General features: G+C 72.8%; 53 protein-coding genes (1 of these 53 cut by a window edge). 32 read left to right on the plus strand and 21 right to left on the minus strand.

The genetic code is table 11. The annotated features are described in order from the left end of the window. Window positions 1–67 precede the first annotated feature (67 nt). Complete coding sequence (locus QNO09_RS19845; RefSeq protein WP_283971547.1) at window positions 68–397, minus strand: DUF5955 family protein; 330 nt, start codon at window positions 395–397, stop codon at window positions 68–70. Between the two features lie 239 nt (window positions 398–636). On the opposite strand from QNO09_RS19845, the gene QNO09_RS19850 reads away from it, so the two are divergent. Further along, window positions 637–1,251 (plus strand): nucleotidyltransferase family protein, encoded by a 615-nt coding sequence (locus tag QNO09_RS19850; RefSeq protein WP_283971548.1) that lies wholly within the window; start codon window positions 637–639, stop codon window positions 1,249–1,251. A gap of 208 nt (window positions 1,252–1,459) precedes the next feature. Continuing rightward, entirely contained in the window at window positions 1,460–3,085 is a 1,626-nt protein-coding gene (aceB, locus tag QNO09_RS19855; RefSeq protein WP_283971549.1) for a malate synthase A, read from the plus strand. A gap of 16 nt (window positions 3,086–3,101) precedes the next feature. On the opposite strand, the gene QNO09_RS19860 is transcribed toward aceB, so the two are convergent. Together QNO09_RS19860 and QNO09_RS19865 are read right to left on the minus strand one after the other, a co-directional pair. Continuing rightward, window positions 3,102–3,371 (minus strand): Rdx family protein, encoded by a 270-nt coding sequence (locus QNO09_RS19860; RefSeq protein ID WP_190197490.1) that lies wholly within the window; start codon window positions 3,369–3,371, stop codon window positions 3,102–3,104. Further along, window positions 3,368–4,282 carry a HipA family kinase gene (locus QNO09_RS19865; protein ID WP_283971693.1) on the minus strand — a complete coding sequence of 305 codons (915 nt, stop codon included), beginning with the start codon at window positions 4,280–4,282 and terminating at the stop codon, window positions 3,368–3,370. Before QNO09_RS19865 ends, QNO09_RS19860 begins: the two co-directional genes overlap by 4 nt. 197 nt (window positions 4,283–4,479) lie before the next feature. On the opposite strand from QNO09_RS19865, the gene QNO09_RS19870 reads away from it, so the two are divergent. From QNO09_RS19870 to QNO09_RS19900, 7 genes are all read left to right on the plus strand, one after another. Then, window positions 4,480–5,460, plus strand: coding sequence for a Rieske (2Fe-2S) protein (locus QNO09_RS19870; RefSeq protein WP_502962322.1), 981 nt, complete (start codon window positions 4,480–4,482; stop codon window positions 5,458–5,460). Beyond that, the gene (locus QNO09_RS19875) at window positions 5,453–5,986 is read left to right on the plus strand and encodes a DUF1360 domain-containing protein (protein ID WP_283971550.1); all 534 of its coding nucleotides are present in this window, start codon (window positions 5,453–5,455) and stop codon (window positions 5,984–5,986) included. Before QNO09_RS19870 ends, QNO09_RS19875 begins: the two co-directional genes overlap by 8 nt. A 90-nt stretch (window positions 5,987–6,076) precedes the next feature. After that, on the plus strand, window positions 6,077–6,946 hold the full coding sequence (locus QNO09_RS19880) for an ABC transporter ATP-binding protein (RefSeq protein ID WP_283971551.1): 870 nt from the start codon (window positions 6,077–6,079) through the stop codon (window positions 6,944–6,946). Continuing rightward, window positions 6,943–7,926 carry an iron-siderophore ABC transporter substrate-binding protein gene (locus QNO09_RS19885; RefSeq protein WP_283971552.1) on the plus strand — a complete coding sequence of 328 codons (984 nt, stop codon included), beginning with the start codon at window positions 6,943–6,945 and terminating at the stop codon, window positions 7,924–7,926. The genes QNO09_RS19880 and QNO09_RS19885 overlap by 4 nt, the downstream gene beginning before the upstream one ends. Window positions 7,927–7,934: 8 nt before the next feature. Beyond that, window positions 7,935–10,007 carry an iron ABC transporter permease gene (locus QNO09_RS19890; RefSeq protein ID WP_283971553.1) on the plus strand — a complete coding sequence of 691 codons (2,073 nt, stop codon included), beginning with the start codon at window positions 7,935–7,937 and terminating at the stop codon, window positions 10,005–10,007. 81 nt (window positions 10,008–10,088) lie between these two features. After that, a complete protein-coding gene (locus QNO09_RS19895; protein ID WP_283971554.1) occupies window positions 10,089–11,591 on the plus strand; it encodes an APC family permease in 1,503 nt (500 codons plus the stop codon). 2 nt (window positions 11,592–11,593) lie between these two features. Continuing rightward, on the plus strand, window positions 11,594–12,013 hold the full coding sequence (locus QNO09_RS19900; RefSeq protein ID WP_283971555.1) for a universal stress protein: 420 nt from the start codon (window positions 11,594–11,596) through the stop codon (window positions 12,011–12,013). On the opposite strand, the gene QNO09_RS19905 is transcribed toward QNO09_RS19900, so the two are convergent. After that, the gene (locus QNO09_RS19905; RefSeq protein WP_283971556.1) at window positions 12,008–12,379 is read right to left on the minus strand and encodes a (2Fe-2S) ferredoxin domain-containing protein; all 372 of its coding nucleotides are present in this window, start codon (window positions 12,377–12,379) and stop codon (window positions 12,008–12,010) included. The genes QNO09_RS19900 and QNO09_RS19905 overlap by 6 nt on opposite strands. 63 nt (window positions 12,380–12,442) lie before the next feature. Beyond that, window positions 12,443–13,993, minus strand: a complete 1,551-nt coding sequence (locus tag QNO09_RS19910; RefSeq protein ID WP_283971557.1) for an IucA/IucC family protein — start codon at window positions 13,991–13,993, stop codon at window positions 12,443–12,445. 101 nt (window positions 13,994–14,094) lie between these two features. On the opposite strand from QNO09_RS19910, the gene QNO09_RS19915 reads away from it, so the two are divergent. Genes QNO09_RS19915 through QNO09_RS19925 form a run of 3 tightly spaced genes read left to right on the plus strand, consistent with a single transcriptional unit; the run spans window position 14,095 to window position 17,686 of the window. Further along, entirely contained in the window at window positions 14,095–15,585 is a 1,491-nt protein-coding gene (locus QNO09_RS19915; protein ID WP_283971558.1) for an IucA/IucC family protein, read from the plus strand. A gap of 44 nt (window positions 15,586–15,629) precedes the next feature. Next, window positions 15,630–16,895, plus strand: a complete 1,266-nt coding sequence (locus QNO09_RS19920; RefSeq protein WP_283971559.1) for a VWA domain-containing protein — start codon at window positions 15,630–15,632, stop codon at window positions 16,893–16,895. Beyond that, entirely contained in the window at window positions 16,895–17,686 is a 792-nt protein-coding gene (locus tag QNO09_RS19925) for a hypothetical protein (protein WP_283971560.1), read from the plus strand. Before QNO09_RS19920 ends, QNO09_RS19925 begins: the two co-directional genes overlap by 1 nt. A gap of 451 nt (window positions 17,687–18,137) precedes the next feature. On the opposite strand, the gene QNO09_RS19930 is transcribed toward QNO09_RS19925, so the two are convergent. After that, window positions 18,138–18,764: a winged helix-turn-helix transcriptional regulator gene (locus QNO09_RS19930; RefSeq protein ID WP_283971561.1), complete on the minus strand. Its 627-nt coding sequence runs from the start codon at window positions 18,762–18,764 to the stop codon at window positions 18,138–18,140. A gap of 87 nt (window positions 18,765–18,851) precedes the next feature. Here QNO09_RS19930 and QNO09_RS19935 point away from each other — a divergent pair, with 87 nt between their 5' ends. The 3 genes from QNO09_RS19935 (at window position 18,852) to QNO09_RS19945 (ending at window position 21,275) form a co-directional block, all read left to right on the plus strand. Next, the gene (locus QNO09_RS19935; protein ID WP_283971562.1) at window positions 18,852–20,075 is read left to right on the plus strand and encodes a pyridoxal phosphate-dependent aminotransferase; all 1,224 of its coding nucleotides are present in this window, start codon (window positions 18,852–18,854) and stop codon (window positions 20,073–20,075) included. An 89-nt stretch (window positions 20,076–20,164) separates the two neighbouring features. Beyond that, entirely contained in the window at window positions 20,165–20,794 is a 630-nt protein-coding gene (locus QNO09_RS19940) for a hypothetical protein (protein ID WP_283971563.1), read from the plus strand. 58 nt (window positions 20,795–20,852) lie between these two features. Further along, on the plus strand, window positions 20,853–21,275 hold the full coding sequence (locus tag QNO09_RS19945) for an acyl-CoA thioesterase (RefSeq protein ID WP_283971564.1): 423 nt from the start codon (window positions 20,853–20,855) through the stop codon (window positions 21,273–21,275). Window positions 21,276–21,436: 161 nt separating this feature from the next. Here QNO09_RS19945 and QNO09_RS19950 read toward each other — a convergent pair whose 3' ends face one another. From QNO09_RS19950 to QNO09_RS19980, 7 genes are all read right to left on the minus strand, one after another. Continuing rightward, on the minus strand, window positions 21,437–22,825 hold the full coding sequence (locus QNO09_RS19950) for a nucleobase:cation symporter-2 family protein (RefSeq protein WP_283971565.1): 1,389 nt from the start codon (window positions 22,823–22,825) through the stop codon (window positions 21,437–21,439). A 261-nt stretch (window positions 22,826–23,086) separates the two neighbouring features. Beyond that, entirely contained in the window at window positions 23,087–24,466 is a 1,380-nt protein-coding gene (locus tag QNO09_RS19955) for an 8-oxoguanine deaminase (protein ID WP_283971566.1), read from the minus strand. Window positions 24,467–24,573: 107 nt separating this feature from the next. Next, window positions 24,574–25,497 (minus strand): factor-independent urate hydroxylase, encoded by a 924-nt coding sequence (gene pucL / locus QNO09_RS19960; protein WP_283971567.1) that lies wholly within the window; start codon window positions 25,495–25,497, stop codon window positions 24,574–24,576. Between the two features lie 6 nt (window positions 25,498–25,503). Beyond that, window positions 25,504–25,893 (minus strand): hydroxyisourate hydrolase, encoded by a 390-nt coding sequence (uraH, locus tag QNO09_RS19965; protein WP_283971568.1) that lies wholly within the window; start codon window positions 25,891–25,893, stop codon window positions 25,504–25,506. Window positions 25,894–25,900: 7 nt separating this feature from the next. Beyond that, entirely contained in the window at window positions 25,901–26,410 is a 510-nt protein-coding gene (gene uraD, locus QNO09_RS19970) for a 2-oxo-4-hydroxy-4-carboxy-5-ureidoimidazoline decarboxylase (protein ID WP_283971569.1), read from the minus strand. Window positions 26,411–26,543: 133 nt separating this feature from the next. Next, on the minus strand, window positions 26,544–26,855 hold the full coding sequence (locus QNO09_RS19975; RefSeq protein WP_051715218.1) for a helix-turn-helix domain-containing protein: 312 nt from the start codon (window positions 26,853–26,855) through the stop codon (window positions 26,544–26,546). A 50-nt stretch (window positions 26,856–26,905) separates the two neighbouring features. Next, entirely contained in the window at window positions 26,906–27,157 is a 252-nt protein-coding gene (locus tag QNO09_RS19980; protein WP_283971571.1) for a YkoF family thiamine-binding protein, read from the minus strand. A gap of 161 nt (window positions 27,158–27,318) precedes the next feature. On the opposite strand from QNO09_RS19980, the gene QNO09_RS19985 reads away from it, so the two are divergent. The 4 genes from QNO09_RS19985 to QNO09_RS20000 all read left to right on the plus strand — a co-directional run bounded on the left by QNO09_RS19985 (window position 27,319) and on the right by QNO09_RS20000 (window position 31,291). Continuing rightward, window positions 27,319–28,140, plus strand: coding sequence for a TIM barrel protein (locus QNO09_RS19985; RefSeq protein ID WP_283971695.1), 822 nt, complete (start codon window positions 27,319–27,321; stop codon window positions 28,138–28,140). Window positions 28,141–28,165: 25 nt separating this feature from the next. Further along, window positions 28,166–29,056 (plus strand): 2-hydroxy-3-oxopropionate reductase, encoded by an 891-nt coding sequence (locus QNO09_RS19990; protein WP_283971572.1) that lies wholly within the window; start codon window positions 28,166–28,168, stop codon window positions 29,054–29,056. A 207-nt stretch (window positions 29,057–29,263) separates the two neighbouring features. After that, a complete protein-coding gene (locus QNO09_RS19995; protein WP_283971573.1) occupies window positions 29,264–30,754 on the plus strand; it encodes a catalase in 1,491 nt (496 codons plus the stop codon). Window positions 30,755–31,054: 300 nt separating this feature from the next. Further along, window positions 31,055–31,291, plus strand: coding sequence for a hypothetical protein (locus tag QNO09_RS20000; RefSeq protein ID WP_031134159.1), 237 nt, complete (start codon window positions 31,055–31,057; stop codon window positions 31,289–31,291). A 283-nt stretch (window positions 31,292–31,574) separates the two neighbouring features. Here the strand turns inward: QNO09_RS20000 and gcl are convergent, their stop codons facing one another. Continuing rightward, window positions 31,575–33,359, minus strand: a complete 1,785-nt coding sequence (gene gcl / locus QNO09_RS20005) for a glyoxylate carboligase (RefSeq protein ID WP_283971574.1) — start codon at window positions 33,357–33,359, stop codon at window positions 31,575–31,577. Window positions 33,360–33,568: 209 nt separating this feature from the next. Here gcl and QNO09_RS20010 point away from each other — a divergent pair, with 209 nt between their 5' ends. Together QNO09_RS20010 and QNO09_RS20015 are read left to right on the plus strand one after the other, a co-directional pair. Then, window positions 33,569–34,522, plus strand: coding sequence for a collagen-like domain-containing protein (locus QNO09_RS20010; RefSeq protein ID WP_283971575.1), 954 nt, complete (start codon window positions 33,569–33,571; stop codon window positions 34,520–34,522). Between the two features lie 32 nt (window positions 34,523–34,554). Further along, window positions 34,555–35,061 (plus strand): GNAT family N-acetyltransferase, encoded by a 507-nt coding sequence (locus QNO09_RS20015; protein ID WP_283971576.1) that lies wholly within the window; start codon window positions 34,555–34,557, stop codon window positions 35,059–35,061. A 19-nt stretch (window positions 35,062–35,080) separates the two neighbouring features. Here the strand turns inward: QNO09_RS20015 and QNO09_RS20020 are convergent, their stop codons facing one another. Further along, window positions 35,081–36,667 (minus strand): AMP-binding protein, encoded by a 1,587-nt coding sequence (locus QNO09_RS20020; RefSeq protein WP_283971577.1) that lies wholly within the window; start codon window positions 36,665–36,667, stop codon window positions 35,081–35,083. Continuing rightward, window positions 36,664–38,343, minus strand: a complete 1,680-nt coding sequence (locus QNO09_RS20025; protein WP_283971578.1) for an AMP-binding protein — start codon at window positions 38,341–38,343, stop codon at window positions 36,664–36,666. The genes QNO09_RS20020 and QNO09_RS20025 overlap by 4 nt, the downstream gene beginning before the upstream one ends. A 124-nt stretch (window positions 38,344–38,467) precedes the next feature. Between QNO09_RS20025 and QNO09_RS20030 the strand changes: the two genes are divergently transcribed. The 3 genes from QNO09_RS20030 to QNO09_RS20040 all read left to right on the plus strand — a co-directional run bounded on the left by QNO09_RS20030 (window position 38,468) and on the right by QNO09_RS20040 (window position 43,327). After that, complete coding sequence (locus QNO09_RS20030; protein ID WP_283971579.1) at window positions 38,468–39,277, plus strand: helix-turn-helix transcriptional regulator; 810 nt, start codon at window positions 38,468–38,470, stop codon at window positions 39,275–39,277. A 203-nt stretch (window positions 39,278–39,480) separates the two neighbouring features. Continuing rightward, the gene (locus tag QNO09_RS20035) at window positions 39,481–42,333 is read left to right on the plus strand and encodes an ATP-binding protein (protein WP_283971580.1); all 2,853 of its coding nucleotides are present in this window, start codon (window positions 39,481–39,483) and stop codon (window positions 42,331–42,333) included. Between the two features lie 202 nt (window positions 42,334–42,535). Then, window positions 42,536–43,327 (plus strand): S1 family peptidase, encoded by a 792-nt coding sequence (locus QNO09_RS20040; protein WP_283971581.1) that lies wholly within the window; start codon window positions 42,536–42,538, stop codon window positions 43,325–43,327. Between the two features lie 111 nt (window positions 43,328–43,438). Here the strand turns inward: QNO09_RS20040 and QNO09_RS20045 are convergent, their stop codons facing one another. Beyond that, window positions 43,439–44,554 carry a winged helix DNA-binding domain-containing protein gene (locus QNO09_RS20045; RefSeq protein ID WP_283971582.1) on the minus strand — a complete coding sequence of 372 codons (1,116 nt, stop codon included), beginning with the start codon at window positions 44,552–44,554 and terminating at the stop codon, window positions 43,439–43,441. Window positions 44,555–44,763: 209 nt separating this feature from the next. Between QNO09_RS20045 and QNO09_RS39985 the strand changes: the two genes are divergently transcribed. From QNO09_RS39985 to QNO09_RS20065, 3 genes are all read left to right on the plus strand, one after another. Beyond that, entirely contained in the window at window positions 44,764–45,126 is a 363-nt protein-coding gene (locus tag QNO09_RS39985; RefSeq protein ID WP_502962327.1) for an NAD(P)H-binding protein, read from the plus strand. Window positions 45,127–45,258: 132 nt separating this feature from the next. Further along, complete coding sequence (locus QNO09_RS20060) at window positions 45,259–45,861, plus strand: cysteine hydrolase family protein (protein WP_283971584.1); 603 nt, start codon at window positions 45,259–45,261, stop codon at window positions 45,859–45,861. Between the two features lie 140 nt (window positions 45,862–46,001). After that, complete coding sequence (locus QNO09_RS20065) at window positions 46,002–47,018, plus strand: NAD-dependent epimerase/dehydratase family protein (RefSeq protein ID WP_283971585.1); 1,017 nt, start codon at window positions 46,002–46,004, stop codon at window positions 47,016–47,018. Between the two features lie 92 nt (window positions 47,019–47,110). On the opposite strand, the gene QNO09_RS20070 is transcribed toward QNO09_RS20065, so the two are convergent. Further along, window positions 47,111–48,223 carry a sensor histidine kinase gene (locus QNO09_RS20070; RefSeq protein WP_283971586.1) on the minus strand — a complete coding sequence of 371 codons (1,113 nt, stop codon included), beginning with the start codon at window positions 48,221–48,223 and terminating at the stop codon, window positions 47,111–47,113. Between the two features lie 2 nt (window positions 48,224–48,225). Continuing rightward, a complete protein-coding gene (locus tag QNO09_RS20075; RefSeq protein WP_283971587.1) occupies window positions 48,226–48,951 on the minus strand; it encodes a response regulator transcription factor in 726 nt (241 codons plus the stop codon). Window positions 48,952–49,073: 122 nt separating this feature from the next. On the opposite strand from QNO09_RS20075, the gene QNO09_RS20080 reads away from it, so the two are divergent. From QNO09_RS20080 to QNO09_RS20090, 3 genes are read left to right on the plus strand one after another with little or no spacing between them, the layout of a single operon-like run. Further along, the gene (locus QNO09_RS20080; protein WP_283971588.1) at window positions 49,074–49,766 is read left to right on the plus strand and encodes a glycosyltransferase family 2 protein; all 693 of its coding nucleotides are present in this window, start codon (window positions 49,074–49,076) and stop codon (window positions 49,764–49,766) included. Beyond that, window positions 49,763–50,413 (plus strand): TIGR04282 family arsenosugar biosynthesis glycosyltransferase, encoded by a 651-nt coding sequence (locus QNO09_RS20085; protein WP_283971589.1) that lies wholly within the window; start codon window positions 49,763–49,765, stop codon window positions 50,411–50,413. Before QNO09_RS20080 ends, QNO09_RS20085 begins: the two co-directional genes overlap by 4 nt. Continuing rightward, window positions 50,410–51,168 (plus strand): class I SAM-dependent methyltransferase, encoded by a 759-nt coding sequence (locus QNO09_RS20090; RefSeq protein WP_283971590.1) that lies wholly within the window; start codon window positions 50,410–50,412, stop codon window positions 51,166–51,168. Before QNO09_RS20085 ends, QNO09_RS20090 begins: the two co-directional genes overlap by 4 nt. Before the next feature lie 313 nt (window positions 51,169–51,481). Here the strand turns inward: QNO09_RS20090 and QNO09_RS20095 are convergent, their stop codons facing one another. Beyond that, window positions 51,482–52,723 (minus strand): molybdopterin-dependent oxidoreductase, encoded by a 1,242-nt coding sequence (locus tag QNO09_RS20095; protein WP_283971591.1) that lies wholly within the window; start codon window positions 52,721–52,723, stop codon window positions 51,482–51,484. 113 nt (window positions 52,724–52,836) lie between these two features. Between QNO09_RS20095 and QNO09_RS20100 the strand changes: the two genes are divergently transcribed. Next, window positions 52,837–54,195, plus strand: coding sequence for a hypothetical protein (locus QNO09_RS20100; protein ID WP_502962323.1), 1,359 nt, complete (start codon window positions 52,837–52,839; stop codon window positions 54,193–54,195). 31 nt (window positions 54,196–54,226) lie between these two features. Here the strand turns inward: QNO09_RS20100 and QNO09_RS20105 are convergent, their stop codons facing one another. After that, window positions 54,227–54,733, minus strand: a complete 507-nt coding sequence (locus tag QNO09_RS20105) for an ATP-binding protein (protein WP_283971592.1) — start codon at window positions 54,731–54,733, stop codon at window positions 54,227–54,229. Between the two features lie 490 nt (window positions 54,734–55,223). On the opposite strand from QNO09_RS20105, the gene QNO09_RS20110 reads away from it, so the two are divergent. Further along, on the plus strand, window positions 55,224–56,344 hold the 5' portion of the coding sequence (locus tag QNO09_RS20110; protein ID WP_283971593.1) for a methylmalonyl-CoA mutase family protein. Its footprint extends 688 nt past the window's final position; 1,121 of the gene's 1,809 nt are visible here — the first part of the coding sequence; its start codon is at window positions 55,224–55,226; its stop codon lies off the right edge, out of view.

A 56,344-nucleotide genomic window follows, 5' to 3' on the forward strand; every position in this document is an offset into this window, starting at 1 on the left:
CGAGCGAAGCCGAGAACGGGGGAGCGTGCCGGGCGTCGCGACGCCGCGGAGATCCATCAGAAGGGGCCTAGCCCTGGCCCCGCATCGGCCCTCCGAAGAGGTCCACCGCCCGCCGGACCTCCGTCAACTCCGCGGAGAGCGCGCTCACGGAGCCGATCGCCCCCACGATCAGCAGCAGGGAGCGGCGCAGCCGGCGGATCTCGGGGAGGCCGTCCGCGGCCAGGGCGGCCAGGGCGGCCAGTTCCTCCTCGGCGATGCTCCGGTCGGCGAAGTCGCCGGGATGGGCGGCCAGTCGGCGGCGCAACCGGGACACGGCGCAGGAGAGCTCCGTCACGCGCGGGTCCTCGTCGCCGCCCGTCACAGACCCCTGCCGCTTCTGCTCCACGCTCCGCAACACAGTCCTCCCCCTCGCACCTCGCCGTGCGCGTGCCCTTCCCTACGAAGTCCCCCACACCGGCCGGTCGGTCACCCCGGTCCGTCGGTGCGGGGACAGTAAACGACGCGGGCCATCAGGCGCCAGTCCATTGCGTCATCGACTTGTTTCGCTGAGTGACTTTCTGGCCCGAGGCGCACGCCTGTCCGATCCGCACCCCGCGCCGTCGCACCCGCGTGCGGGGCGTGGGGTATGCAGGGGTCATGACGACACGGAAGACGACGGACGGGGCGCGGGGGGTCGCGGGTCTGCTGCTCGCCGCCGGGGGCGGGCGGCGGCTCGGCGGACGGCCCAAGGCGCTGCTCCCCCACCGGGGACGGCCGCTCGTGGAGCACGCGGTGCGGATCCTGCGGGAGGGCGGCTGTGCGACCGTCCACGTGGTACTGGGCGCACAGGCCGACGCCGTGCGCGCACGCGCCGCACTGCCGGGCTGCGTCCTTGTCGACAACCCCGACTGGGAGCAGGGCATGGGGACATCGCTGCGCGCCGGGCTCGGCTCGCTCGCCGGCACGGGCGCCCGGGCCGCGTTGGTGTCGCTCGTCGACCAGCCCGGCATCGGACCGGAGGCGGTGGCCCGGGTCCTCGCGGCGTACGAGGGGGAGGCGTCCCTCGCGTCGGCCGCGTACGGCGGCGTGCGGGGCCATCCGGTGCTGTTCGGCGCCGCCCACTGGCCGGGCATCGCCGCGACCGCGACCGGCGACCGGGGGGCACGGGCCTACCTGGCGGAACACCGGCAGGCGATCGCCCTCGTCGAGTGCGGGGACGTCGCCCGGCCCTTCGACATCGACACCGAAGCCGATCTGGCCCACCTGGAGTGAGCGGGGTGGCACGGAGCGCCACCTTGCCTCGACTCAGAGATTCTCGACATCAACAAATGATTGAACTTCCACCATGAGGAAACTAGTATCCACTGATCAGAAGCGCCCGACGGCTCTCCGGGCGCCGAACGCCGTATCCGGAAAGACTGGCACCCGGTGCCGAGCACGCCGGATCGTCTTCACAGCTCGCTGAAGGAAGTGACCGTTCATGTCCGCTCCAGCGCCGTCCCCGCTGGCCATCGTCGACGCCGAGCCCCTGCCCCGGCAGGAGGAGGTCCTCACCGAAGCGGCGCTCGCCTTCGTCGCCGAGCTGCACCGGCGGTTCACGCCCCGGCGGGACGAACTCCTGGCCCGCCGCGCCGAGCGCCGCGCCGAGATCGCCCGCACCTGCACCCTCGACTTCCTCCCGGAGACCGCCGCCGTCCGCGCCGACGACTCCTGGAAGGTCGCCCCGGCCCCGGAGGCCCTGAACGACCGCCGGGTCGAGATCACCGGCCCCACCGACCGCAAGATGACCGTCAACGCCCTCAACTCGGGCGCCAGGGTGTGGCTCGCGGACTTCGAGGACGCTTCCGCGCCCACCTGGGAGAACGTGGTTTTGGGCCAGGTCAACCTGAGCGACGCCTACACCCGGAACATCGACTTCACCGACCCGGGGTCCGGCAAGTCGTACGCCCTGAAGGCGGACGAGGAGCTCGCCACGGTGGTGATGCGCCCGCGCGGCTGGCACCTGAACGAGCGCCACCTCGTCGACGCCGACGGCACCCCCGTGCCCGGCGCCCTCGTCGACTTCGGCCTGTACTTCTTCCACAACGCCCAGCGCCTGCTGGACCTCGGCAAGGGCCCGTACTTCTACCTCCCGAAGACGGAGTCCCACCTGGAGGCCCGCCTCTGGAACGAGGTGTTCGTCTTCGCGCAGGAGTACTGCGGCATCCCGCAGGGCACCGTCCGCGCGACCGTCCTCATCGAGACGATCACCGCCGCGTACGAGATGGAGGAGATCCTCTACGAGCTGCGCGACCACGCCTCCGGGCTGAACGCCGGCCGCTGGGACTACCTGTTCTCCATCGTCAAGAACTTCCGTGACGGCGGAGCGAAGTTCGTCCTGCCGGACCGCAACGCGGTGACGATGACGGCCCCGTTCATGCGCGCCTACACCGAACTCCTCGTGCGCACCTGTCACAAGCGCGGCGCGCACGCCATCGGCGGCATGGCGGCGTTCATCCCCTCGCGCCGGGACGCCGAGGTCAACAAGGTCGCCTTCGAGAAGGTCCGCGCCGACAAGGACCGTGAGGCGAACGACGGTTTCGACGGCTCCTGGGTCGCCCACCCCGACCTGGTGCCGATCGCCATGGAGTCCTTCGACAAGGTCCTCGGCGACAAGCCCCACCAGAAGGACCGGCTGCGCGAGGACGTCGACGTCGAGGCGGCCGACCTGATCGCGATCGACTCGCTGGACGCCAAACCCACGTACGCGGGCCTGGTCAACGCCGTGCAGGTCGGCATCCGTTACATCGAGGCCTGGCTGCGCGGACTCGGCGCGGTCGCCATCTTCAACCTGATGGAGGACGCGGCCACCGCCGAGATCTCCCGCTCCCAGATCTGGCAGTGGATCAACGCGGAGGTCGTCCTCGACAACGGCGAGCAGGTCACCGCCGAGCTGGCCCGCGAGGTCGCCGCCGGGGAACTCGCCGACATCAGGGCGGAGATCGGCGAGAAGGCCTTCGCGGCCGGCAACTGGCAGCAGGCGCACGACCTGCTGCTGAAGGTGTCCCTCGACGAGGACTACGCCGACTTCCTGACGCTCCCGGCGTACGAGCAGCTCAAGGGCTGACCGCGCGGCGGAACCGCTAGCGTTCCGAGTGGCCCAGGGTCTTGCCCGGGGCCACTCGGTCGCGTACGGCCTTCTTCACGGCCGTCGGCTCCGGGAAGCCCTGCTCGCGCCGGTCCCAGACGACCTCGTCGCCCACGCGGACGACGAACACCCCGCCCGTGCCCGGCTTCAGAGCGAGTTCCGTCAGCTCCGCCTCGAAAGTCGTGAGCAGTTCCTGCGCCAGCCAGGCCGCGCGTGGCAGCCAGCGGCACCGGGTGCAGTACTCGATCTCGACACGTCCGCTCATCCGAGGTGCACCGACCAATCCTGCCGGGCCGCGGGCTTGCCGTGCAGATCGGGCACCTGCTTGAGCCACGCGGGGCGTTCCTGCTGGTTCCTCGCCGCCCGGAGGGCCTCCTCGGCGGCGAGCTCCTCCCGGGTGGGGAAGCCGGTGGGCAGCCAGTCCCCGGAGGCCTGCGCGCGGGCGCGGAGGTAGGTCACGTACGCCTCGCGCACCTCGTCGGCGGTGGCGAAGCCCGGCTCGTCGGTGAGCCAGGCGTCCGGGACCTCCGCGAGGATCCGCCGCAGCAGCTCCTCGGTGACGCGGGGGGCCAGCTCGGCGTCGGCGGCCCGGACGTCGGGCCCGTAGTGGCCCAGGGCGTGGTGCCGGAAGTCGTAGGCCTTGCGCGGGTCGCTCGCGTCCCAGCGGTGGTGGAAGACCAGGGCGGCACCGTGGTCGATCAGCCACAGGCGCGGGGGTGCGACGCCGAGGGTGGGCCACACCATGAGGTTGGAACTGTGCACCGTGCGGTCGACGTTGGCGGTCAGGGCGTCGAGCCAGACGACCCTCCCCGCCTCCAGCGGGTCGACGGGGAAGACCCGGGCGATCTCCGGGGTGAAGTCCCGGGCGCCCGGCAGGTGGTCCATACCGAGGTTGAGGCCCGCGCTGGCCGCGTGCAGGTCGCGCACCTCCTGGTGCGGTTCGTGCTCCGCGATCGCCGGGTCGAAGTGCACCAGGACCAGCTCGGGGAAGCGCAGCCCGAGGGCCCGGGCCAGTTCCCCCACGACCACCTCGGCGACGAGGGCTTTGCGGCCCTGCGCGGAGCCGGTGAATTTCACGACGTACGTGCCCAGGTCGTCGGCCTCGACGATTCCGGGGACGGAGCCGCCGGAGCGCAGGGGCTCGATGTAGCGGGTCGCGGTGACCTCTCTCAGCATGGTCCAGGGCTCCACGGAGGGCAGGGTCCGAAGGGGCCATGGTAACCAGGCGTGACCGCGGGCGAAGGGCCTCGGGTCCGGGCCCGGCCCGTACTGCCGCCGGTTCGAGCGGCGGGCCGGGAGCTCGACGACTCGATCACCTTTCTTCGGCGCCGCCGTGCCGTTTGCCGTCGGTGCCGGTGGGGACCCGGCCGAACATGAGCGCAACCCCACGACGCCGCGTGATGCGGCAGAACCGGATCCTGTGGTTGCTGGACCGCCTGGAACACGAGCCCAGGGCCGACGCGGTGATCGACACACTCCGCAAGGGCGTGCGGGCCCTGCCCCTGGGGCGCGGCCGGGACCTGCTGCACGGCAGGTGGCTGGGGCACCCGGTCCACCCGCTGCTGGTGCAGGTGCCGATAGGGAGCTGGCTGTCGGCGGCGGTCCTGGACCTGTCCCCCGACCGCTCCCGCGAGTCGCGGCTGCTGATCGGGGTCGGGCTGGGCGCGGCGGCGCCCGCGGCCGTCTCCGGCTGGGTGGACTGGGCGGAGCTGCACCCCCGCCAGCAGCGGGTCGGGCTGGTGCACGCCCTGTCCAACACGGCGGCCGTGGGTCTGTACGCCGCCTCGCTGGCCTGCCGGGCCAAGGGACGCGAGGGGGCGGGCCGGACGTACGGCTTCCTGGGACTGACGGCGGTGGGGCTCGGCGGCATGCTGGGCGGCCACCTCGCCTACCGGCAGGCTTCCGGCGCCAATCACGCCGAAGAGGTCCCGAACGTCGTCTCCGCGGGCTGGCACCGGATCGGAACCGTCGACGAGTTCCCGGCCGGTGAGCCGGTGCGGCGCAGCGTGGACGACGTGCCGGTGCTGGTGGTGCGCGAGACCGGCGGGGAGATCCACGCGCTGGCCGAGCGGTGCAGCCACCTCGCGGGACCGCTGTCCGAGGGCACCGTCGCCGACGGGTGTGTCCGGTGCCCCTGGCACGGCAGCGTCTTCCGGCTCTCCGACGGCTGGAACGTACGCGGACCGGCCACCGCGCCCCAGCCCTCCTTCGAGACACGGATCACCGACGGCCATGTCGAGGTGCGCCTGCGTCATCAGAACGGCGGGAAGGCCTCGGGGAACGGACGGAAACCGGCCGGGCGGGGCGACACCACGGGAACGGGGGCCGCCCATGGGCACGGCGACCATGGCTGACCACCGCATCGCGCGCCGACTGCACGGCGCGCTCCGGCGCACCGGCCGCGCGTACGCGGCCGGTCACGACCGTCCACTGGGCGGCTACCTCGCGGCCATGGCGGGCTTCGCGGCGTACACGGCGGCCTGGACCACGGTGGTGCGGCGCAGCGGGCGCCCGGTGCCCGAGCGGCCCGAGCCGTGGGACGTGGTGCTGACGTCGGTGGCCACCTTCCGGCTCAGCCGACTGCTCAGCAAGGCGGCGGTGACCAGTCCGCTGCGGGCGCCCTTCACCCGGTACGTCGGGCCGCAGGGCCCCGCCGAGCTGCACGAGGAGGCACAGCCCGAGCAGGGCAAGCACACCGTCGGCGAACTCGCGACGTGCCCGTTCTGCATGAGTGTCTGGGTCGCCTCGACGCTGACCGCCGGCCAGTTGCTCTGGCCCCGGGCGACCCGCACGGCCATGGGCACACTCGCCGCCCTGGCCGGGGCGGACACGCTGCAGCTGGCGTACAGCGCGCTGATGGACAAGACGACCGGCGACTGAGCGACCGGACCCCGGGCCGGGGTCCGGGGTCCGGTCCGTACGCCGCACCCCCTTGTCAAGGCGATATTAGGTTAGGCTAACCTTCGCCGCGTGAGATCAGGTGAAGAAACGGCCGGCGCGACGCGTCTGCGCGGGCATCAACTCTCGGCCACCGGCGTGACGGTGTCGTACGACGGCACCGACGTCGTGCACGACGCGGCCATCACGCTGCGGCCCGGTGAGGTGACCGTGCTGGTCGGTCCCAACGGCAGCGGGAAGTCGACGCTGCTGCGGACGATCGCCCGGCTGCAGCGGGCCCGCCGGGCCGAGCTCAAAATCGACACCGGCACCGACGGTCTCGCCCTGACCGCCCGGCAGTTCGCGCGGTACGTGGCCCTGCTGACGCAGGGACGCCCCACGCCGAGCGGACTGACCGTGCGGGATCTCGTCGAGTTCGGCCGCTACCCCTACCGGGGACGCTTCGGCCGCCCGGATCCGGACGCCCCGGCCGCCGTCGAGCGGGCACTCGCCCTCACCGGGGTGACGGACCTCGCCGAGCGGGGCGCGGACCATCTGTCCGGCGGGCAGTTGCAGCGCGTGTGGCTCGCGAGCTGTCTCGCTCAGGAGACCGGCGTGCTGCTGCTGGACGAGCCGACGACCTATCTCGACCTGCGCTACCAGATCGAACTTCTCGACCTCGTCCGCGACTTGGCGGACGACCACGGGATCGCCGTCGGGGTCGTGCTGCACGACCTCGACCAGGCGGCGGCCATCGCCGACCGGATCACGCTGCTCGAAGCGGGCCGGATCGTCGCCGACGGCCGGCCCGAGGAGGTCCTGACCCCGCAGCGGCTGACCGCCGTCTACGGCATCCGGATCGACGTCGACACAGACCCCCACACCGGCCGGATACGGACCCGCCCGATCGGCCGGCACCACACCCGCACCACCAAGAGCGAAAGGCTCGGCACCACCTCATGAGACGTCTCCTGCTCACCACGGCCACCACCACCGCCGCGGCGCTCACCCTCGCCGCCTGCGGCACCACCGAGCCGGCCGCCGACAGCTCGAAGAAGAAGAGCCCCGAGGTCATCAGCCTCACCGACTCCACCGGCGCGAAGGTCGAACTCGACGGCCCCGCCAAGAAGGTCGTCGCCACCGAGTGGAACGAGGTCGAGAGCCTCATCACCCTCGGCGTCGACCCCGTGGGCGTCGCCGACGTCAAGGGCTACAAGACCTGGGACAGCGCCGTCCCGCTGAAGAACGAGCCGAAGGACATCGGCACGCGCGGCGAGCCGAGCATGGACACCGTCGCCTCGCTCTCCCCCGACCTCATCGTGGCCAGCTCCGACCTGCCGGACGCGGCCGTGAAGCAGCTGCGGAAGATCGCCCCGGTGCTGGAGGTGAAGTCCGCCGACGCCTCCGACCAGATCGGGCAGATGTTCGAGAACCTCGACCTGATCGCCGAGGCCACCGGCACCACGGACCAGGCCGAGACGGCCCGGAAGAACTTCGAGGCCAAGGTCGCCGAGGGCAAGAAGGCCCTCGCCGACGCAGAGCTGGACGGCACCGACATCGCCTTCGCCGACGGCTACGTCACCTCCAACCAGGTGTCCCTGCGCCCGTTCACCAGCGGTTCCCTGATCGGCGCCGTCAACGAGCGGCTCGGCCTGAAGAACGCCTGGAAGGTCAAGGGCGACCCGGCCTACGGTCTCGGCACCACCGACGTCGAGGGCCTCACCGCCCTGCCGAAGGACGTGCGGTTCGCCTACATAGGCAACGACGACGACAAGTCGAGCAACCCGTTCTCCGGGCAGCTGAAGAAGAACGCCGTGTGGACCTCCCTGCCGTTCGTGAAGGCGGACCGGGTGCACCGGCTGCCCGACGGCATCTGGATGTTCGGCGGTCCCCGGTCGATGGAGGCGTACATCGACGCCCTCGTCGGCGCGCTGACGAAGTAGCGCCGGTCGTGGCCGTCACCGAAGCACCCCCCGCCACCCGCCCGCCGACGGCCGCGTCCCGGACGGGTGCGGCCGCGGTGACGGCCGGGCTCGTCCTCCTCGTCGCCGCCCTCGCCGTCGTCGACGTCACCCAGGGCACCGCCGCCGTCGGGCCGACACAGGTGTTCAAGGCCCTGACCGGGCAGGCCGATCCGGGCGACGCGTCCGTGGTCGTCGCCTCCCGGCTGCCGCGGATGACCGCCGGCATCCTCGTCGGCGTCGTGCTCGGCATCGCCGGCGCGGTCCTCCAGGCCGTCAGCCGCAATGTGCTGGCCTCGCCCGACACCCTCGCGGTGAACGCCGGTTCGTACCTGGCGCTCGGGCTGGTCGGCGCGACCGGCGTCTCCCTGCCGCTGCTCGCCTCCTCGGGTGTCGCCTTCGCGGGCGGGCTGGCGGCCGCCGCCGTCGTGCTCGCCCTGTCCGGCCTCGGCACGGGCACCGTACGGCTGGTTCTCGCCGGTACCGCGCTCGCACTGGGCCTGAACTCCATCACGGAGGGGCTGCTCCTGCTCTTCCCGCAGCAGACGGAGGGCCTCTACCAGTGGAACCAGGGCAGCATCAGCCAGAACGGCTTCGACGGCGTCCTGCAGATGCTCCCCGTCGCCCTGGTGGGGCTCGCCGGGCTGCTGCTGGTCGCCCGCCGGGTCGACGCGCTGGCCCTCGGGGACGACGCCGCGCGCGGGCTGGGGGTCCCGGTGCACGCCACCCGCGTCACGGTGGTGGTGCTGGCGGCGCTGCTGTCCGCGGCGGCCGTCACACTGGCCGGGCCCATCGGCTTCGTCGGCCTGTGCGCCCCCGCGCTGGTCCGTCCGCTCGCCCGCCGGTTCCGGGGCTTCGTCCGTGCCCGGGCGGTCCTGCCCGTGGCCGGTCTGGCCGGTGCCGGACTGGTCCTCGGCTCGGACGTGCTGCTGCGCGCGCTCGTCCCGGCGGACACGGCCGTGGCCGTCCCCACGGGCATCGTCACCAGCCTGGTCGGCGCCGTCTTCCTGGTGGTGACGGCCCTACGGCTGCCGGACACCGCCGGGGCCGACGCCCCCGACCGGCTGCGCATCCCGAGCCGGACGGCGTTCCTCGTCACCCTGTCCGCGCTCGTCGCCGCAGTCGTCGGTGTCGCGCTGGCCGGCGTCCTGCTGGGCGACGCCAAGCTCCTGCTCGGCGATGTCGCCAACTGGCTCCAGGGGCGGGCCGGGCAGACCGTCTCGTTCGTCCTGGACACCCGCGTGCCCCGCGTGCTCGCGGCCCTGTGCGCGGGCGCCTCCCTCGCCCTGGCCGGTGCGCTGGTGCAGGCCGTGACCCGCAACCCCCTCGCGGAACCCGGGGTGCTGGGCGTCTCCGGCGGTGCGGCGCTGGGCGCCGTCCTGCTGGTCACCACCGTGCCCGCCGTCGGATCCTGGGGCATCGCGGGTGCCGCCTTCGCGGGTGCCGCGCTGGCCTCCGCCGTCGTCTTCGGGCTGTCCGCCCGGGGCGGTTACCGGCAGAACCGGCTAGTCCTCGTCGGCATCGGCATGGCCGCCGGTACCACGGCCCTGATCAGCCTGCTCATCGTGCTCACCGACCCGTTCAACGCCACCAAGGCGCTGACCTGGCTGTCCGGTTCGACGTACGGGCGGACCACGGCGGACGTCCTGCCCGTGGCACTCGTGCTGATGCTGGGCCTGGTCGTCGCGCTCGCCCGGCGCACCGAACTGGATCTCGTCTCCCTGGACGAGGACACCCCGCGGCTGCTCGGCCTCGGACTGCCGCGGGCCAGGCTGGGGTTCCTGGTGCTGGGTGTGCTGCTCGCCGCGACCGCCGTCGCCTCGGCCGGCACGATCGGCTTCGTGGGCCTGGTGGCGCCGCACGCGGCCCGGGCCCTGGTGGGCCGGCGGCACGTGCGGGTCGTGCCGGTCGCCGTCCTGCTGGGCGCCACGCTCGTCTGCACGGCCGACCTGCTCGGCCGCACCGTCATCGCCCCGGCCCAGTTGGGCGCCGGCCTGATGACGGCGGTGATCGGCACGCCGTACTTCCTGCGGCTGCTGGTGCGGAGCCGGAGTTCGACATGACCCTCCCGAAAGGGCATCAATAGCCACAACTCCCCGCGACTCCCTGTTGTATGGATCCACACCCACGGGGAGCGAGGGAGCATGGCCGAAAAGGACATCACTGACCCGGGCCCGCCCCCGGCAGCGAGCCTGAAGCCGGGTGCGATCGGGTTCGTCGACGCGTTGGTCATCGGCCTCAACGCGACCTCCCCCGCGTACTCCGTGGCGGCGGTCATCGGCCCGATCGTGGCGCTGGTGGGCATCCACGCCCCCGGGGTGATGCTCGCGTCGTTCGTGCCCATGCTGCTGATCGCGTCGGCGTTCTACTACCTCAACAAGGTCGACCAGGACTGCGGCACGACGTTCTCCTGGGTCACCCGCGCCATGGGGCCGTGGGCGGGCTGGCTCGGCGGCTGGGCCATCACGATGACCGGCGTCCTGGTCGTCGGGTCGCTCGCGGACGTCGCCGTGACGTTCTTCCTGCTCGCCGTCGGCCTGGACGGCTGGGCCGACGACGACGCGGTGCGGCAGGTGCTGACGGTGCTGCTCATCCTGGTGATGACGGCCGTCTGCGTGATCGGCACCGAGGTGTCGGCCAAGGTGCAGAACGTCCTCATCCTGGCGCAGGTCGTCTGTCTGCTCGCCTTCGCCGTGGTGGCGCTCTACCGCGTCCACGCCGGCACGGGCACCCTCGACGCCGTCGATCCGGAGTTCGGCTGGCTCGATCCGTTCGGGGCCGGCGGGGCGTCACTGACCGCCGCCCTGCTGCTGGGCGTGTTCATCTACTGGGGGTGGGAATCGGCGGTCAACCTCACCGAGGAGGTGGAGAACTCCGCCACCGCCCCCGGCAGGGCGGCCGTCTGGTCGACGGTGTTGCTGCTGGTGACCTATCTCGCGGTCGCCTTCGCGGTCGTGGCCTACGCCGGTACCGACTTCCTCGCCGAGAACGCGGCGGAGGAGGAGTTCATCTTCGCCCTGCTCGCCGAGGAGGCCATGGGCGGCTGGGACTGGGTCGTACTGCTGGCGGTCTCGACGTCCGCGCTCGCCTCCACCCAGACGACGATCATCCCGGCGTCGCGCACGGGCCTGTCCATGGCACGCCGGCACGCCCTGCCCGCTCATTTCGCCCGCATCCACCCGCGCTTCCGCACCCCCGACGTGAGCACCTGGTGGGTCGCCGGCATCGCCATCGCCTGGTACCTCGTCCTCTACCACGCCAGTGAGAACGCCCTCTTCGACTCCCTCACGGCGCTGTCCCTGCTGATCGCCTTCTACTACGCGCTCACGGGACTCGCCTGTGCGGTCTACTACCGCCGCCAACTCACCCGCAGTGTCCGCACCTTCTTCCTGATCGGTCTCGGCCCGCTGATCGGTGCGGGGCTGCTGGCGTGGCTGCTGGTGGAATCCGTGGCGGACATGTCCGATCCCGAGAACTCCTACAGCGGCGTCTCCTGGTTCGGGCTCGGGCCGCCGCTCGTCATCGGGATCGGCATCCTCGTCGTGGGCGTCGTCCTCATGATCGTGCGGCGGCTGAGGGCGCCCGCCTTCTGGTCGGAACACCCGAGCGTGGTCGACCCGCACCTCGTCGACGGCAAGGAGTCCTGAAGATGTCGGTGGTCCTCGGCTTCGACGAGTCCCCGGGCGCCCTGAGCGCCCTGCGTGTGGCCATCGAGGTGGCGGCGGCGTACGACGAACCGCTGGTGATCGTCTACGGCGTCGCCGCCCCCGGCGTCACGGGCGAGGAGTACGGCGCCCATCACGAGGCCGTCCGCGAGGCGGGCAGCACCGCGCTCGGCCGTGCGGTCCGGGTGGCCGACGAGGCCGGGGTGCGGACGTCGGTGGAGCTCATCGAAGAGCGGCCCGCGCAGGCGCTCCTCGACGCCGCGGCACGCCACGCGGCCAGGGTCATCGTGGTGGGTACGTGGGGCGAGAGCCCGGTGCGCGGAGCGCTGCTGGGCTCGACCCCGCACAAGCTGCTGCACCTGTCGAGCGTGCCGGTGCTGTGCGTGCCGGCGACCGGGTCATGAGGAGCCGGCGCCTCGCCTGGTGTGCGGGGTGAAGACGTACAGGCCCAGGATGTCGGGCACCGGCGCGACGCCGGGCCCGCCCTCCCGGACCCAGGAGACGACGTCCTCGGTGGCCGCCGGGTCGTTGACCAGGCCCAGCCACACCGGCCGGCCTCCGGCGGCCCGGCCCGCGGCGGACGGCTGGACGACGATGACGTTGGCCTGGTCGCAGACGTCGAGGCAGTCGGAGACGCGCACCGGCGCCGCCTCGCGCAGGCGCTCGGTCTGGGCGGCGTGATCGACGCCTCTGATCTTGCGGCTGCCGCAGCAGCAGTCCCGGCAGACGACGATGCGGCAGGGAACCCCCGCGTCCGGCGTCGCGGACATGTCGCGCCCTCCCTCTGTGCGTGTCGTGATGATCATGTCACGCGGGCGCCCGGGTCCCGCGGGTCAGGTCCCCTCCCCGAGCGGGTTGGGCAGCGGCCGGTAGCGGGCGTCGGCGCCGTCCGCACCCGTCCAGCGCAGCAGCAGGTTGGTCTTGGCGGGCAGGGTCGGTGAGGTGAGCAGGGCGGCGATCTCGGGGAGGTCGTGACGGGCGAGTGCGCGGCGCGCGGCGGGCCAGGGGTCGAAGCCGGGGTGGCGTTCGGCGAGGGCGCCGGCGATCTCCAGGAGGTGGTTGACGACCAGGCAGTACACGAGCCGCTCCCAGCCGGCCTGCCGGGACACGTCCGGCAGCAGCTTCACGCCCTCGGCGTCCCGGTACAGCGCCTGCACCGGCAGGCCGTCGGCGTCCACCGCGACCAGGGTGTTCTGGAGGTGAGCCTCGATGACGACACCGTGCTCGGCGAACGCCGTCAGGGCCGGGGGCACCACCTGCGCCAGGTACGCCGCCCACCAGGCCCCGGGGTCGGGGGCGCGGTCGAGCGGACTGCCGTCGAAGCCCTCGACGAGACCGGCGGCGAGCAGCGGGGTCGCGCCGGGCAGGAGACGGCCGCCGAAGCCGTCGCGGACGAGGACGGCCAGGGCCTCGAAGGCGAAGCCGGCGGTGCGGTATCCGCGGTCGCCGAGCCATGCCGGGGGCCCGTCGAACGTCTCGAAGGCGGAGCGGACGGCCGCGTCGGTCCGACGCAGGGCGAGCAGGTCGTGGCGCCACAGGCGGCGGATGTCGTTGGTGATGCGCACGTCCAGGCTGAACTTCAGGAACAGGTCGTGCTCGGGCGTGTAGAGGGTACGGATCGCGGCCGTGGGCCAGGTGTCGAAGGCGGTCGTGCCGAGCCGGACGAGCCTGCCGTCGGCGAAGGCGGCGGCGAGCTCGGGACCGGCCAGGTCCAGCTGCCAGGGGTGGGCCGGGAGCAGGCGGTAGCCGGGCGGGGCCGTGCCGAGGGCGTCGAGGGCGGAGGTGTCGCCCTCCTCTACGACGGCGTCCTCCCGCAGGCCGAGCAGGGCCACCGGGAAGCGGGCGTACGCCTCGGGCGCGTACGGCAGCCACCCGGCGGCGGGGCCGCCACCGCGCGCCTTGGGGGCGGGGTGGTGGGTGTGCCCGGTCAGGAGGGACTGCTCGGAGCGCAGGTAGAGGTCGCCGGGCGGGGTGGCCCGGGCCCGGGCGGCGAGCAGGGCGGCCACGGCGTCGCGGCTGTCGAGCATCTCGGCGGGCAGTTCGTGGTTGGACAGCCCGGTGTGCCGGCGCAGTTCCTCGGCGACGAGCTTGACCAGTTCGGTGTGGCCGAGGCGGTGCCAGGCGCCCGCCGCCCACGCTTCCGGTTCGGCGGGCCGCCGTGTCCCGCGCACCCGCAGCAGGCGGTCCCCGCCGGGCAGCCGGTAGACGCGGTGTGCGCCCTCCCGGCGCACCGGCCGGGCCACCTCCCGCAGCAGGCAGTTCAGCAGGGGTACGGCGGCACAGGCGTCGGCGAGGGCGCCGTGGGCCGCGCTTTCGCCGTGGGCGCAGTCGCCGTGGGCCGAGTCGTCGTCGGCGGGCGGGGGCATGAGGTCCACGCGTTCCACTCGTCCCTACGGTCCTTCCAGCGTTCCGGGCGGAGATGATCAGTATGTCGGTCGTCGCCATTCCGCTGTGACGCCCCTATTCGTACCCGAGGAGCCCGCCCGTGCACCGTCCCCCCACCGCCGAGACCGAGGTCGCCGACGAGCTGTCCGTCGTACGGCCCGGCCTGCTGCCGCGGTACGAGGCCGAACTGCCCGGCGCCCGGGCGGCCGTGCTGTCCCGGCTGTGGCGCGGTCTCGCCCATGATCCGCTGCCCTGGATCACCCGCGGGGAGCGATCGGGGGACGGGCTGACGCTGTTCCTGCCGGACGGTCGCCGGTTGCACGGCCCCCGGCCGGACCCGTACGCGACCGGCGCCCACGTCACCGCCGTACGGCTCGACCAGACGGCGTACGAGGATCCGGCGCGGCTGATGACGGACCTCGCCGTACCGCACTCCGCTTCCTTCGCCGCCGAACTCGGGCACAGCGTGGCCTCGTTGGCGCTGTCCCGAGCGGGGCAGGAGGGCGGCGGGGACGACCGGCCCGAGAGCGACTGGGAGTGGGAGCAGCGGATCGTCGACGGGCACCCGTTCCACCCGACCTGCCGGTCCCGGCCCGGTTTCTCGGTGGCCGAGCAACTCGCCTACGGGCCCGAGCACCGGCCGGTCGTGGAGCTCGGGCTGGTGCCGGTCCGGGCGGAGGAGTGCCTGGTGACGGGCGTGTGGCCGGGCGAACTGCGGGACGGGGGGCGGGTGGTGCTGCCGGTGCATCCGTGGCAGGCGGCGCATGTGCTGAAGCGGACCTGCGAGGAGCGGCGCCCCGCGCATCCGCTGATGTCCCTGCGGACGCTCGCCCTGCCCGGCGGGCCGCACGTGAAGACCTCGCTGAGCGCCCGGCTGACGTCCTCGGTGCGGGACATCTCCCTGCCCTCGGTGGCCGCGTCGGCGGTGCTGTCGGATTTCGCGGGGACACCGGCGGCGCGCACGGACGGCCTGCTGCACGTCACCCGCACCCTGGGCGCGGCGGCCGGCTCCCCCGACTTCGCGGCCGTCCTGCGGGAGTCGCCGCAGACGTACGCGGGCAGCGGCGAGCGGGTCCTGCCGGTGGCGGCGCTCGCCACCACCGGCCTCCCCCGATCACCCGTCTGGCTGGCCGGTTTCGCACGGCTCGCCCTCACGGTCGGGCTGCGGCTGCTGGAGCTGGGCGTGGCCCTGGAGGCGCACGGCCAGAACCTCTTGGTGGTCCTCTCGGCGGCGGGTGATCCGCTGCGGCTCGTCTACCGCGACCTGGCCGACATCCGTGTCAGCCCGGCCCGCCTCGCCCGGCACGGCATCACGATGCCCGAACTGCCCGCCCGCATGGTCACGGACGACGAACGCGCGCTCCGCCGCAAGCTGTTCGGCTCGCTGGTGGCGGGCGCGCTGGCCGGCACGGCCGGATCGGGCCCGGTGCTGGGAGCGGCCCTGGAGACGGCGGTGCGGGATCTGCCGCGCAGCCCCGATCTCGCGGCCCTGTGCGCGCATCCCCTGCCCACGAAGGCGCTGACGCTGATGCGGCTCTCGCCCCGCACCCCCGGGGACCAGTGGGCGGAACTCCCCAATCCGCTGCACTGACCTTCGTTTTGGAGCCGGAGCGGGGTGATCAATAGGATCCGGCGATGATCACAAGAACACGGCTGGCGGCAGGGGTCTGTGCCCTGCTCGCCGCGCTGACGGCCGGGCTCGCCTTCCCGGCCGGGGCGGCCGCCGGAGAACCCACGGGCCAGGACGCTCCCAAGGTCGACCTCGTCCTCGATGTGAGCGGCTCGATGCGGGCCCGGGACATCGACGGGCAGTCGCGGATGGCCGCAGCGAAGCAGGCGTTCAACGAAGTGCTCGACGCGACGCCCGAGGAGGTCGAACTCGGCATCCGCACGCTCGGCGCGAACTATCCGGGGGACGACCGGAAGAGGGGCTGCGAGGACACCGCGCAGCTCTACCCGGTCGGTCCGCTCGACCGCACGGAGGCCAAGACGGCCGTCGCCACGCTCCGCCCGACGGGCTGGACGCCGATCGGTCCGGCCCTGCTGAAGGCGGCCGGTGACCTGGACGGCGGCAACGGTTCCAAGCGCATCGTGCTCATCAGCGACGGCGAGGACACCTGCGCCCCGCTCGACCCGTGCGAGGTGGCCCGCGAGATCGCGGCGAAGGGCATCGGCCTGACCATCGACACGCTGGGCCTGGTGCCGACCGCCAAGCTGAGCCGGCAGCTGAGCTGCATCGCGGAGGCCACCGGCGGTACGTACACCTCGATCGAGCACCAGGACCAACTCACCGACCGGGTGAACGAGTTGGTGGACCGGGCGGCCGATCCGGTGGTGACGCCGGTGCCGGCGCGGGGTGCCGACCGGTGCGCCGGGGCGCCGACGCTGAAGTCGGGCCTGTACACCGACCGCGAGGAGTTCGGGCAGCAGCGCTGGTACCGGGTGGACGTGCGGCCGGGTCAGGAGCTGCGCGCCTCGGTGAGCGTCGCCGCGGACCGTGCGGTGAACCCCGGCTACGGCGTTCTGCTGCGGGCCGTGACGTCGAAGGGCCGCGAGATCGTGCGCGGCGAGGCGGCGGGCACCGGCCGTACGGACGTCATCTCGACGGGTCTGCGCTACCCGAAGGCCGAGAGCGACGACGAGGACGCCCCCGCCGAGGCGGTCTGCCTCGCCGTCGCGCACTCCTTCTCGGCGGCCCCGGGCGTGAAGACCACGCCCGGTCTGCCGCTGGAGCTGACGGTGGACGTCGTGGACGCCCCGAGCCAGGCGGGCGATGTGGCCGCCTTCGGTCTCGGCCGCGGCTGGTGGCTGCTCGGTGTGCTGATCCTCGCCGGCTTCCTCGCCGGTCTCGTCTGGGGCTGGCTGTCGCGCTGGCGGTTCGCGGTCTGGAGGACCAACTGATGCGAATGGTACGAGCGTTGAGTGCGGCGCTGCTGACCCTCGGGGTGGCGGTCGCCCCGGCGGCTGCCGACGCCTCGCCGAGCCCGTCGCAGGACGGCGCATCGGCCCCCACACGGGCCGGCACGTCGTTCCGTACGGCGACGGAGATCGAGCAGGGGCAGTCGGCCACGGCGAGCGGCTCCACGGGCGACTATCTGTACTGGTCGTTCCCGGCCGACACCGGACAGCGTCCCACGGTCGAGGCGACGGTGAAGCTGCCGCAGACCCACGGCTCCCAGACCTGGCAGCTCGACGTCTACGACGGTCTGCGCCGCCGTCAGGCCTGCCAGTACGGGGCGCAGACGCGCACCGCGGCGGCGGGCACGTCCTCCGTGGAGCTGGCCTGCGTCCTGCGCACGGTCCGCGCCTGGTCGGAGCCGTGGGCGAACGACCCGCTGCCGGGCACGTACTACGTGCGGCTGACGGCCACCGGTGTCGCCACCGCCGACCTCGGTCTCCCGGTCGGCAGTGAGGTGCGGGTGGAGTCCAAGGAGATCGGCGGTTCCGCGGCGGTGGACGGCTCGCTCGCCGAGCCGCTGGTGCCGGGGGCCGCCGCCAAGCCCGGGCAGGAGCGGGAGGACGCGGCGGTGCTGGCCGGTCTCGAACCCGAGGACGGCTGGGCGTCGGGCTGGTGGTCGGACCGGTGGGTGTGGACCGCGACCGGCGGGATCCTGGCCGCGCTGGCGGGTGTCGGCGGGTACGCGCTGACGCGCGGGACGGGACGGCCGTCCCGGGTGCCGTCGGGCGCCTGACGGACCCTCACCCGATCGCCCTTCGGTCCGACCGGCCTCACCGGATCGACCTTCGGTCCGGCCGGCCTCACCTGACGCGCCTTCGGTCGCACCGGTCCGGGCGACCTCACCCGATCCGCCGTCGGTCGCACCGGTCCGGCCGACCTCACCCGATCCGCCGTCGGTCGCACCGGTCCGGCCGACCTCACCCGATCCGCCGTCGGTCGCACCGGTCCGGCCGACCTCACCCGATCCGCCGTCGGTCGCACCGGTCCGGCCGACCTCACCCGATCCGCCGTCGGTCGCACCGGTCCGGCCGACCTCACCCGATCCGCCGTCGGTCGCACCGGTCCGGCCGACCTCACTCGGTCCGACCGGTCTGGCCGGTCTGGCCGGTCTGGCCTGATCCGCCTTCGGTCCGGCCGGCCTCGCTCATCGACCTGCGGAAGGCCCGCCACCGGCGGGCTTTCCGTCATGCCTCGCGCAGCGCCTTGGCGACGGGGCCGTCGCCGCTCACCGCCACCCGGCCCTCCCGCACGGCGTGGCGGAGGCTCAGCTCACCGCGGGCGACGGCCGTGCACGTGGCGGTGTCCAGGACGAGCCGCGTGTCCGGCTCACGGGGTGCGGGCCCGTCACCGTACAGGGGCCCCTCCTCGGCGCCGGCGTACAGATGGAACAGGCCTTCCTCCAAGCGGACTTCGACGAGACCCGCACCGTCCAGCAGGCGCAGCAGGGGCAGGGCGAACCAGTGCGCCCGCACCGCGTCCGTCGGCCGGCGCTGCCCGAGCTCCGCCTGGCCCCACTCCCCCAGCGCCTGCAACACGGGAAGCAACTCCCTCCCGCGCGGGGTGACTTCGTACACGTACGCCGCACCGGGCGGCGGCAGCCGGCGCCGGGTCGCGAGGCCGTCGCGCTCCATGTCCTTCAGGCGCGAGGCGAGTACGTCCGTGCTGACGCCGGGCAGATCCGCGTGCAGGTCGGTGTAGCGGCGGGGACCGGCGAGGAGCTCACGGACGATCAGCAGGGTCCAGCGGTCGCCGACCAGGTCGAGGGCACGGGCGGCGGAGCAGTACTGGTCGTAGCTTCGGCGAGGTGGCATGCGACGCAGTCTAGACAACTTGTTGGACTTTCCAAGCGACTACTTGGTAAAACCAAGCAGCACCAGTCGCCAGAGGGGAAGCAGCGCATGGAGTTCCGGCAGTCGAGCAAGCTGAGCGAGGTCTGTTACGAGATCCGCGGCCCGGTGATAGAGCACGCCGACGCGCTGGAGGAGGCGGGGCACAGCGTGCTGCGCCTGAACACCGGCAACCCCGCGCTCTTCGGGTTCGAGGCGCCGGAGGAGATCCTCCAGGACATGATCCGGATGCTGCCGCAGGCGCACGGCTACACCGACTCGCGCGGCATCCTCTCCGCCCGCCGCGCGGTCGCCCAGCGCTACCAGACCCTCGGCCTGGAGGTCGGCGTCGACGACGTCTTCCTCGGCAACGGCGTCTCGGAGCTGGTGTCGATGGCCGTGCAGGCGCTCGTCGAGGACGGCGACGAGGTCCTCGTCCCCGCCCCGGACTTCCCCCTCTGGACGGCGGTGACGACCCTCGCGGGCGGCAAGGCGGTCCACTACCTGTGCGACGAGCAGGCCGACTGGTACCCCGACCTCGACGACATGGCGTCGAAGATCACCGACCGGACGAAGGCGGTCGTGATCATCAACCCGAACAACCCCACCGGCGCGGTCTACCCGAAGGAGATCGTCGAGGGCATCCTCGACCTCGCCCGGCGGCACGGCCTCATGGTCTTCGCCGACGAGATCTACGACCAGATCCTCTACGACGACGCCGTGCACCACTCGGCCGCCGCGCTCGCCCCCGACCTGGTGGTCCTCACCTTCTGCGGCCTGTCCAAGACCTACCGCGTGGCGGGCTTCCGCTCCGGCTGGCTGGTGGTCACGGGCCCGAGGCAGCACGCGAAGGACTACCTGGAGGGCCTCACCATGCTGGCCTCCATGCGACTGTGCGCCAACGCACCCGCCCAGTACGCCATCCAGGCCGCGCTCGGCGGCCGGCAGTCCATCCGCGAGCTGACCACACCCGGCGGCCGGCTGCTGGAGCAGCGGGACGTGGCGTGGCGGATGCTCAACGAGATCCCCGGCGTGACCTGCGTGAAGCCCAAGGGCGCGCTGTACGCCTTCCCGCGGCTCGACCCCAAGGTGCACAAGATCCACGACGACGAGCGGTTCGTCCTGGACCTGCTGCTGCGGGAGAAGATCCAGGTGGTCCAGGGCACGGGCTTCAACTGGCCGGCCCCGGACCACTTCCGCATCCTGACCCTGCCGCACGCGGACGACCTGGAGGCGGCGATCGGCCGGATCGGGCGGTTCCTCGGCGGGTACCGGCAAGAGGGGGCCGGGCGGTGACCGGCGCGGTTGTCAGTGGCGGGTCGTAGCCTTCGAGCAGGTGGGGCCAGTGGCCCCGGGGCCTGTCCGAGGCCGGAGAGGAGCACGCCGTGACCCGACCGCCGACCGCCGCGCAGCGGCGGGTCATCGACGCCGCCGACCCCGTCACCGGGCGCCTGAGGGGCACGGAGTCGCAGCTCACAGCACTGGTGAAGCGGGGCCTCGCCTTCCGTCACCCCCGGCCGCCGCACGACCACTTCCTGACCCCGGAGGGGCACCGGGTGCGGCAGGGCATCACCCGGGCCCCCGAGCCCACCGGAGAGGCCCCCGCGCCGACGGGCGTGTTCGCCGCGCGCGTCGGCGGTGAGGAGGGCGCGACCGAGGCCGGGCCCGCCCGGCGCCGCGAGGTGCACAGCGCCTGGCAGGGGCTGGTGGAGCTGCGCCGCATGACCAACCCGGACCAGGCTGTGGACCGGCCGTGCGGCTGGGAGCGTGCGCATCTGGCGCAGGCCGCCGCGCTGGCCCTGGAGGCCGCCGGGCACCACCCTGCGGGGCAGCAGGGCGGGGGGTACCGCGTGCGGGAGACCCCGCAGCCGGAGGCCGTCGCCGTGCACGAGGTGGACGGCGAGGCGCTGCGGGCCTGCGCGGCCACCCTGGAAGGCGCGGGCTGGCAGGTGAGCGAGCATCGTGAGCCGCGCACCGGGGGCCGGTATCTGCTGGCTTCCCCGCGCCGGGCGTGATGGGCATGCCAAGATCGGTGGATCGTTGGGCAGGGCACGAGTATCCGAAGGGGAAGCCGTGAGCGAGCCGTTTTCCGTCCCTGTGACCGTCCGTGGATACGAGACGGACGTGCAGGGGCACCTCAACCAGGCGGTCTACCTGAACTACGCGGAGCACGCCCGCTGGTCGCTGCTCCGGGCCGCGGGGATCAGCCAGTCCGCGCTCTTCGGCAGCGGCGTGGGCCCGGTCGCCCTGGAGACGACCATCCGCTACAAACGCGAGCTGCTCGCGGGCGACGAGGCCGAGGTGACCTGCCGCTTCGAGTGGGGCGGCGGCAAGACGTTCCGGATCGAGCAGACCGTGCTGAAGGCCGACGGCACGGTGGCCGCCGAGATCACGGCGGTCGGCGGGATCCTGGACCTCGAGAAACGCAAGCTGGTCGCCGATCCCGCCGGGGTCTTCAGGAAGCTGGCGGCTGATCCGGGGATGTTCGGTCTCTAGGCGGCGTCCCGCCGGATCGTCATGTCCGCCGCGGGGGCGGCGAGTTCATCGGCACGTCTTCCCCTCGCCCCCTCGCCCCTGGCCCCCTGGCCCCCTGGCCCCCTGGCCCCCGGTCAACGATCGGTTGACCGGGGCAGAAGCCTGAGCGGAGTCCGGTGGGGTCAGGGCGCGGCCGGGGTCCTGGGAGCGCCCGTGAGTTCCTCGCCCGCCTCCATCGGGTGGGTCACCTCGTGTGCGTCCCGGCCGCCCCCGCCCAGGTGGTTGAAGACCAGGTTGAGCAGCACGGCCGCCACACAGCCCGTCGAGATGCCCGAGTCCAGGACGATCCGGGCCGTCTCCGGGAAGGAGTGGTAGAACTCCGGGGCCGTGATGGGGATGATGCCGACGGCCAGGGAGACCGCCACGATCAGGACGTTGTTGTCCTTGTCCAGGGCGGCCCGGACCAGGGTCTGGATGCCGCTGGCGGCAACCGAGCCGAACAGGACCACGCCCGCCCCGCCGAGCACCGGGCGGGGTACGACGGCGATCAGCGAGGCCGCCATCGGGCACAGGCCCATCAGCACCAGGAACCCGCCGCCGGCGGCGACGACGTACCGGCTGCGGATCTTCGTCATGGCGACCAGGCCGATGTTCTGTGCGAAGGCGCTGCACATGAAGCCGTTGAAGAGGGGGCTGATCGCGGAGCCGAGGGTGTCGGCGCGCAGGCCGGCCGCGATGGTCCTCTCGTCGGCCGGGCGGTCGACGATCTCGCCCAGCGCCAGCATGTCGGCGGTCGACTCGGTCATCGACACCACCATCACCACACACATCGAGATGATCGCGGCGAGCTGGAACTGCGGGGCGCCGAAGTGGAACGGGGTCGGGAAGCCGATGACGGCCGCGTCCGTGACGGGACCGAAGTCCGTGGCTCCGAACGGGATCGCGATCAGCGTGCCGATCACCAGACCGAGCAGCACGGCGATCTGCTTGACGAAGCCGGTGGTGAAGCGGCGCAGGAGCAGCACGATCAGCAGCGTGACGGCGGCCAGCCCCAGGTTGGTCGCCGAACCGTAGTCGTGTGCGGCCGGGTTCGCGCCCTGCGCCCAGCCGAAGGCGACCGGGAGCAGCGATATGCCGATCAGGGTGATGACCGTGCCGGTGACCACCGGCGGGAAGAAGCGAACCGCCTTGCAGAAGACGGGAGCGGCGAGGAAGCCCAGGAGTCCGGCGACGATGACCGCGCCGAAGATGATCGGCAGGGCGGCGGACTTGTCCTCGGTGGAGGCGACGATCGCGGTCATCGGAGCGACACCGGCGAAGGTGACACCGTTGACGAACGGCAGCCGGGCGCCGATCTTCCAGATGCCGAGGGTCTGCAGGAAGGTGGCGAGGCCTGCGGTGAACAGGCAGGCGCCGGTGAGGAAGGTCAGGTCGGTGGCGGTGAGGCCGATGGCCGCGCCGACGATCAGGGGCGGGGCGACGACGCCCGCGTACATGGCGGCCACGTGTTGCAGGCCGGTCGTCGCCATCTTGAGCGCGGGGAGTTTCTCGTCAACGGGGTGGTCGGCCACGGCGGCGTCCCTCCGGTCGGTTACACGGCTGAGCCCGAGGGCCACCGTGGGTGTCAGGGAGGTGGTGCGGGTGGGCTGGGGGTACCTCCCTGCTCGAGCGGAGTCGAGAGCTCGGGGGAGGGACCGGACGCGCGGCGGACGGTAGTGGCCGTTCCGGGGCGCACGCGTGCACGCGCGCCCCGGAGACGACCGCCGTGGTCCCCGCTCGGGTCCACGGCCGCCGGCCGGGAGCCGTCCCTCCCGGCCGGAGTATCCGGGTGGTCAGGCCTCGGCGGCGATCCGCGCCAGGCGCTGGGCCTCGTCCCGCGTGGCGCGGGCGATGGCGTCCTCGTCGGCCGTGAGCAGCCGCCCGTCCTCGACGATCTGCCGGCCGTCCACGAAGGAGGCGGTGACGGGGGCGGCGGCGCCGAAGACCAGCGCGGTCACCGGGTCGGCGATGGAGGCGTGGGCGAGCGTGTCCAGCTTCCACAGCACCAGGTCGGCGAGCTTGCCGGGCTCCAGGGAGCCGGTCTCCGCGGCCCGGCCCAGGACCTGGGCGCCGCCGTAGGTGCCCAGGCGCAGCGCCTGCCGGGCGTTCAGGGCGGCCTCCTTGTGGGCGCCGAGGCGGTTGACGAGGAGGGCGTTGCGCAGCTCGGTGTGGAGTTCGCCGGACTCGTTGGAGGCGGTGCCGTCGACGCCGAGGCCGACGGGGACACCGGCCGCGAGCATGTCGGGGACGCGGGCGATGCCGGCGGCGAGGCGGGCGTTGGAGGAGGGGCAGTGCGCGACGCCGGTCCCGGTGCGGGCGAAGGCGGCGATGTCGGAGTCGTTCATGTGGACGCAGTGCGCCATCCACACGTCCTCGCCGAGCCAGCCGGTGGACTCGAAGTAGTCGGTGGGGCCCATGCCGAACAGTTCGTGGCAGAACTTCTCCTCCTCCACGGTCTCCGAGCCGTGGGTGTGGAGCCGTACGCCGAGGCGGCGGGCCAATTGGGCTCCGTCGCGCATCAGTTCGGTGGAGACGGAGAAGGGCGAGCAGGGCGCGACGGCGACCTGGGTCATGGCGTCGAAGGAGGGGTCGTGGTGCCGTCGCACGGTCTCCTCGGTGGCGGCGAGCGCGCCGTCGAGGCTCTCCACGGCGAAGTCCGGGGGCAGGCCGCCGTCCTTCTCGCTGCGGTCCATGGAGCCGCGGGCGAGGGTGAAGCGGACGCCCATGTCGCGGGCGGCGCCGATGATCGCGCCGGACAGGTCGCCGGAGCCGTGCGGGAAGACGTAGTGGTGGTCCATGGCGGTGGTGACGCCGCCGCGGGCCATCATCGCGAGGGAGCCCTGGGCCGCCGCGCGGACCATCGGTTCGTCGATGCGCGCCCAGGTGGGGTACAGCGCGACGAGCCAGTCGAAGAGGTTGTGATCGGTGGCCAGGCCGCGGGTGATCCACTGGTAGAAGTGGTGGTGGGTGTTGATCAGGCCGGGGGTCACGAGGTGGCCGGTGGCGTCGATGCGGCGGGCCACGTTCTCCAGTCCCTCGGGGGCGGGGCCCGCGCCGAGGGATTCGATGCGGTTGCCGGCGATGACGACGTGCCCGGAGGCGTACTCGGTGTCGTGTCCGTCGACGGTCGCGATCGCGCAGTTCTCGATGACGATGCGCCGGTCTGCTGCCATGGTTCGTCCTTTGCGCTGATATGGAGGGGCACGGCAGGACCCTGGGAGTTTTGAGTGCCGTGGCCGGGAGGGGGTTCCCCGGCCACGGGTGCCGAAAGAGGGGAACGTCAGAGGTTGGTGAGGTCCACGGGGATCCGCGCCTCGCAGCCGTCCCTGAGGATCGTCGCCTCGATCAGGCCGTAGGGGCGGTCGGCGGCGTAGTACACCTCGTTGTCGTTCTTCAGCCCGAACGGCTCCAGGTCCACCAGGAAGTGGTGCTTGTTCGGGAGGGAGAAGCGGACCTCGTCGATCTCACTGCGGTGGTTGATGATCCGCGAACCCATCTGGTACAGCGTCTGCTGCAGCGACAGCGAGTAGGTCTCGGCGAAGGCCTGGAGCATGTGCTTCCGCACCTGCTCGTAGGACTTCTCCCAGTGGGGCATGCGCTGCTCGTCGTCGGTCCAGTTGAACCGCCAGCGGCCGGAGACCTCGGTGGCCAGGATGCGGTCGTAGGCCTCCTTCAGCGTCGTGTACTTGTCCTTGACGTAGCCCCAGAACTCGGAGTTGGTCGAGTTCATCACGACGAGGTCCTTCAGGCCGGAGACGACCTCCCACCGCTCACCGTCGTAGGTGATCTGTGTCAGCCGCGTCTCCTGGCCTGTGCGGACGAAGGAGTGCTTGACCTCGTCGGCGCCGATGAACCGCGAGTTGGCGTCGGAGGCCTCGATCCGCTCCCAGGCGTACTCCTCGATGCGGATCCGGGCCCGGTGGATCGGCTCCTGGCTGGTGACGAAGTGCCGGGCGAGGTGGATGCCGAACTGCTCGGCGGACTCGATGCCGTGCTCCTTGGCGAACGCGTACACCGTGTTCTTGGTGGTGTCGGTCGGCAGGACGTGGGCGTTGGAGCCGGAGTAGTGGACCTCGTCCATGTCGCCGCTCAGTGCGACGGAGACGTTCAGGTCCTTGATGTGGTGGGTGGCGCCGTCCCGCGTGATCTTGACGACTCGGTTCTCGGCCTTGCCGTACTGGTTCTGTCCAAGAATCGTGGGCATCTCTAGCTAGCTCCCTCGGTATACGGAGTAGCCGAACGGGTTGAGCAGCAGCGGTACGTGGTAGTGCTCACCGGGCTCTACGGCGAAGGTGATCGCCACCTCGGGAAAGAACGCACCGCTGTCCCGATTCGCGGGGGCGTCCTGCTGCGCATCGGCTTGCTTCTTCTCGAAGTACGGCTCGACGGCGAAGTCGAGCCGTACGTGGGTGGTGCCCTCCGGCAGCGCCGGCAGGTCCTTGCACCGCCCGTCCGCGTCGGTCGCGGAGCCGCCGAGCGCCTGCCAGTCCGCGGTCCGGCCGGTGCGGGCGCAGACGTGGACGGCGACGCCGCCGGCGGGACGGCCGGCGCTGGTGTCCAGGATGTGCGTGGACACGGACGCGGTGGCGGAGGTGCTCATGCTGCTGTCAGTCCTCTTCGACGAGTCGGGCCAGACGGATGCGGTTGATCTTCCCCAGTTCGCTGCGGACGATCTCCCGCTCCCGCTCCGGCGTGTTGCCGATCCGTTCCCTGACCGCGTCGCGCATCTGCTCGCCGGTGCGGCCGGTGGCGCAGATCAGGAAGACATGACCGAACTTCTCCTGGTAGGCGAGGTTCAGCTCCAGCATCTCCGCCTTGAGCGCGTCGGAGGCGCCGGCCATGCCGCGTTGCTCCCGCGCCGAGGTGGGATCACCGGGCTCGGGTCGGCCGATGGGCGGGTGGCCGGCCATCGCCTCGTCGAGGTCGGCGGCCGTCAACTCCGCCATGGCGGCGTCGCTGGCGGCGTACAGGTCCTCGCCGGTGGCGTAGGGGCGGGCGGCCAGCAGGCGCTTCGCCCACGCCGTGGAGGCGCACGCCTGATGGAGTGCGGCGAACGCCGCGTGCTCCTCGATCGTGTTGAAGCGGGCCAGGCCCGGCGGCGTGGAAGTGGACGTCACGGGAGCCTCCGTGGCCGGTTGCGGCCTTCGTGCTGAACGGGCGTGCCGATAGCTAACGCCCTTCCGCGACAGCACGTCAACAGTTTGTTGAAAATTCGGTGGCGCGAAACCGGACGGCGCCGCGCGGGTCCGGTCAGGCCCCCTTCTCGCGGTTGAGGTAGTTGTAGACGGTGAAGCGGCTGACGCCGAGGGCGCTCGCCACGGTCTCCACCCCGTGCCGTACGGAGAAGGCGCCGCGCGCCTCGAGTATCCGTACGACCTCCTGCTTGGCCCTGCGGTCCAGATCGGCCAGCGGCATGCCCTTGCGGCGCTCCATGGCGGCCAGGATGTGATCGAGGGAGTCGGCGAGCTGCGGCAGCCGTACGGCGACGGCGTCCCGGCCCTCCCAGGCGAGGACGACGTCGTCCGGGCCGGCTTCGTCGGGCGGGATCATCTCGCCGCCCATGGCGTCGACCAGGGGCTTGACGGCCGCGATGAACGGCTCGTCCCCGCCGCTCACGCCTCGCCCTCCCCGACCACGTTGACCTGGAGCGAGACCCGGGTGGCGCCGGCCTCCAGCGCCTTGCGGAGCAGGGCGTCCACGGCGGTGAGCACCGCGTCGGAACCACCCTCCGCGGTGTTGCCGAACGGGCCCACGTCCACGGCGTCCAGCTCGGCGGCCTCCACGACCTCACGGGCCACCACCGCGTGCGCGGGCGCCTCGTCCAGGTCGAACGGCTCGGTCGTGAACTCCACTCTCAGTCGCACGCCCTCAACCTAACGCGCGAGGCGGGCTTTCCGGCAGCCCCTCTTGACAGCCCTCGCACACCGCAGGCAATCTTCCGTTAAGCAGAAATAAGATTCCGCAATACGGAATAACCCCCATGGGAGTCCGCGCCATGGAAGACACGGAAGGGAGCGCCGCCCCGATGGGATTCGCCGACCAGCGCTTCAACGTCAACCTGTCGATCCTCTTCACGGAGCTCCCCCTCCTGGAGCGTCCCGCGGCCGCCGCCGCGGCGGGCTTCACCGCGGTCGAGCTGTGGTGGCCCTGGGTCGACGCCCCCGTCCCCGAGCGGTCCGAGCTCGACGCCCTCAAGCACGCGATCGAGGACGCCGGCGTCCGGCTCACCGGCCTGAACTTCTACGCCGGCCGGCTCCCGGGCCCGGACCGCGGCGCCCTGTCGGTCCCCGGGGAGGAGTCGGACCGGTTCCGCGCCAACATCGACGTGGCCGCGGACTTCGCCGCCTCCCTGCGCTGCACGGCGCTCAACGCGCTGTACGGCAACCGCGTCGAGGGCGTGGACCCGGCGGAGCAGGACGCGCTGGCCCTGGAGAACCTGGTCCTCGCGGCCCGGGCCGCCGACCGGATCGGCGCGGTCCTGCTGATCGAGGCACTGAACCGGCCCGAGTCCCCGCTCTACCCGCTGGTGTCGGCCCCGGCGGCCGTGGCCGTCGTCGACCGGGTCAACGAGGCGACGGGGCTGGGCAACGCCCGCTTCCTCATGGACCTCTACCACCTGTCCATGAACGGCGAGGACCTCCCGTCGGTGATCGACCGCTTCGCGTCGAGGACGGGCCATGTGCAGATCGCCGACAACCCGGGCCGCGGCGCCCCGGGGACGGGCTCGCTGCCCCTCGAAGACCTCCTCGACCAGCTGAACAAGGCGGGTTACGACGGCTGGGTCGGCCTCGAGTACAAGCCGGGCGACCGCCCGAGCGCCGAGGCCTTCGACTGGCTGCCCCGCTGACCCCCGCACCGAAAGGCACTTCACCATGAGCACTCTTCCCACGATCGCGTGGATCGGCCTCGGCATCATGGGCTCCCCCATGTCCGAGAACCTGATCAAGGCGGGTTACCGGGTCACCGGTTACACCCTGGAGCGGAACAAGCTGGACCGCCTGGCCGCCGCCGGCGGAACGGCCGCCGGCTCCGTCGCCGAGGCCGTGAAGGACGCCGACGTCGTCATCACGATGGTCCCGGCCTCCCCGCAGGTCGAGGCCATCGCCTACGGCCCGGACGGCATCCTGGAGAACGCGAGGTCCGGCGCACTGCTGATCGACATGTCCTCGATCACCCCGCAGACCTCGGTCGACCTGGCGAAGGCGGCGAAGGACAAGGGCATCCGCGTCCTGGACGCCCCGGTGTCCGGCGGTGAGGCCGGTGCCACCGAGGCCGTACTGTCGATCATGGTCGGTGGCGAGCAGGCCGACTTCGACGCCGCCAAGCCGATCCTCGACGCGCTCGGCAAGACCATCGTGCTGTGCGGTCCGCACGGCTCGGGCCAGACCGTGAAGGCGGCCAACCAGCTGATCGTCGCCGTGAACATCCAGGCGTGCGCCGAGGCCGTGGTCTTCCTGGAGAAGTCCGGCGTGAACCTGAAGGCGGCACTGGACGTCCTGGGTGGCGGGCTCGCCGGCTCGACCGTGCTGACCCGCAAGAAGGACAACTTCCTCACCCGGGACTTCAAGCCGGGCTTCCGGATCGACCTGCACCACAAGGACATGGGCATCGTCACGGACGCCGCCCGCACTGTCGGCGCGGCCCTGCCGGTCGGCGCCGTGGTCGCCCAGCTGATCGCGAGCCTGCGGGCGCAGGGCGACGGCGGCCTGGACCACTCGGCGCTGCTGCGGGCCGTGGAGCGGCTCTCCGGCGCCCGGATCTGACCTCCTTACGACCCTCGCGACCCCGGGGGTCCCACGATCCCGGGCGGCGCCACCCCTGACACCTGTCCTGTCGCGCCCAAAGGGGCGGCGTCGCCCGGAACCAGCCCTGCCCACTACTTCAACAAACTGTTGACGCTCTGATGGCTCGACCTCAGGCTCCACAAAGCGGAAACATTTTTCCGCTGCCCTCTCGTACGGAAGGTCACGATGTCGCAGCGCGTGCTCACCACCGAGTCCGGCGCCCCCGTCGCCGACAACCAGAACTCCGCCACCGCCGGCGTCGGCGGCCCGCTCCTGCTCCAGGACCAGCACCTGCTGGAGAAGCTGGCGCGCTTCAACCGCGAGCGCATCCCGGTGGGGGCACCGCCCACGCCGTTAAGGCAGTGGGGGAGCGTGGTGCACGCCCGCGGCTCGGGCGCGTACGGCCACTTCGAAGTGACCGACGACGTCTCGGAGTTCACCCACGCCGACTTCCTCGGCAGCGTCGGCAAGCGCACGGAGGTGTTCGTGCGCTTCTCGACCGTGGCCGACTCGCTCGGCGGCGCGGACGCGGTGCGCGACCCACGCGGTTTCGCGGTGAAGTTCTACACCGCGGACGGCAATTACGACCTCGTCGGGAACAACACCCCGGTGTTCTTCGTCAAGGACCCGATCAAGTTCCCGGACTTCATCCACTCGCAGAAGCGCGATCCGTTCACGGGCCGTCAGGAGCCGGACAACGTCTGGGACTTCTGGGCGCACTCCCCCGAGGCCACGCACCAGGTGACCTGGCTGATGGGCGACCGCGGCATCCCGGCCTCCTACCGGCACATGAACGGCTACGGCTCGCACACCTACCAGTGGACGAACAGCCGGGGCGAGGCCTTCTTCGTCAAGTACCACTTCAAGACCAACCAGGGCATCCGTTCCCTGAGCAGCGAGCAGGCCGCCGAGATCGCCGGTAAGGACCCCGACTCCCACCAGACGGACCTGCTCCAGGCCATCGAGCGGGGTGTGCACCCGTCCTGGACCCTTCACGTCCAGCTGATGCCGGCGGCCGAGGCCGCGGACTGCCGCTTCAACCCGTTCGACCTGACCAAGGTCTGGCCGCACGCGGACCACCCGCTGAGGCGCGTGGGCCGGCTGGTGCTGGACCGCAACCCGGACAACGTCTTCGCCGAGGTCGAGCAGGCCGCGTTCTCCCCGAACAACTTCGTCCCCGGCATCGGCCCCTCCCCGGACAAGATGCTCCAGGGCCGCCTGTTCGCCTACGCCGACGCCCAGCGCTACCGCCTGGGCGTCAACCACACCCTGCTGCCCGTCAACGCGCCCCGCGCCACGACCGCCGTCAACCACGGCCGCGACGGCTTCATGGCGTCCAACGCCCAGGGCCGGTACGCCAAGAACTACGAGCCCAACTCCTACGACGGCCCGGTCGAGACCGGCCGCCCCCTGTCGGCGCCGCTCGCGGTGAACGGCCACACTGGCACCCACGAGGCGCCTCAGCACACCAAGGACGACGACGTCTTCCAGGCCGGCGAGCTGTTCCGGCTGATGTCCGCCGAGGAGAAGTCCCGACTGGTCGCGAACATCGCCGGTGGCCTGTCCCAGGTCTCCCGCGACGACGTGATCGAGAAGAACCTCGCGCACTTCCACGCCGCCGACCCCGAGTACGGGCGGCGCGTGGAGGAAGCGGTCCGCGCCCTGCGCGAGGGCTGAGACTCCCTGACGGTGTCCGACCGCCCGGGGCGACCCGGACGAGGGGTGGTCCCCCGGGACACCGTCAGGGCGCGGACCGCGGCGGCTGCGAGCCAGTGCGGTGGTGAAGGGACCGGGCCGGCTTCTCGACCTGAGGGAAGCCCGCCCGGAGCCCGTCGCACCCGCCGCGGTCCTAGAGCACGGCCCCTCTCCCCAGACCCCGTCCGGCGGCGCGAACGTCCTGTCGCGCCCAGCCTCGCGCCGCCGGACGGCCGGCCTCCCCAGGGTGCGGAACCGTCCCGTTCGCAGCAGCCTGAAGACATGGCACCTCCCACCGAGCATCCGCATGTCGTGGTCCACGCCCCCGCTCTGGACGGCTCCCGCCGGGTCACCCTGGGCGAGGAGCCGCTGGGCGTCGCCACCCACACCGACGACGTCGCCGAGATCCTGCGCCTGGCCGACCTGTACGTCACCGACGTCGCGGAGAGCGACCTCGTCGAGTGGCAGGGCGGCGGCCCGGACGACTGGCCGGGGCTGTCGGAGCACCACGAGGCGTGAGCACGCCCACGGCACCGGTCGTACACCCCGTACGGAACCCTCAGATGAGCCTCTCAACCCGGCCCCGGGGGCTCCAGCAGCCCCCGGGGCCGGGCACATTCTCGTCACACGCGGCCGCCGCCACATCCGGGCCTCCGGCACGACGACCACCTCCGGCCCGGGCGCGCCCCGAGCGACCACGACCGGCTGTCGGCCGTAGCCCTGCGCGGCGAACCGGCCGTGACGGAAACGCATGGGGGGCGGCCCGTCCTCCCGGACGGGCCGCCCCTTTTGCCACGCGGGCTCAGACCTCCAGCGGCTTGATCGACGTCGGCGCGTGGCCGGGCTCCGTGGCGATCTCCTCGAACTCCACGACGTTGCCGATGTCGTTGGTGGTCGACATGGAGATGTTGGTGACGCGCTCCAGGATCGCCTCGACGACGACCGGGACCCGGTACTGCGCGGCCAGCTTCTTCGCCTGCTCGAAGGCCTCCCCGAGCTCGGCGGGGTCGGTGACGCGGATCGCCTTGCAGCCCAGACCCTCGGCGACCTTGACGTGGTCGACGCCGTAGACGCCGAGCTCCGGGGAGTTGAGGTTCTCAAACTCCAGGTTGACCTGGAAGTCGATCTCGAACGCCCGCTGCGCCTGCCGGATCAGCCCCAGGTAGGAGTTGTTCACCAGGACGTGGACGTACGGAATCCTGTGCTGCGCGCCGACGGCCAGTTCCTCCAGCATGAACTGGAAGTCGTAGTCGCCCGAGAGCGCGACGACGGACGCCTCCGGGTCGGCCTTGGCGACGCCGAGCGCGGCCGGGATGGTCCAGCCGAGCGGGCCGGCCTGGCCGCAGTTGATCCAGTGCCGGGGCCGGTAGACGTGCAGCATCTGCGCGCCGGCGATCTGCGAGAGGCCGATGGTGGAGACGTACCGGGTCTCCGGGCCGAAGGCCTTGTTCATCTCCTCGTAGACGCGCTGCGGCTTGATCGGGATGTCGTCGAAGTGCGTACGGCGCTGGAGGGCGGCCTTCTTCTCCTGTGCGGCGGCGGCCCACTGCGAGCGGTCGGGCAGCTTGCCGGCCGCCTTCAGCTCGCGGGCGACGTCGACGAACAGCCGCAGGGCCGCCTTGGCGTCGGAGGCGATGCCGTAGTCGGGGGCGAAGATCTTGCCGATCTGGGTCGGTTCGATGTCGACGTGGACGAACGTCCGGCCCGCCGTGTAGACGTCCAGCTTGCCCGTGTGGCGGTTGGCCCAGCGGTTGCCGATGCCGAGGACGAAGTCGGACTCCAGGAACGTCGCGTTGCCGTAGCGGTGCGAGGTCTGGAGGCCGACCATGCCGGCGTTCAGCTCGTGGTCGTCGGGCAGCAGGCCCCAGCCCATCAGGGTGGGCACGACGGGAGTGCCGGTCAGCTCGGCGAACTCGACGAGGAGTTCGGCGGCGTCGGCGTTGATGATGCCGCCGCCCGCGACGATCAGGGGTCGCTCGGAGGCGTTCAGCATCCCGATCGCCTTCTCGATCTGGGCGCGGGTCGCTGCGGGCTTGTAGACGGGGAGCGGCTCGTAGGTCTCCGGGTCGAATTCGATCTCCGTCAGCTGCACGTCGATCGGCAGGTCGATGAGGACCGGGCCGGGGCGGCCGGAGCGCATCAGATGGAAGGCCTGCTGGAAGACGCCCGGCACCTGCGCGGCCTCCAGGACGGTCACGGCCATCTTGGTGACCGGCTTGGCGATGGAGGCGATGTCGACGGCCTGGAAGTCCTCCTTGTGGATCACCGCGGTCGGAGCCTGGCCGGTGATGCACAGGATCGGGACGGAGTCGCCGATCGCGGAGTACAGGCCCGTGATCATGTCGGTGCCCGCCGGTCCCGAGGTGCCGATGCACAGGCCGATGTTGCCCGCGTGGGTGCGGGTGTAGCCCTCGGCCATGTGCGAGGCGCCCTCGACGTGCCGGGCGAGGGTGTGGGCGATGCCGCCGGAGGCCTTGAGCGCCGCGTAGAAGGGGTTGATCGCCGCGCCCGGGACACCGAACGCGTCGGTGACGCCCTCGCGCTTGAGGATCTCAACTGCCGCGCGGGCAGCGGTCATTCGAGCCATCGAGTACTCCTGCTTCGGCTGTCGGATTCGCACTCCCGTCGCGCCCCGCGGTGAGCTCTTCCGTATTGCGGAATTTACTTTCTACGATCTGGAATGAATGTATGTGGGGTGGGGGAAGGGCGTCAAGAGACGGCAAGCGCCGGACACGGAGCCGCCCGGAGGAGCACGATGGGCACGCTGTCCCGACGCGACACCGTTCTGGAGTGGCCATGGCCGAGACCGTTCCGGTGCGCTGTCCGGCCTGCCGCCGCGAGCACCGCTACACGGCTCCGGCGTACCCCTGTGTGTGCGGTGCGCCGGTCGCCCCGCGGCTGGACCGCGACGGCCCGGCGACGCCCGTCTCGCACCGGGTCTGGCAGGACGACTGGGTGACGGTGCGGTGCGGATCCTGCGGGCGGCGCGGCGAGTGGCCGCGCCCGGAAGTGGGGTGCGCGTGCGGGGTGGCGCTGCGGGTGGCGGTGGCGGAGGACCCGGGCGGCAGCGGGGACGAGGGCGCGGCGGCCGGGGGGACGCCGGCTCCCGAGCGCGCGACGACCGGCGAGAACACGGCGGCGGGCCAGCACGGCACGCCCGTTCAGGGGACACCGGCGGGCCAGCACGGCACAGACAGCCAGGAGGCACCGGCGAACCAGGACAGCGCGTCCATCCACGAGGCACCGGCGGGCCAGCACGGCACAGGCGGCCAGGACGCCACGCCCGGCCCCGACCCCGCGACCGGCCCCCGTGGGACCGCCGCCACCGACGCCACCTCCGCCTCCGCCTCCACCCAGCCCCCCTTCCGGTCCGTCGCCATCCGCAGCGCCCTGGACGCCGTCACGGCCACCGCGCTGTATCTGCGTTGGCTCGGCTTCCCGGGCGTCCGCCGGGCGGACCAGCGGCCCCCCTCCGGCATCGGACTGGCCGCCCGCGGCGTCCTCGCCCAGGTCGACCCGGCCGTGCGCCCGGCGACCCTGCGGGACGTGGAGTGCCTGTGGCTCGCGGCCATGACCGAGTCCGCGGAATGCCTCTACTTCTCCCTCACCGGGTACGCGGACGACGCCCGGGCCCGCGCCGATGCCCTGGGCGTCCCGCTGTTCGTCCTGGATCTCACCGGCACGCCGCGGCCGGTGAACGCCCCGGCCGGGACACTGGCCGCCACCGGCCCCCGTCAGCGGGCACCCTGACGCCGGACGCCGGCGCACCGCATACTCACCGCATGCGCATCCGCCCCGCCACCCGGGCCGAACTGCCCGTGCTCCAGGACATCGAGCGGGCCGCCGGCGCGCCCTTCCGCGACCTCGGCATGCCCGAGATCGCCGACGACGAGCCGCCCGCGCTCGACGTTCTGGAGCGCTACCGCAGGGCAGGCCGCTGCTGGGTGGCCGCGGACGACCTGGACCGGCCGGCCGGCTATCTCGTCGCGGAACCCGTGGACGGCGCCCTGCACATCGAGCAGATCTCGGTCCATCCGCGCGCCGCACGCCGGGGCGTGGGCCGCACCCTCCTGGCCCACGCCGCCGACCGGGCCCGCGCGGAGGGTCTGACGGCCCTGACGCTCACCACCTACACGGAGGTCCCCTGGAACGCCCCCTACTACGCGCGCCTCGGCTTCCGCCCCCTCCCGGAGACGGACCTCACCCCCGGCCTGCGCGAGATCCGCACGAGGGAGTCCGCGCACGGCCTGGACCGCCGACCGCGGGTGTGCATGCGCCAACCGTTGTGACCGGTGGACGCACGCCCCCTCAACCGTCGGCGAACCTCTCCCGCAGTTCCACCTTGCGCACCTTCCCCGACACCGTCATGGGGAAGGAGTCGAGGACGCGGACCCGGCTCGGGATCTTGTAGTGCGCCAACCGCCCCTCGCAGAACGCGCGCAGTTCCTCCAGTGTCGGCGGGTCGGCCGGGTCGCTGGGGATGACACAGGCCAGGACCTCCTCGCCGTAGCGCTCGTGCGGGACGCCGACGACCTGGACGTCCTGGATCCCGGGGTGGCCGTAGAGGAACTCCTCGATCTCGCGCGGGTAGATGTTCTCCCCGCCCCGAATGATCATGTCCTTGATGCGGCCGACGATCTCGACGTAGCCGTCCTCGCGCATCACGGCGAGGTCGCCGGTGTGCATCCAGCGGCCCGCGTCGACGGACTCGGCGGTCTTCTCCGGTTCGTTCCAGTAGCCGAGCATCACGCTGTAGCCGCGGGTACACAACTCGCCCGCCGTGCCGCGCGGCAGGGTGACGCCCGTGGCCGGGTCGACGATCTTCACCTCGATGTGCGGCAGGACCCGGCCGACCGTGCCGGTGCGGTGTTCCAGGTCGTCGTCCCGGCGGGTCTGGAGGGACACCGGGGACGTCTCGGTCATGCCGTAGCAGATGGAGACCTCCGCCATGTGCATCTCGGCGACCACCCGCTTCATCACCTCCACCGGGCAGGGCGAACCCGCCATGATGCCGGTGCGCAGGGAGGCGAGGTCGTAGGAGGCGAAGTCGGGGAGGTTCAGCTCGGCGATGAACATGGTCGGGACGCCGTAGAGGGAGGTGCAGCGCTCCTGCTGGACCGCCTCCAGGGTGGCCCGCGGGTCGAAGGACGGGGCGGGGATGACGATGCAGGCGCCGTGCGAGGTGGCGGCGAGATTGCCCATGACCATGCCGAAGCAGTGATAGAAGGGGACGGGTACGCAGATGCGGTCCCGCTCGGTGTAGGCGAGCAACTCCCCCACGAAGTAGCCGTTGTTGAGGATGTTGTGGTGGGAGAGGGTCGCGCCCTTCGGGAAGCCCGTCGTGCCCGACGTGTACTGGATGTTGATCGGGTCGTCGCAGGACAGCTCCGCGTACACCGCCCCGGGGGCGGCCCGGCCGAGCAGCGCCTCCCAACTCGGGTCGCCGAAGTAGACCACCTCCCGCAGCTCCGGGACCCGGCCGCGCACCTGGTCGACCATCGCCCGGTAGTCGCTCGTCTTGTGACCGACGGAGGCGAACAGCAAGGACACGCCCGCCTGCTTCAGGACGTACTCCACCTCGTGGGTGCGGTACGCCGGGTTGATGTTCACCATGATCGCGCCGATGCGGGCGGTGGCGTACTGGACGAGCACCCACTCGGGGCGGTTGACCGCCCAGATGCCCACCCGGTCGCCCTTGGCGACGCCCGAGGCGTGCAGGGCGGAGGCCAGCTCGTCGACCGCCGCGCCGAACTCGGCGTACGTCCAGCGCCGCCCGGACGGCACGTCGACCAGTGCCTCACGGTCCGGCCAGGCGGCCACCGCCCGGTCCAGGTCGGCCCCGATGGTGTCGCCGAGCAACGCCGTGTCACTGGTGCCGTGGCTGTAGGAGCTCACCGGAAGTCCTCCTCGCGGTACTCGGCGTCCGACCCGGCCGCCGTGGCCTCACGCAGCTCGATCCGGCGGATCTTGCCGGAGACCGTCTTGGGCAGGTCGCCGAACTCCAGGCGGCGGATGCGCTTGTAGGGCGCCAGGACCTGGCGGGAGTGCTCGAAGAGGACCTTGGCGGTGTCGGGGCCGGGCTCCCAGCCCTCGGCCGGCACGACATAGGCCTTGGGAACGGCCAGCCGCAGCTCGTCCGGGGCGGGCACGACCGCCGCCTCGGCCACCGCCTCGTGCTCCAGCAGCGCGCTCTCCAGCTCGAACGGACTGATCTTGTAGTCGGAGGCCTTGAAGACGTCGTCGCCGCGCCCGATGTACGTCAGATACCCCTCGTCGTCCCTGGAGGCGACGTCTCCCGTCCGGTAGTAGCCGCCCGCCATGGCCTCCGCCGTGCGGTCCGCGTCGCCGTGGTAGCCGGTCATCAGGCCCACGGGGCGGTGCGACAGGTCGAGCGCGATCTCGCCCTCCGCGGCGCCCGGTGCGCCGGAGACGGGGTCGAGGAGTTCGACGCGGTAGCCGGGGCTCGGCCGGCCCATCGAGCCGGTCTTGAGCGGCTGGCCGGGGCTGTTGGCGACCTGGACGGCCGTCTCGGTCTGGCCGAAGCCGTCACGGATGGTGATGTTCCAGGCGCGGCGGACCTGCTCGATGACCTCCGGGTTGAGCGGCTCACCGGCCGCGACGACCTCGCGCGGCGGCGTGCGCAGCTGCGTCAGGTCGGCCTGGATGAGCATGCGCCACACGGTCGGCGGGGCGCAGAAGGTGGTGACGCCCGCCCGGTCCATCTCGGTCATGAGCCGGGCGGCGTCGAAACGCGTGTAGTTGTGCAGGAAGACGGTCGCCTCGGCGTTCCACGGGGCGAAGAGATTGGACCAGGCGTGCTTGGCCCAGCCGGGAGAGGAGATGTTCAGGTGCACGTCGCCGGGTTGCAGGCCGATCCAGTACATGGTCGACAGATGGCCGATCGGGTACGACGTGTGGGTGTGCTCGACGAGCTTGGGCCGGGCGGTGGTGCCCGAGGTGAAGTAGAGCATCAGCGGGTCGTCGGCGAGGGTCGGGCCGTCGGGCACGAAGTCGGCGGAGGCGCCGTGGGCGTCGTCCAGCGGCAGCCAGCCGTCCGGCACCGCGCCGGCGGCGCCCGCGGCGATGCGTGTGTAGGCGCCGGGGACCTCGGCGAACTTGCCGGTGTCCTCGGCGCGCGCGATGACGTGCCGGACCCGGCCGCGCTCGACGCGGTCGCGCAGGTCGGCCGGGCCGAGCAGCGGGGTGGCCGGGATGACGACCGCGCGCAGCTTCATCGCGGCGAGGGCGATGATCCACAGTTCGGCCTGGTTGCCGAGCATGACGAGGACGCGGTCCTCGGCGCGCACGCCCCGGGCGCGCAGCCAGGTGGCGAACCGAGCCGAGCGCACCGACATCTCCTCGAAGGACAGCCGGGTCTCGCGGCCGTCCTCCTCGACGAGGTGCAGGGCGGTGCGGGCGTTGCCGTCGGCGATCTCGTCGAACCAGTCGAGCGCCCAGTTGAAGTACCGGGGGCGCGGCCAGCGGAAGCCCTGGTAGGCCGTCGCGTAGTCCTCGCGGTGTGCCAGCAGGAAGTCCCGCGCCTCGCGGAACATCTCCGTCGCCGATGTCATCTGTCCTCCTGGGTACCGGACCATTGCCGGGCGGCTCCGAGCCATCGTGTAATCCGTGATGCAGGTCTCACTACCCCCGAACGGGGGTGCGCCCGCGCGGGAGCCGTGGGGAAGGGGCGATCAGGTGACAGCAGACGCGTCCGACGCGGTCGAGATCCGGAACGCGCTGCTGCGCCTGCGGCGCGGCACCGGCCTTCCGGTCGCCTTCGGCGGCCTGATGGAGGCCGGGCAGCAGATGCGCATCAGCGAGCTGAGCGGCACCTCGACGCACGCCCTGCGGTCGCTGGTGGTGACGTCCGGCACCGGTCTCGGCGGCAAGTCGGTGGCGCTGTCCCGGCCGTGCGTGGTGACGGACTACTCGGCGTCGCGGCAGATCAGCCACGAGTACGACGCCCCGGTGGCCGTGGAGGGGCTACGGTCGGTGCTGGCCGTGCCGGTGGTGGTGCGCCACCGGGTGCGCGGGGTGCTGTACGGGGCGCTGCGCACGGCCCTGCCCCTGGGCGGGCGGATGCTGGACACGGCCGTCGAGGCGGCGCGGGACGTGGAGCGGGCGCTGGCCGTCCGGGACGAGGCCCGCACGCTCGCCGCCGGGGCCGGGGCGGGCCCGGGCTGGGAGCAGGTGCGGGAGGCGCACGCGGCGCTGCGGGCGCTGGCACCCCGGATCGCGGACCCGCAACTGCGCACGGAGCTGCTCGGGGCGTGTGCGCTGCTGACGGCCGAAACGGGCCGCTCGGTGCGGGTCCGGCTCGCGCCGCGCGAGGTGGACGTGCTGGCGTGCGTCGCGGCGGGCGCCACGAACGCGGTGGCCGCGGAACGACTGGGCGTGACGGCCGAAACCGTCAAGGGATATCTGCGGTCGGCCATGCGCAAGCTACGGGCCCGCACCCGTGGTGAGGCCGTGGTCGCCGCGCGACGGGCGGGGTGGTTGCCATAGGTTTGCGGTGTTCTGCGTGCTCCTGCGCGATCGCTTCGCCCGCGGGTTCCCCACGGGCCGCCGGCCTTGCGTTCCACGGCATTCGGGAGTCCGATGAATTCACGCACCGGCATGTGCTGTTATTTCCCTCACCACACCGTCCCTCCGAAATTCAAAGAACCGTTGCCTAATATTGGCCAGGACACGACACAGGGAGGGGAGCGGTGACCGTTCGACGGGACTTCCAGGAGCCTCCCAGGAGCCGCCCCGACCTGCTCATCGGCCGGGAGGAGCTGTTCACGTCGGCACGTGAGCAGCTCGGCCGAGGGGGCAGCGTGCTGCTCCACGGTCCGGCCGGAATTGGTAAGTCGACGGTCCTGCGCGCGCTGGCCGCGGATTACGCTGGTCCGGACCGCACGGTGTTGCGCTGCTCGGCGACCGAGTCGGAATCCCATCTGCCCTTCCTCGCCCTGGCCGACCTGTTCGGGCTGGTCCTGGACGACATCTCCGGTGCGTTGCCCGCCGCCCAGCGCACCGCCCTGGAGTCGGCGCTCACCGGCCGCGGCGAGTCCACGCTCCAGCGGGACGGGCTCGCGCTGCGCCTCGCCGTGCTGTCGGCGCTGCGGGCGCTGGCCGCCAAGGGCCCGGTGCTCGTGGTCGCCGACGATCTCCAGTGGCTGGATGCCGCCAGTGCCGAACTGCTCGGTTTCGCGGCCCGCCGACTGGGTGACACGCCCGTGCAGATGCTGTGTGCGGTGCGGACCGAGGGCCAGGAGTACGACCGCCACCTCCCCGCGTCGCCGCCCGACACGCTCGCCGTGCGGCTGGGCCCGCTGAACCGCACGCACGTCTCGGCGCTGCTCGACCACCGCGGCTACACGCCCCTGCCCCGCTCGACGATCCGCGACATCCACCGCACCAGCGGCGGGAACCCGCTCTTCGCGCTGGAGCTGGGCCGGGCCCTGGCCGAGAGCCCGGCCCGGCCCCGGCCCGGTGAGCCGCTGCCCGTGCCCACCTCGCTGCGGGCCCTGGTGCTGAGCCGGCTGGAGATGCTGTCCGACGAGGCCCGCCGCACCCTCCTCGTGGCCAGCGCCGGTGCCCGTCCCACCGTGGCGCTGCTGCACGCGGCCGGGCGGGAGCACGCCGAGGCCGAGACGGCCCAGGCGGCGGCGCTGGGCCTGCTGGCCACGGATCCCGAGGCACCTGCCTTGCGGTTCGCTCATCCGCTGATCTCGGCCGCGCTGTACGCGGAGGCCCCGGCGCAGGAGCGGCGGGCCGTGCACGCCGCTCTGTCCACGGCCGCCTCCGACCCGATCGAGCGAGCTCGGCACCTGGCCCTGGCGACCACCGGCACCGACCCGGACGTGGCGGCCCGGCTCGCCGAGGCCGGCGCGCTGGCCCGGGACCGCGGGGCCCCCTCCGTCGCCGCCTCGCTGGGGCTGCTCGCGGCCCGGCACACCCCGGCGGACAGCACCCCGGGCCCGGACGAGCGGCGGCTGCAGGCCGCGGAGGACGCGATCACCGCCGGCGAGGCCGATCTGGCCCGGGACATCGCCCGTGACGTGCTGACGCGTGCCACCGTGCCCGCCGAGCGCGTCCGGGCCTGGATGGTGGTCATCGAGGCGGCCGGGCAGGCGCTCGGCGAGGTCGACGCGGTCTTCCCGCAGGTCCTGGCCGACGCGGGCGACGACCCGGGGCTCCTCGCCCTGGTCCACTACCAGCTGGCCTGGCGCGGCCTGGTCGTCGAGGGCGACTTCGCCGAGGCCCGCCAGGAGGCGGCGCACGCGGCGGAGCTGGCCGCCCGGGGCGGTGATCGGCGCACCGAGCTGATGGCGCTGTCCTTCCAGGCCTCCACCGAGACCCTGATGGGCCACCCGGACGCCCCGGTGACCGTCAAACGGGCGCTGAAGGAACCCCAGGACCCCTACGTGGCCTGCCACCACAACGGCGCCGGGTCGGCCCGGTTCCGCTGGCTGATCATGAGCGACCAGCTGCCCGAGGCACGGGCGACCATCACCGCGCTGCTGCGCGAGGTGCGCCGGCGCGGCATGGTCGAGAGCGAGGTGCACTTCCTGCGCTTCCTCGCCGACACGGAACTGCGCTCCGGGCACTGCGGCCGGGCCCTGGACCTGGCCCGCGAGAGTCTGCGGCTGGCCCGGGACTCCGGGATCGGCGAGGGCGCCTCGGCCATGCTCGCCTCCCTCGCGGAGGCCTCGGCCGGGGACGTCGACCGGGCCCTGGCCCTCGCCCGGGAGGCGGCGGACCACGCCGAGGTCGACGGCGACCAGATGTACCTGTCCCGGGCCCTGGCCGCGCTGGGCTACGCCCAGTTGGTGGCCGGTGACCCGGCCGCAACCGTCCGTTCGCTGCGCCGGGTGCGGGAGTTGGAACAGGGCCTCGGCATCAACGACCCCGGGCGCGGCCGGTGGCACGGCGACCTGGCCGAGGCCCTGGTCCGCATCGGCGAGCCGGGCGAGGCCCAGGACGTCATCGACACGACCCGGGCGCACGCGCTGCGGCTGGGCCGGCAGAGCGTGCTGGCCGTCCTCGACCGGGCCGAGGCGCTGGTGCGGGCGGCACGCGGCGAACACGAGGCCGCCGTCGTCCGGTTGACGTCCGTGCAGGACCGGCTCGGGCGGCTCGGGTACGGCCTGGAGGAGGCCCGGGCCGCCTTCGCGCTGGCCCGTCTGCGCGCCCAGGCCGCCGCCGCGCCCCGCACCGGTGCCAGGCCCCTGCCGGGTCCGGCGTCGTACGACGAGGCCGCCCGGTTGTTCCGGCGCTGCCGTGCGCTGCCCTGGTTGCGGCAGGTCGACGCGGCCGCCACGGCGGGTCCCGCGGCGGTGGAACCGGCCGCCGCCACGCCGACCGTCGCCCTGGACGCGCTGGAGGGTCTGGCCGCGATGGAGCGTCAGGTCGCCTCGCTGGTGATGGAGGGCGCGACCAACCGGGAGATCGCGGGGCGCCTGTTCATCAGCGTCAAGACCGTCGAGGCGACCCTCACCCGGGTCTACCGCAAGCTCGGGATCCGCTCCCGGGTGGACATCGTCCGGCTGGCCGCGGGCCGTCGCACGACCTGACCCACCTGGGTTTACGGCGTCCGACCGAGGGTTATCCCTGCCCAACTCCCTTAGGGGGTTCCCTCATTGGGAGCCCCCTCGTCGGGGCTCTAGCTTGAGGGCGTGCCGCTCGCCGGGCACACGGAGATCCGAACAACGGCGTCAGGGTCCCCGTGCACCACCACCCGCGCGACCCCCCACCGGCAACTCCCCAAGGAGACCCATGTTCGGGCTCAACGCTGCCAGGAAGGCCGCCGCCGTCGCCGCGGCGACCGCCGCCGCCGCCACGACCGCGCTGCTCGCCGCCCCCACGGCCGTCGCCGCGCCCCAGCCGATCGTCGGCGGCACCACGACCACGACGTCCGCGTACCCGTTCGTCATGCAGATCACGGACGCCTCGCAGAACCAGTTCTGCGGCGGCACCCTGGTCTCGCCCACCAAGGTCGTCACCGCCGCGCACTGCATGGTCGGCGAGACCACCAGCAGTGTGCGCGTCGTCGGTGGCCGCACCTACCTCAACGGCACCAACGGCACGGTCAGCAGAGTCAGCAAGATATGGATCCACCCGAGCTACACCGACGTCTCCAACGGCGACGACGTGGCCGTGCTGACGCTGTCGACGTCGATGCCGTACACCCCGGCGAAGTACGTCTCCTCCTCCCAGACCTCGGTGTACGCGGCCGGCACCACCGCCCGCATCCTCGGCTGGGGCGACACCTCCGAGAACGGCAGCGCCTCCAACCAGCTGCGCACCGCGACCGTACCGACCGTGTCCGACTCCGGTTGCGCGAGCTCCTACGGCTCCGACTTCGTCAAGAGCGACATGGTGTGCGCCGGGAAGACCTCCGGCGGCGTGGACACCTGCCAGGGCGACAGCGGCGGCCCCCTGCTCGTCGGGGGCGTCCTGGCAGGCATCACGTCCTGGGGCGAAGGCTGCGCCCAGGCCGGTTACCCGGGTGTGTACACCCGGCTGACCACCTTCTCCAACCTGGTCACGACGCAGGTCAACTCGTGACCCGTCGCTAACTCCTGAGCACCCCTCAGGTGAATGACCAGGGGGCGTTGCGGGCCTCCACGAGCGGCCCGCAGCGCCCCCTCTCCATGTCTGCGGCGGGGCGCGGGGGTTTCAGGTCCGTACGACGCCGAACCGGATGTCGTACGACGCCCGCGGGTGCATGACCCGCAGCATCCGCTCGCCCTCGGCGGTGACCTCCTCCCGCTGGCCCCGGGTGAGGCGTCCGAAGGGCTCGATCACCAGCGCGTCCTCCTCCAGCCGCCACAACCCCGCCAGGAAGCCGTCGACCAGGAGCGTGCGGTAGGCCAGGTTTCCCTTCCACGAGCGGCCCCGGTATGCGGGCGGGACGACGCGGGTGCGGTCGGCGTGCGAGAGCAGCAGATTGTCGAACTCGGGGAGGAAGCGCGGCGGCGCGGGCGTGTCCGGGCCGGGGCGGGGGGCGTCCGGAAGGTCGAAGAGTTCGACGCCGCTCTCGTCCCGGAAGGTCACCAGATGGGGACGCAGGCGTTCGAAGGCGTCGCGCAGCCGGGTCATTCCGGCCCAGGTCTGCATGTCCTTCACGGAGGCCGGGCCGAACGCGGCGAGGTAGCGCAGGACGACCGCGTCGGGCGTGGGGGCCGGTTCGGCGGGCCGCCCCAGCCAGTGCTCGGCGGTGGTGAGACTGACCTGCCCGCTCCGCTCCCACAGACCGCGAGGGGTGACCTGCACGAGCGGGAGCCGGCAGCGGGCGGCGACCGCCAGGGCCTGTGGATCGGCGTCGGGCCATTCCCGCAGCAGGGCTTCACGCAGCTGCTTCATGGTGCGGGGCTCGGCCTCGACCAGGTCGCGGGCGAGCCCGGCGAGCCGGTCGAGATCGACTCCGGCGAGTCCGGCACGGAAGGTGACCAGCTCCCGGTCCCGGGCGGGCTGCGCCAGGGGCCGCAGGGTGAGGCAGTCGTCCGCGGTGTGGGTGTGGATGGTGGAGCGCATCGTGACGATCCGGACGACCTCGCGGTCCGCCATCGGCCGGGACAACGCCTCGGGGGTGAACCCGTCGAGCCGGGCGGCAAGCGCGTAGTAGGGCGGCTTGACGTTCTGCGCCTGGAGCCCGAGCAGATGCTCGACGGCCGCCGTGACGGAGAGCGGGGCGGGGCGCAGGAGCAGCTGCCGGCCGAGGGTCGCGCGGTTGAGGGCATGCGTGCCGAGCAGGGGTGCCGTGCCGGTGACGCTCCGCTTGGTGTTCGTCATGAAAGGCACGGTAGTGGGGCTTGCGGACAGGTTCTGGCCGCGACGTACCGGCGACCCGCCCGCCCCGCCGGGGAGCACCGGCCCGCGGCATCCGTCCTGATGGGCGCGGTCCGCACCGGCCTGTGCATCGTCTTCACGCGGCGGGACGGGCTCTGCTCGCGAGGTGATCAGCCGCGGATCAGCCCCCGCTCCCCCGCCCGGACCCCGGCCTGGAAGCGGGAGTCCGCGTCCAGGCCGTCGAGCAGCTCCGCCACCCGGCGCCGCTAGGTGCGCAGCGGCATGCCCAGGTCCCGGGCGGCGGCCTCGTCGGTGGCGCCGGAGCCGAGGGCGCGCAGGACCCCGGCGGTCCGGTCGTCGAGGCGGGACCGGCTCTCCGCTCCAGCGGTCTGGACTGGACGCCGGTCTACCCGACCATGCTGACCGAGGACGCCGCCCGGGGTGGCTACTCCGTCGGCGGGCGTCTGCCGATGAGGGGCAATCCGAAGATCAGCCGCGCGGACGTCGCCGACTTCCTGCACAGGGCGGCCCACAGCACCGAGTGGAGCCGGCGCGACGCCGTCATCACGGACTGACCGCCGGGCGGGTTGTTAGGTCCGCCGCGCCACCGGGTACTCGGCGGTGCGTTCACGGCACCCGCACCACAGGCTCCACTCGGGAGATCCGATGCTCCGACTTCCGCCCCGACCAGAACGCGCCGCCCCTCCATGAGTGACAGCACCGGACGGACGGTGGAGGGCAGGGAACGAGGCGCGGACCCGACGCGGTCGGCTCTGATCATGATCGACATGATCAACACCTACGACCACGAGGACGCCGAGTTCCTCGTGCCGTCCGTCGAGAAGGTCCTCCCCGTCCTGACCGAGCTGCTCGGCCGGGCCCGCGAGGCGGACGTTCCCGTGATCTACGTGAACGACAACTTCGGGCTGTGGCGCTCGCACCAGGGGGAGCTGCTGGAGGCGGCCCTGTCCCAGCCGAACGCCCATCTGATCGAGCCGATCCGGCCCGACGACCAGTCGCTCTTCGTCGTGAAGGCCCGCCACTCGGCCTTCTTCGAGACGCCCCTGTCGTACCTCCTGTCGAGCCTGAACGTCGGGCACGTGGTCCTGACCGGGCAGGTCACCGAGCAGTGCGTCCTCTATTCCGCCCTGGACGCGCACATCCGGCATCTGCAGGTGACGGTGCCGAAGGACGCCGTCGCCTCCATCCACCCCCATCTGGCCGACGCGGCGCTGGAGATGATGGAGCGCAACATGGGCGCCCGGATCATCACGGCGAAGGAGATCGACTTCGCGCCCCGCACCCCGTGAGAACGCCGGGCCGGAACGTCGCCCCTGACCGGTACGTCCGGCCGCCGGTTCCGGCCGCCGGCGCGGGGCCCGCCTTACGGAGTCATGACGTACGGCCCCGCTCCCGGGTGGTGGCGGCGGTGTGCGCCTAGCGTGCCCGTATGCGTGTACTGGTCACCGGCGGTGCCGGGTTCATCGGGTCCCATGTGGTCGCCACCCTGCGGGAGCGGGGGCACGAGGCGATCGTCTTCGACGTGCGAGAGGATTCCGCGGCCGACGTGCGCGACCCCGCGGCCGTGGGCCGTGCCCTGGCCGGTGTGGACGCCGTGTGCCACCAGGCGGCGATGGTCGGGCTCGGCAACGGGGTCGCCGACGCGGCGGACTACGTCTCGCACAACGACCTGGGGACGGCCGTGCTGCTCGCGGCCATGGCGGACGCGGGTGTACCACGCCTCGTGCTCGCCGGGTCGATGGTGGTCTACGGGGAGGGGCGGTACGCGTGCGCGCGGCACGGAGCGGTGCGGCCCGGTCCGCGGGCGGTGGCCGATCTCGACGCGGGCCGGTTCGAACCCGCGTGCCCGGTGTGCGGGGAGGACCTCGTCCCCGGGCTGGTCCGCGAGGACGCCCCGGCCGATCCGCGGAACGTGTACGCCTCGACCAAGCTCGCCCAGGAGCACCTGGCCGCCGCCTGGGCCCGCTGTACCGGCGGGTCGGCGGTGTCCCTGCGCTACCACAACGTGTACGGGCCCGGCATGCCCCGGGACACCCCCTACGCCGGGGTCGCCTCCTTCTTCCGTTCGGCGCTCGCCCGGGGCGAGGCCCCGCGGGTGTTCGAGGACGGGCGGCAGCGCAGGGACTTCGTGCACGTCCGGGACGTGGCGGCGGCGAACGCCGTGGCGCTGGAGGCGCGGAGCGCCCCGGGTGTACTCACCGCCTACAACACCGGCAGCGGTGTGCCGCACACCGTCGGCGACATGGCGCGGGCGCTGGCCGCCGCGTACGGCGGGCCCGAGCCGGTCGTCACGGGTGAGTACCGGCTCGGGGACGTACGCCACATCACGGCGGACTCGTCGCGGCTTCGGGACGAGCTGGGCTGGAAGCCGGAGGACGGGTTCGAGGAGGGGATGCGGGAATTCGCCCGGGCCGGGATGCGCGGCGCCCGGGGCCTGTCGTTCTGATCGGACCGGCGGTGAGGCCCGGCTTCTGTCACGCCCCGCGACGCCGGGACGATGCGGACGGCAGGCCCCTGGACGGGCGGGGCCTGCCGGGTTCAGGACGCGGCCGTGGGGAGGACCACCTCGAAGCGGCAGCCCCCGGGGATGTTGCGTACGCCGGCCCGGCCCTGGTGGGCCTCGACGATGCCGCGGACGATGGCGAGGCCGAGGCCCGCTCCCGCCGGGGGCGTCCGGGCGTGCGTGCCGCGCCAGCCGGTGTCGAAGACCCTCGGCAGGTCCTCCTCGGGAATTCCCCCGCAGCCGTCGGTCACGGACAGGACGACGCCCTCGGGAGAACGCTCGGCGGTGATCGCGACCGTGCCGTCGGCCGGTGTCCGGCGGATGGCGTTGACCAGCAGATTGCCCAGCACGCGGCTCATCTCCTTGCCGTCCACCTCCACCGGCACCGGTTCGATACGGCCGCCCACCAGCCGTACCCCGTGCTCGCGGGCGAGGGGGTCGGCGCCCGCGAGGGCGTCGCCGACCAGGTCGTACAGGGACATCCGGGTGGGGGTCAGTGCCAGGGCGCCGGCGTGGATGCGGGAGAGTTCGAAGAGGTCGCCGACCATGTCGTTGAGGCGTTCGACCTCGGTCCGCATCTGCTTGAGGTAGCGGGCCGGGTCGGCGGCGACGCCGTCCTCCAGGGCCTCCGACATGGCCCGCAGACCGGCCAGCGGGGTGCGCAGGTCGTGCGAGATCCAGGCGACGAGTTCACGGCGGGAGGTCTCCAGGGCGCGCTCCCGCTCCCTGGACTCGGCGAGCCTGGCGCTGGTGACCGCCAGCTCACGGCTCACCGCGGCGAGTTCCGCGGTGGCGGGAGCGTCCGGGGCGGCGAAGTGGCCGCCGTCGCCGAAGGAGCGCGCGGCCACGGCGAGTTCGCGGCTGCGGGCGACGACCCAGCGGCCCAGCAGCAGCGCGGTGGCCAGCGAGACGACGGCCGCCATGGCGACGACGGTCGTGACGACGGTCAGGTCGTGCGGCGACAGGAACATCGCCCAGGCCACGGCGAGCGTGCCCGCGAGCATCGCGACGACGCCCACCGCCGCCACCACCGCGAGCGAGACGGTCAGCGAACGGCGGCGGATCAGACGCAGTACGCCCGCTCCGGCCAGCCCCGTCACGGCGGCACCGGCAAAGGCGTACAGGGCGATCAGGAGGCTGTCGCGCACGGTCAGTCGTTCCCTTCGCCGGGTTCGAAGCGGTAGCCCACGCCCCAGACCGTCTGGATGAGCCGGGGCCGGGCCGGGTCGTCCTCGACCTTGCCGCGCAGACGGCGGACGTGGACCGTGACGGTCGACAGGTCACCGAAGTCCCAGCCCCAGACCTCACGCATCAGGTCCTCCCGGCCGAAGGCCCGTCCCGGGTGTCGCAGGAAGAAGGAGAGCAGGTCGAACTCGCGCAGGGTCAGGGCCAGTTCGGCGCCGTTCTTGGTGGCCCGGCGGGCCGCGGGCTCGACGCTCAGGCCGGCCGCACCCAGTCGGCCCCCCGTGGCCGCGGGGCGGCTGCGGCGCAGCACCGACTCGACGCGCAGGACGAGTTCGCGAGGGCTGAAGGGCTTGGTGACGTAGTCGTCGGCGCCGACCTCCAGGCCCAGGATGCGGTCGTCCTCGTCGCCGCGGGCGGTGAGCATGATGACGGGCACGGGGCCGTGGCCGCGGATGCGCCGGCACACCTCCAGACCGTCCATGCCGGGCAGCATCAGGTCGAGCACCACCAGGTCCGGCCGGTGCGCGGCGGCGCGGGTGAGGGCGGTCGGGCCGTCGTCGGCGCGGTCGACGGCGTAACCGGCGCGGTCCAGATAGCCGGCGACGACCTCGGCGACGGTCGGATCGTCGTCGACGACCAGGATCCTGGGGGACCTGTCCGCGGTCCCGGGGGGTTCGTACGGCTGCTGCATGTCTTCAGCCTGACACCACGCCCCCGCCGGCGGGCGTCCGGGCACCGCCCTGGCTTGCGACGTCCGCGTTTCGTAAGGAGCGATGGTCCGGTTTGCCCGATTCGCATTCGTAGGGTGAAACCGTGACGACTCCTTCGGACGTCGACGTGGTGCTGCCCTGCCTGAACGAGGCCGAGGCCCTTCCCTGGGTGCTCGAACGGATTCCGCCGGGCTGGCGCGCGCTCGTCGTCGACAACGGTTCCACGGACGGCTCGGCCGATGTCGCCCGCGCCCTGGGCGCGACGGTGGTGACCGAGCCGCGCCGCGGCTTCGGCGCGGCCTGCCATGCCGGGCTGACGGCCGCCACCGCCGACGTGGTGTGCTTCTGCGACTGCGACGCCTCCCTCGACCCGGCGCTCCTGGTCCCCTTCGTGCGCGAGGTACGCGACGGCGCGGCCGACCTGGTGCTCGGGCGGCGGCGTCCGCAGGGGCGGGGCGCGTGGCCGCCGCACGCCCGGGCCGGCAATCTCGCGCTGGCGCGGATGCTGCGCCGCCGCACCGGGCTGCGCCTGCACGACCTCGGTCCGCTGCGCGCCGCCCGCCGCGAGCCGCTGCTCGCCCTCGGCCTCAGCGACCGGCGCAGCGGCTATCCGCTCCAGATGGTCGTCCGTGCGGCCGACGCCGGATGGCGGATCGCCGAGCACGACGTGCCGTATCTGCCGCGGAGCGGTGCCTCGAAGGTGACGGGCACGTGGCGCGGTACCTGGCAGGCCGTACGGGACATGAGCCGCGTGCTGGCCGAGATGCCCAACCAGCAAGGAGGAACCGTCCGTTGACCACACTCCTCGTGATCGCCAAGGAGCCGCGGCCGGGCCGGGTCAAGACGCGGCTCACGCCGCCGTTCACGCCCGGGCAGGCCGCCGAACTGGCCGAAGCGGCCCTCGCGGACACGCTGCACGCCGTGGCCGCCACGCCGGCCACCCGGCGCGTCCTCGTGCTCGACGGTGCTCCCGGCCCCTGGCTGCCGCCCGGTTTCGACGTCGTGGCGCAGTGCGCGGGCGGTCTGGACGAGCGGCTGGCCGAGGCCTTCGCGCGCTGCGCCGGCCCGGCCCTGCTCATCGGCATGGACACCCCGCAGGTGACCCCGGAACTGCTCACCGTGGACTTCGCCGACTGCGACGCCTGGTTCGGACCGGCCGAGGACGGGGGCTTCTGGGCTCTCGGCCTGGCATGTCCGGACCCCGCGCTGCTGCGGGGTGTGCCCATGTCGGCGCCGGTGACGGGTGCCGTGCAGCGGGCCCGGCTGATCGCCGCGGGCCTGCGGGTACGGGACCTGCCCCGGCTGCGGGACGTCGACACCGCCGCCGACGCCCACGCGGTCGCCGCGCTGGCCCCGCGGGGGCGGTTCGCGGCGCGGCTGGCCCGGTGTCCGGCCGGGAGGCCCGTGGCCGGGCCGGTCTCGCGTCCGGCCGATCCCCGATGAGCACCGCACCGGCCGCGGCCCTGGCATGGGCCGCCGCCGACCCCTACGACGCCGCGCTGCGCGCCGGCCGCGGCCCCCTGTTCCTGCGGCGCACCGACGGCTGGCTGCTGCCGCTGGAGGTGGAGCGCTGGTGCGCCCGGGCCGACCCGGTCGACCGGGACGTGCTGGACCGCTGCGAGGGGACCGTGCTGGACGTGGGGTGCGGGCCCGGGCGGCTGGTGGCGGAGCTCGCCGCCCGGGGGCGGGTCGCCCTCGGCATCGACGTCAGCGAGGCCGCGGTGGAGCACACCGTGCGGCTGGGGGGCCAGGCGCTGCGCCGGTCGGTCTTCGAGCCGCTGCCCGGCGAGGGCCGCTGGGACACCGTTCTGCTCATGGACGGCAACATCGGCATCGGAGGTGACCCGCGCGCCCTGCTGGACCGCATCGCCGGGCTGCTGCGCCCAGGGGGGCTGCTGATCGCCGAGACCGCCCTCGCGGACGTCGACGAGCGCGTGCGCGTCCACCTCACCGATGCCCTGACCCTCGCCGGCGACCCCTTCCCCTGGGCACGGCTCGGCACCCGCGCGCTGCTCCGGCACGCGCGGGGCTGGGAGCCGGCCGGTCAGTGGACGGCCGGGGCGCGCCGCTTCGCCGCCCTGCGCAGCCGCAGCAGCCGCAGCGCCAGCAGCAGCGCCGAAGCGCCGAAGAGGACCGCGGTGATCAGCAGCCAGCGTGCGAGGAACACGTCGGCGGGCAGGCCGGTGGCGGACCGGTAGCGCCGCTCCACCATGCCGCTGATCAGCGGGAACCACACGAGGAGCAGCAGTCCGGAGAGGGCACACGGTACGCGCACGTACATCGCCCACTCCCGGCGGCGGACCGCGCCCAGTCCCCGCACCATCGCCCGGTCCGCCGCCGCGTACAGCGGCAGCAGCACGAGGTCGTGGAGCAGCGCCGCGCCCACGACCCACAGCGCCACGCCGAGCCAGTCGCCGGCGAGCAGACGCACCCCCGCATAGGCGGCGAGGGCGAACGAGCCGCACAGCAGCAGCAGATGCAGGGGGCTGCCGATGACGAAGCGTCCTCGCATCACAGGTCTCCGAACGTCATTCGGGCCACCCACTTGGTGTTCAGCACGCCGGGAGCGGCGGGCACGATGATCCGCGCCGGGTAGCCGTGGTCGGGGGACAGTTCCTCGCCGTTGACGTAGAGGGCGAGCAGGGAACGCGGGTCTGCCACCTGGTTGGCGCGCAGGGCGGCCTTACGGAAGGCGCCGCGGGGCTGGAGGGACTCGACGAACACGTCCGGCGGGTCGTCCTCGTACCCGACGAGGGCCGCGAGGTCGCGCAGCCGCACCCCGCGCCACCACTGGTCGGGCGTGGACCAGCCCTCCACACAGGCGATGGGCAACGCCGCGCTGTACAAGGGGAGTCGTGCGATCTCGGCGCGGCTGAGGCGGACCGTGCCGGTGCGCCCCCGCACGACGAGCCGCCAGGCGTCCGGGGCCGTTTGCGCCGCGTCGATCCCGGCGTACGCGGCGGTCTTGTTGATCTGGAAGCCGTTCGGGCCGCTGCCGGGTTCGCCGCCGCCGTGCGGGGCGAGGAGGGCGGTGCGCCGCAGCGCGCCGCCGAAGTTCTGCCCCACGGTCGTGGCGAACAGCAGCAGCGAGCCGCCCCCGACGAACCACAGGGCGCCCCGCCGGGAGACGGTCGGCTCGGTGGGACGCGGGGACACCAGGTCGTTCTTCTCCTCCCGCAAGTGCCGCAGATTGCGCAGCGCGGTGGGCGTCTTCAGCAGCGCGTGGGCCACGAAGGCGGCGAAGAACACCCAGGCGCCGTAGAAGTGCAGGGGGTAGAACGAGCCGGGGAAGACGTAGTCGAGCTGGACGTTGAGGACGCCGGTCACGAACTCGAACAGGGCGCCGCCGACGAGCAGGAGCAGCGAGATCCGCTCCAGGGCGTGCGCGAGCGAGCGGGCCGGCGGCAGGGCGAACAACCTCGGTACGACGGACCACAGCTTGGCGAGCAGGACGGGGATCAGGGTGACGCCGAGGGTGACGTGGACGCCCTGGTTCAGCCGGTACAGCCAGTGCGGGTTCGTCGGCCACGCGAACAGGTAGAAGCCGAGGATCCCCTTGTCCGGGGTCTTGTCGTTGACCGGCGACAGGTCCGGGTTGTAGGCGGCGTACGAGACGAGCCCCGTCACGAACAGCACGGTGATGCCGGCCAGGAGGACGAGGCCGAGCACGGAGGTGAGCCAGGGGCCGCGCAGGGGGCTGCGCCAGAAGCCGGGGGACGTGGGGAGCCGGGGAGGGCGGGGGTCGTCTCGCATGAACCGACGGTAGGCCGGGGCCGCCCCGCGCGAGGGTGTGCGACCCATGACGAAACGCTGACGTCTGGCCCGGCGGGCGGTCCGCGAGCGGCCGCACGGCCTAGCGTGCCGGTGTGATCCACACCCCGCCCTCCACTCCGTCGTCCCGAGGCCCGCGCCGTGACCTGTACGCGGCCGGGGCCGCCGTGCTGCTCGTGACGGTGTCGGTGCTCGTCGGCCGCCGCATCGAGGAGACCAGCCGGACGCTGTTCGTCGACTGGCCCCCGCTGCTGGCGTCCTGGGGACCGCATGCGGGCCTCGGCACTCCGGCGGCCGTCCTGGTGGCCGTCGCCGTCGTCGCCCACGGGCCCGCCCTGGCGGCCCGGCTGCCCTGGCGCGCCCTGCTCCCGGCGGCCTGGGGCACGGCCACGGTGTGGACCGTCTCGCTGGCCCTGGTCGACGGCTGGCACCGGGGCATCGCCCGCAGGCTCACCACCCGCTACGAGTACCTCCAGGTCATCGACCGCTTCCACGACATCCCGGAGGCGCTGCGCCACTTCACCCAGCACATCCTGCTCGACTCCCCCGACAACTGGCCCGCCCACATCGCCGGGCACCCGCCCGCCGCCACGCTCACCTTCGTGCTGCTCGACCGGGTGGGGCTGGGGGGCGGGGGCTGGGCCGGGATGTGGTGCATCACCGTCGGGGCGACCGCCTGTGTGGCCGTGCTGGTCACGATCCGCGCCCTGGCCGATGAGGCCCTGGCCCGCCGGGCGGCCCCCTTCCTGGTCCTGGCCCCGGCGGCGGTGTGGATGGGCACCTCGGCGGACGCGTACTTCGCGGCGGTGGCGGCGTGGGCGGTGGCGCTGCTGGCCCTGGCGGTCACCCGGGGGTCCCTGTGGTGGGCGGGCGCGTCCGGGCTGCTGTTCGGCCTGACCTGCTACCTGTCGTACGGCCTCACGCTCGTCGCGCTGATCGGGGCGGCGGTCCTGGTGCTCGGCCGCCACGGGGTGAGGGGGCGCCCGGCCCTGCTGGTGCCGCTGCTGGCCGGGCTGGCCGTGGTCCCCGCGGTGTTCACGCTCGCGGGCTTCGACTGGTGGGAGGCCTACCACCTGCTGGTCACGCGCTACCACCAGGGCGCGGGGGGTATCCGCCCCTACGGATACTGGGTGTGGGCCAACCTGGCCTGCACGGTGCTCATCACGGGACTGGCGACGGCGGCCGGACTGAGGCGGTCGGGGGCCGTCCTGGCCCAACGCCGCACCGGGTCCCCGGCCGGCCGCCGCCTGGCGTTCCTCGTGGCCGCCGCGCTCCTCGCCCTGCTCGTCGCCGATCTGAGCGGCATGAGCAAGGCGGAGACGGAACGCATCTGGCTCCCCTTCGCCCTGTGGCTGCTCCCGGCCTGCGCGTTCCTCCCCCGCCCCCGTGTCTGGCTGGCCGCGCAGGCGCTGCTCGCCCTCCTCCTCAACCATCTGCTGCTCACCGGGTGGTGACCGGCGCCGGGGGCGGGCCCCGGTGCGTGTGTCAGGCGGCCGGGCCGACATCACTCCTCACCTCGGCGCCGGCGTTCTCGTCCGCCGCCGGGCGCAGGCGCAGAAAGGCGGTGATCTGCTTGCCCTCGCCGAGGGACGTGACGGCGACGGCGGTGCTGACCGTGTGCACCACGTGCATTCCGTGTCCGCCGAAGCGCTGTCCGTCGCGCTGCCTGACCACCGGCCGCTCCGCCGATGTGTCCCACACGGTGATGGCCAGCCCTTCACCGGACAGCAGAAGAATCAGCCCGCAGGGGCCGGGAGCGTGCCGGATCGCGTTGGTGACGAGTTCGCTGACGACCAGTTCGGCGTCGATCGCCAGGGGGACCGGTACGGGAGGGCGGCCGTTGCACGGTACGTAGGCCAGGAACGCGCGCAAAGCCCGGCGCGCCTCGACGGCGCATGCTGCGCCTTCGGCCCAGCACGCGCCGTAGCGCAAGGGGGCCTGCTCGTCCGCGCCCGGCTCATCTGCCGCCTGCTTCATAAGCGGGATGACCATGAGGGCTCTTTCGTTGTTGTTCGTGTTGCTCAGGGGTCTTTCGGTCGTTCGCCTACCCCGGCGTGGTCCGCCCATACTGCCGCCGGCCCTCCGTTGTGATGTGCTTCGCGGTGATGTGCTTCGCGCCGCAGTCCTCCGGCGGCGACGGCCGAGGCGGGCAGGAGCACCGCGGTGAGGCCGCCTCACAGGGCGGTCGGGCCGTGGGGGGTGAGAGCGGTGCACGGCCGTCACGTCCGCGGCACCCTCGACGGGCCCGCGCTGACGGCACGGGCGCCGACCTGCTGACGGCCGTACCGCGCCGAGCCGCCGCGGCCCGCGGCAGGGTACGGCGGTCTCCCGGCGAAACCCGCCCCTACGGGCGGATCGGTCGCTAGCATGAGCGACGGCCCCGGCCGCGAGGGCGGGGAGAGCGGGATCACAGCCAGGGCGAGGGCAAGGTCACAGCCGCACCCTCTGCTGCTCGTTCGTGTCCGTGACCTAGCATCCGAGCATGACGGTCCTGCCTGACGACGGGCTTGAACTGGCCGGTGAGTTCCCTGACGTGCCCCATGAGCAGTGGCAGCGCCTTGTGGCGGGCGTACTGCGCAAATCGGGCAAGGACGTCGAGGGGGCCGAGGCCGAGGAAGCCCTGTCCACCGCGCTTGAGGACGGGTTGCGTACCCGCCCCCTCTACACCGCCCGCGACTCCGCACCCGAGCCGGGTCTCCCCGGTTTCGCCCCCTTCGTACGCGGTGGCCGTGCCGAGGGGAACACGGTCGGCGGCTGGGACGTACGGCAACGGCACTCCACGGCCGACCGTGACGCGGTGCTCGGTGACCTGGAGAACGGTGTCACCTCCCTCTGGCTGACGGTCGGGGAGGGCGGCATCGCGGTGCCGGACCTGGGCCGGGTCCTGGACGGCGTGTATCTCGACCTGGCGCCCGTCGTCCTCGACGCGGGGTGCGACGCCGAGCCCGCCGCGCGGGAGTTGCTGCGGGTGTACGAGGAGCGGGGTGTCGCCCGGGACGCGGCGCGCGGCAATCTGGGCGCGGATCCGCTCGGGCACGAGGCCCGCACCGGCCGGCGGTGCGATGCCGCGCCGGCGGCGGAGCTCGCGCGGTTGTGCGCCGGGCGATACCCGGGGCTGCGGGCCCTGACCGTGGACGCGCTGCCGTATCACGAAGCCGGTGGCTCGGCCGCCCAGGAGCTGGGCTGCTCGCTGGCCACCGCGGTGGCGTACCTGCGGGAGCTGACCGGGGCCGGGCTGGATGTCGAACAGGCTTGCGGGCAACTGGAGTTCCGGTACGCCGCGACCGCCGACCAGTTCCTGACGATCGCCAAGCTGCGCGCCGCGCGCCGGCTGTGGGCCCGGGTGGCCGAGGTCTGCGGGGCGCCGCGCGCGGGAGCGCAGCTCCAGCACGTCGTCACCTCGCCGGTGATGATGACGCGCCGCGACCCGTGGGTGAACATGCTGCGCACCACCATCGCCACGCTGGCCGCCGGGGCCGGTGGGGCCGACGCGGTGACCGTGCTGCCCTTCGACCACGCCCTCGGCCTGCCGGACGCGTTCGCGCGGCGGATCGCCCGCAACACCTCCACGATCCTCGTCGAGGAGTCGCACCTGTCCCGGGT

It is taken from the genome of Streptomyces sp. 378 (assembly GCF_030124145.1).
In the GTDB taxonomy this organism is placed as follows: domain Bacteria; phylum Actinomycetota; class Actinomycetes; order Streptomycetales; family Streptomycetaceae; genus Streptomyces.

Bases quoted from the DNA above. Each gene is read 5' to 3' on its own strand.
- QNO09_RS19850 (WP_283971548.1), top strand. From the start codon at position 637: ATGACGACACGGAAGACGACGGACGGGGCGCGGGGGGTCGCGGGTCTG.
- aceB (WP_283971549.1), top strand. From the start codon at position 1,460: ATGTCCGCTCCAGCGCCGTCCCCGCTGGCCATCGTCGACGCCGAGCCC.
- QNO09_RS19860 (WP_190197490.1), bottom strand. From the start codon at position 3,371: ATGAGCGGACGTGTCGAGATCGAGTACTGCACCCGGTGCCGCTGGCTG.
- QNO09_RS19865 (WP_283971693.1), bottom strand. From the start codon at position 4,282: ATGCTGAGAGAGGTCACCGCGACCCGCTACATCGAGCCCCTGCGCTCC.
- QNO09_RS19870 (WP_502962322.1), top strand. From the start codon at position 4,480: ATGAGCGCAACCCCACGACGCCGCGTGATGCGGCAGAACCGGATCCTG.
- QNO09_RS19875 (WP_283971550.1), top strand. From the start codon at position 5,453: ATGGCTGACCACCGCATCGCGCGCCGACTGCACGGCGCGCTCCGGCGC.
- QNO09_RS19885 (WP_283971552.1), top strand. From the start codon at position 6,943: ATGAGACGTCTCCTGCTCACCACGGCCACCACCACCGCCGCGGCGCTC.
- QNO09_RS19895 (WP_283971554.1), top strand. From the start codon at position 10,089: ATGGCCGAAAAGGACATCACTGACCCGGGCCCGCCCCCGGCAGCGAGC.
- QNO09_RS19900 (WP_283971555.1), top strand. From the start codon at position 11,594: ATGTCGGTGGTCCTCGGCTTCGACGAGTCCCCGGGCGCCCTGAGCGCC.
- QNO09_RS19905 (WP_283971556.1), bottom strand. From the start codon at position 12,379: ATGTCCGCGACGCCGGACGCGGGGGTTCCCTGCCGCATCGTCGTCTGC.
- QNO09_RS19920 (WP_283971559.1), top strand. From the start codon at position 15,630: ATGATCACAAGAACACGGCTGGCGGCAGGGGTCTGTGCCCTGCTCGCC.
- QNO09_RS19925 (WP_283971560.1), top strand. From the start codon at position 16,895: ATGCGAATGGTACGAGCGTTGAGTGCGGCGCTGCTGACCCTCGGGGTG.
- QNO09_RS19930 (WP_283971561.1), bottom strand. From the start codon at position 18,764: ATGCCACCTCGCCGAAGCTACGACCAGTACTGCTCCGCCGCCCGTGCC.
- QNO09_RS19935 (WP_283971562.1), top strand. From the start codon at position 18,852: ATGGAGTTCCGGCAGTCGAGCAAGCTGAGCGAGGTCTGTTACGAGATC.
- QNO09_RS19955 (WP_283971566.1), bottom strand. From the start codon at position 24,466: ATGGCAGCAGACCGGCGCATCGTCATCGAGAACTGCGCGATCGCGACC.
- pucL (WP_283971567.1), bottom strand. From the start codon at position 25,497: ATGCCCACGATTCTTGGACAGAACCAGTACGGCAAGGCCGAGAACCGA.
- uraH (WP_283971568.1), bottom strand. From the start codon at position 25,893: ATGAGCACCTCCGCCACCGCGTCCGTGTCCACGCACATCCTGGACACC.
- QNO09_RS19975 (WP_051715218.1), bottom strand. From the start codon at position 26,855: ATGGGCGGCGAGATGATCCCGCCCGACGAAGCCGGCCCGGACGACGTC.
- QNO09_RS19985 (WP_283971695.1), top strand. From the start codon at position 27,319: ATGGGATTCGCCGACCAGCGCTTCAACGTCAACCTGTCGATCCTCTTC.
- QNO09_RS19990 (WP_283971572.1), top strand. From the start codon at position 28,166: ATGAGCACTCTTCCCACGATCGCGTGGATCGGCCTCGGCATCATGGGC.
- QNO09_RS19995 (WP_283971573.1), top strand. From the start codon at position 29,264: ATGTCGCAGCGCGTGCTCACCACCGAGTCCGGCGCCCCCGTCGCCGAC.
- QNO09_RS20000 (WP_031134159.1), top strand. From the start codon at position 31,055: ATGGCACCTCCCACCGAGCATCCGCATGTCGTGGTCCACGCCCCCGCT.
- gcl (WP_283971574.1), bottom strand. From the start codon at position 33,359: ATGGCTCGAATGACCGCTGCCCGCGCGGCAGTTGAGATCCTCAAGCGC.
- QNO09_RS20010 (WP_283971575.1), top strand. From the start codon at position 33,569: ATGGCCGAGACCGTTCCGGTGCGCTGTCCGGCCTGCCGCCGCGAGCAC.
- QNO09_RS20015 (WP_283971576.1), top strand. From the start codon at position 34,555: ATGCGCATCCGCCCCGCCACCCGGGCCGAACTGCCCGTGCTCCAGGAC.
- QNO09_RS20025 (WP_283971578.1), bottom strand. From the start codon at position 38,343: ATGACATCGGCGACGGAGATGTTCCGCGAGGCGCGGGACTTCCTGCTG.
- QNO09_RS20040 (WP_283971581.1), top strand. From the start codon at position 42,536: ATGTTCGGGCTCAACGCTGCCAGGAAGGCCGCCGCCGTCGCCGCGGCG.
- QNO09_RS20045 (WP_283971582.1), bottom strand. From the start codon at position 44,554: ATGACGAACACCAAGCGGAGCGTCACCGGCACGGCACCCCTGCTCGGC.
- QNO09_RS20060 (WP_283971584.1), top strand. From the start codon at position 45,259: ATGAGTGACAGCACCGGACGGACGGTGGAGGGCAGGGAACGAGGCGCG.
- QNO09_RS20065 (WP_283971585.1), top strand. From the start codon at position 46,002: ATGCGTGTACTGGTCACCGGCGGTGCCGGGTTCATCGGGTCCCATGTG.
- QNO09_RS20075 (WP_283971587.1), bottom strand. From the start codon at position 48,951: ATGCAGCAGCCGTACGAACCCCCCGGGACCGCGGACAGGTCCCCCAGG.
- QNO09_RS20090 (WP_283971590.1), top strand. From the start codon at position 50,410: ATGAGCACCGCACCGGCCGCGGCCCTGGCATGGGCCGCCGCCGACCCC.
- QNO09_RS20095 (WP_283971591.1), bottom strand. From the start codon at position 52,723: ATGCGAGACGACCCCCGCCCTCCCCGGCTCCCCACGTCCCCCGGCTTC.
- QNO09_RS20105 (WP_283971592.1), bottom strand. From the start codon at position 54,733: ATGGTCATCCCGCTTATGAAGCAGGCGGCAGATGAGCCGGGCGCGGAC.